Annotated in this window: 58 protein-coding genes (2 of these 58 running past the window's edge); 23 read left to right on the top strand and 35 right to left on the bottom strand. The window is 67.7% G+C overall.

Annotated elements, in window-relative coordinates; genetic code table 11:
- From GC106_RS04095 to GC106_RS04110, 4 genes are all read right to left on the bottom strand, one after another.
- Positions 1-59: the beginning of a DUF8832 domain-containing protein gene (locus tag GC106_RS04095; protein ID WP_217279952.1), read on the bottom strand. 787 nt of this gene lie to the left of the window's left edge; only the first 59 of its 846 coding nucleotides appear in the window; it begins with the start codon at positions 57-59; the stop codon falls past the left edge of the window.
- Between the two features lie 83 nt (positions 60-142).
- Complete coding sequence (locus GC106_RS04100) at positions 143-1,435, bottom strand: choice-of-anchor B family protein (protein ID WP_173124411.1); 1,293 nt, start codon at positions 1,433-1,435, stop codon at positions 143-145.
- A 107-nt stretch (positions 1,436-1,542) separates the two neighbouring features.
- Entirely contained in the window at positions 1,543-2,844 is a 1,302-nt protein-coding gene (locus GC106_RS04105) for a cytochrome P450 (RefSeq protein ID WP_173124413.1), read from the bottom strand.
- A gap of 27 nt (positions 2,845-2,871) precedes the next feature.
- Positions 2,872-3,690 (bottom strand): SAM-dependent methyltransferase, encoded by an 819-nt coding sequence (locus GC106_RS04110; RefSeq protein WP_173124415.1) that lies wholly within the window; start codon positions 3,688-3,690, stop codon positions 2,872-2,874.
- 332 nt (positions 3,691-4,022) lie between these two features.
- Here GC106_RS04110 and GC106_RS04115 point away from each other — a divergent pair, with 332 nt between their 5' ends.
- Both GC106_RS04115 and GC106_RS04120 read left to right on the top strand, forming a co-directional pair.
- A complete protein-coding gene (locus tag GC106_RS04115) occupies positions 4,023-4,457 on the top strand; it encodes a phospholipase (protein ID WP_173124417.1) in 435 nt (144 codons plus the stop codon).
- 257 nt (positions 4,458-4,714) lie between these two features.
- A complete protein-coding gene (locus GC106_RS04120; RefSeq protein WP_312872398.1) occupies positions 4,715-5,275 on the top strand; it encodes an HD domain-containing protein in 561 nt (186 codons plus the stop codon).
- On the opposite strand, the gene GC106_RS04125 is transcribed toward GC106_RS04120, so the two are convergent.
- Positions 5,272-6,009 (bottom strand): dienelactone hydrolase family protein, encoded by a 738-nt coding sequence (locus tag GC106_RS04125; RefSeq protein ID WP_173124419.1) that lies wholly within the window; start codon positions 6,007-6,009, stop codon positions 5,272-5,274. The two genes, GC106_RS04120 and GC106_RS04125, sit on opposite strands and share 4 nt — an antisense overlap.
- 40 nt (positions 6,010-6,049) lie before the next feature.
- Positions 6,050-8,464 (bottom strand): FtsK/SpoIIIE family DNA translocase, encoded by a 2,415-nt coding sequence (locus GC106_RS04130; RefSeq protein ID WP_173124421.1) that lies wholly within the window; start codon positions 8,462-8,464, stop codon positions 6,050-6,052.
- 96 nt (positions 8,465-8,560) lie between these two features.
- On the opposite strand from GC106_RS04130, the gene GC106_RS04135 reads away from it, so the two are divergent.
- Entirely contained in the window at positions 8,561-9,403 is an 843-nt protein-coding gene (locus tag GC106_RS04135) for a lysophospholipid acyltransferase family protein (RefSeq protein ID WP_173124423.1), read from the top strand.
- 64 nt (positions 9,404-9,467) lie between these two features.
- The gene (locus GC106_RS04140; protein WP_173124425.1) at positions 9,468-10,442 is read left to right on the top strand and encodes an EamA family transporter; all 975 of its coding nucleotides are present in this window, start codon (positions 9,468-9,470) and stop codon (positions 10,440-10,442) included.
- 117 nt (positions 10,443-10,559) lie between these two features.
- Here the strand turns inward: GC106_RS04140 and GC106_RS04145 are convergent, their stop codons facing one another.
- The 7 genes from GC106_RS04145 to thyX all read right to left on the bottom strand — a co-directional run bounded on the left by GC106_RS04145 (position 10,560) and on the right by thyX (position 18,021).
- Complete coding sequence (locus GC106_RS04145) at positions 10,560-12,242, bottom strand: ribonuclease J (RefSeq protein ID WP_312872399.1); 1,683 nt, start codon at positions 12,240-12,242, stop codon at positions 10,560-10,562.
- A complete protein-coding gene (gene dapA / locus GC106_RS04150; protein ID WP_173124427.1) occupies positions 12,239-13,198 on the bottom strand; it encodes a 4-hydroxy-tetrahydrodipicolinate synthase in 960 nt (319 codons plus the stop codon). The genes GC106_RS04145 and dapA overlap by 4 nt, the downstream gene beginning before the upstream one ends.
- Before the next feature lie 85 nt (positions 13,199-13,283).
- Positions 13,284-13,910, bottom strand: coding sequence for a TIGR03085 family metal-binding protein (locus GC106_RS04155; RefSeq protein WP_173124429.1), 627 nt, complete (start codon positions 13,908-13,910; stop codon positions 13,284-13,286).
- A gap of 13 nt (positions 13,911-13,923) precedes the next feature.
- Positions 13,924-15,393 (bottom strand): serine/threonine-protein kinase, encoded by a 1,470-nt coding sequence (locus GC106_RS04160; RefSeq protein ID WP_312872400.1) that lies wholly within the window; start codon positions 15,391-15,393, stop codon positions 13,924-13,926.
- Between the two features lie 71 nt (positions 15,394-15,464).
- Positions 15,465-16,829 (bottom strand): serine/threonine-protein kinase, encoded by a 1,365-nt coding sequence (locus tag GC106_RS04165; RefSeq protein ID WP_173124431.1) that lies wholly within the window; start codon positions 16,827-16,829, stop codon positions 15,465-15,467.
- A 59-nt stretch (positions 16,830-16,888) separates the two neighbouring features.
- Positions 16,889-17,272 carry an ACT domain-containing protein gene (locus GC106_RS04170; RefSeq protein ID WP_173124433.1) on the bottom strand — a complete coding sequence of 128 codons (384 nt, stop codon included), beginning with the start codon at positions 17,270-17,272 and terminating at the stop codon, positions 16,889-16,891.
- Complete coding sequence (gene thyX / locus GC106_RS04175) at positions 17,269-18,021, bottom strand: FAD-dependent thymidylate synthase (protein ID WP_173124435.1); 753 nt, start codon at positions 18,019-18,021, stop codon at positions 17,269-17,271. The genes GC106_RS04170 and thyX overlap by 4 nt, the downstream gene beginning before the upstream one ends.
- 156 nt (positions 18,022-18,177) lie before the next feature.
- Here thyX and GC106_RS04180 point away from each other — a divergent pair, with 156 nt between their 5' ends.
- Both GC106_RS04180 and GC106_RS04185 read left to right on the top strand, forming a co-directional pair.
- A complete protein-coding gene (locus GC106_RS04180) occupies positions 18,178-18,705 on the top strand; it encodes a toxin-antitoxin system HicB family antitoxin (protein WP_173124437.1) in 528 nt (175 codons plus the stop codon).
- Positions 18,702-19,574 carry a DUF4097 family beta strand repeat-containing protein gene (locus GC106_RS04185; protein WP_173124439.1) on the top strand — a complete coding sequence of 291 codons (873 nt, stop codon included), beginning with the start codon at positions 18,702-18,704 and terminating at the stop codon, positions 19,572-19,574. The genes GC106_RS04180 and GC106_RS04185 overlap by 4 nt, the downstream gene beginning before the upstream one ends.
- A gap of 80 nt (positions 19,575-19,654) precedes the next feature.
- Here GC106_RS04185 and GC106_RS04190 read toward each other — a convergent pair whose 3' ends face one another.
- Positions 19,655-20,866, bottom strand: a complete 1,212-nt coding sequence (locus tag GC106_RS04190) for a winged helix-turn-helix domain-containing protein (protein WP_173124442.1) — start codon at positions 20,864-20,866, stop codon at positions 19,655-19,657.
- 449 nt (positions 20,867-21,315) lie between these two features.
- Between GC106_RS04190 and GC106_RS04195 the strand changes: the two genes are divergently transcribed.
- Positions 21,316-21,873, top strand: coding sequence for a GNAT family N-acetyltransferase (locus GC106_RS04195; protein ID WP_173124444.1), 558 nt, complete (start codon positions 21,316-21,318; stop codon positions 21,871-21,873).
- 80 nt (positions 21,874-21,953) lie between these two features.
- A complete protein-coding gene (locus GC106_RS04200; protein WP_173124729.1) occupies positions 21,954-22,463 on the top strand; it encodes a YqaA family protein in 510 nt (169 codons plus the stop codon).
- Here the strand turns inward: GC106_RS04200 and GC106_RS04205 are convergent.
- Positions 22,414-23,838, bottom strand: a complete 1,425-nt coding sequence (locus tag GC106_RS04205; protein ID WP_173124446.1) for an aminotransferase-like domain-containing protein — start codon at positions 23,836-23,838, stop codon at positions 22,414-22,416. The two genes, GC106_RS04200 and GC106_RS04205, sit on opposite strands and share 50 nt — an antisense overlap.
- On the opposite strand from GC106_RS04205, the gene GC106_RS04210 reads away from it, so the two are divergent.
- From GC106_RS04210 to GC106_RS04220, 3 genes are all read left to right on the top strand, one after another.
- A complete protein-coding gene (locus GC106_RS04210; RefSeq protein WP_173124448.1) occupies positions 23,837-24,715 on the top strand; it encodes a DMT family transporter in 879 nt (292 codons plus the stop codon). The two genes, GC106_RS04205 and GC106_RS04210, sit on opposite strands and share 2 nt — an antisense overlap.
- A 200-nt stretch (positions 24,716-24,915) precedes the next feature.
- Complete coding sequence (locus GC106_RS04215) at positions 24,916-26,136, top strand: DUF1996 domain-containing protein (RefSeq protein ID WP_173124450.1); 1,221 nt, start codon at positions 24,916-24,918, stop codon at positions 26,134-26,136.
- A gap of 116 nt (positions 26,137-26,252) precedes the next feature.
- Positions 26,253-27,719, top strand: coding sequence for a DUF1996 domain-containing protein (locus GC106_RS04220; RefSeq protein ID WP_173124452.1), 1,467 nt, complete (start codon positions 26,253-26,255; stop codon positions 27,717-27,719).
- 64 nt (positions 27,720-27,783) lie between these two features.
- On the opposite strand, the gene GC106_RS04225 is transcribed toward GC106_RS04220, so the two are convergent.
- The 3 genes from GC106_RS04225 to GC106_RS04235 are packed head-to-tail and all read right to left on the bottom strand — an operon-like array spanning position 27,784 to position 29,535.
- The gene (locus tag GC106_RS04225) at positions 27,784-28,485 is read right to left on the bottom strand and encodes a MauE/DoxX family redox-associated membrane protein (RefSeq protein WP_376777701.1); all 702 of its coding nucleotides are present in this window, start codon (positions 28,483-28,485) and stop codon (positions 27,784-27,786) included.
- Positions 28,485-29,090, bottom strand: a complete 606-nt coding sequence (locus GC106_RS04230; protein ID WP_173124456.1) for a cell wall protein — start codon at positions 29,088-29,090, stop codon at positions 28,485-28,487. Before GC106_RS04230 ends, GC106_RS04225 begins: the two co-directional genes overlap by 1 nt.
- 13 nt (positions 29,091-29,103) lie before the next feature.
- Complete coding sequence (locus tag GC106_RS04235; protein WP_312872401.1) at positions 29,104-29,535, bottom strand: RlpA-like double-psi beta-barrel domain-containing protein; 432 nt, start codon at positions 29,533-29,535, stop codon at positions 29,104-29,106.
- Between the two features lie 296 nt (positions 29,536-29,831).
- Here GC106_RS04235 and GC106_RS04240 point away from each other — a divergent pair, with 296 nt between their 5' ends.
- Positions 29,832-30,143, top strand: a complete 312-nt coding sequence (locus GC106_RS04240; protein WP_173124458.1) for a hypothetical protein — start codon at positions 29,832-29,834, stop codon at positions 30,141-30,143.
- On the opposite strand, the gene GC106_RS04245 is transcribed toward GC106_RS04240, so the two are convergent.
- Positions 30,129-30,425, bottom strand: a complete 297-nt coding sequence (locus GC106_RS04245) for an RNA-binding protein (protein WP_173124460.1) — start codon at positions 30,423-30,425, stop codon at positions 30,129-30,131. The genes GC106_RS04240 and GC106_RS04245 overlap by 15 nt on opposite strands.
- Positions 30,426-30,943: 518 nt before the next feature.
- Here GC106_RS04245 and GC106_RS04250 point away from each other — a divergent pair.
- Together GC106_RS04250 and GC106_RS47515 are read left to right on the top strand one after the other, a co-directional pair.
- Positions 30,944-31,462 (top strand): DUF6879 family protein, encoded by a 519-nt coding sequence (locus tag GC106_RS04250; RefSeq protein ID WP_173124463.1) that lies wholly within the window; start codon positions 30,944-30,946, stop codon positions 31,460-31,462.
- Positions 31,463-31,471: 9 nt separating this feature from the next.
- The gene (locus GC106_RS47515) at positions 31,472-32,302 is read left to right on the top strand and encodes a helix-turn-helix domain-containing protein (RefSeq protein WP_173124465.1); all 831 of its coding nucleotides are present in this window, start codon (positions 31,472-31,474) and stop codon (positions 32,300-32,302) included.
- 1 nt (position 32,303) lies between these two features.
- Here GC106_RS47515 and GC106_RS04260 read toward each other — a convergent pair whose 3' ends face one another.
- The 5 genes from GC106_RS04260 to rpsO all read right to left on the bottom strand — a co-directional run bounded on the left by GC106_RS04260 (position 32,304) and on the right by rpsO (position 37,615).
- Positions 32,304-32,741 (bottom strand): hypothetical protein, encoded by a 438-nt coding sequence (locus GC106_RS04260; RefSeq protein ID WP_173124733.1) that lies wholly within the window; start codon positions 32,739-32,741, stop codon positions 32,304-32,306.
- A gap of 2 nt (positions 32,742-32,743) precedes the next feature.
- Positions 32,744-33,484, bottom strand: a complete 741-nt coding sequence (gene dapB / locus GC106_RS04265; protein ID WP_173124467.1) for a 4-hydroxy-tetrahydrodipicolinate reductase — start codon at positions 33,482-33,484, stop codon at positions 32,744-32,746.
- Complete coding sequence (locus GC106_RS04270) at positions 33,481-34,851, bottom strand: M16 family metallopeptidase (RefSeq protein ID WP_312872402.1); 1,371 nt, start codon at positions 34,849-34,851, stop codon at positions 33,481-33,483. Before GC106_RS04270 ends, dapB begins: the two co-directional genes overlap by 4 nt.
- The gene (locus GC106_RS04275) at positions 34,848-37,127 is read right to left on the bottom strand and encodes a polyribonucleotide nucleotidyltransferase (RefSeq protein WP_173124469.1); all 2,280 of its coding nucleotides are present in this window, start codon (positions 37,125-37,127) and stop codon (positions 34,848-34,850) included. The genes GC106_RS04270 and GC106_RS04275 overlap by 4 nt, the downstream gene beginning before the upstream one ends.
- 218 nt (positions 37,128-37,345) lie before the next feature.
- Positions 37,346-37,615 (bottom strand): 30S ribosomal protein S15, encoded by a 270-nt coding sequence (rpsO, locus tag GC106_RS04280; RefSeq protein WP_033381097.1) that lies wholly within the window; start codon positions 37,613-37,615, stop codon positions 37,346-37,348.
- Between the two features lie 235 nt (positions 37,616-37,850).
- Between rpsO and GC106_RS04285 the strand changes: the two genes are divergently transcribed.
- The 3 genes from GC106_RS04285 to GC106_RS04295 are packed head-to-tail and all read left to right on the top strand — an operon-like array spanning position 37,851 to position 40,363.
- A complete protein-coding gene (locus GC106_RS04285; RefSeq protein WP_173124471.1) occupies positions 37,851-38,462 on the top strand; it encodes a LysE family translocator in 612 nt (203 codons plus the stop codon).
- Positions 38,463-38,516: 54 nt separating this feature from the next.
- Complete coding sequence (locus GC106_RS04290; protein ID WP_246364631.1) at positions 38,517-39,722, top strand: sensor histidine kinase; 1,206 nt, start codon at positions 38,517-38,519, stop codon at positions 39,720-39,722.
- Positions 39,719-40,363, top strand: a complete 645-nt coding sequence (locus GC106_RS04295; protein WP_173124475.1) for a response regulator transcription factor — start codon at positions 39,719-39,721, stop codon at positions 40,361-40,363. The genes GC106_RS04290 and GC106_RS04295 overlap by 4 nt, the downstream gene beginning before the upstream one ends.
- Here GC106_RS04295 and GC106_RS47520 read toward each other — a convergent pair.
- Positions 40,348-41,637, bottom strand: coding sequence for a hypothetical protein (locus GC106_RS47520; RefSeq protein ID WP_246364632.1), 1,290 nt, complete (start codon positions 41,635-41,637; stop codon positions 40,348-40,350). The genes GC106_RS04295 and GC106_RS47520 overlap by 16 nt on opposite strands.
- A gap of 296 nt (positions 41,638-41,933) precedes the next feature.
- On the opposite strand from GC106_RS47520, the gene GC106_RS04305 reads away from it, so the two are divergent.
- The 3 genes from GC106_RS04305 to GC106_RS04315 are packed head-to-tail and all read left to right on the top strand — an operon-like array spanning position 41,934 to position 43,960.
- On the top strand, positions 41,934-42,674 hold the full coding sequence (locus GC106_RS04305; protein ID WP_173124477.1) for a TspO-related membrane protein: 741 nt from the start codon (positions 41,934-41,936) through the stop codon (positions 42,672-42,674).
- A gap of 30 nt (positions 42,675-42,704) precedes the next feature.
- Positions 42,705-43,013 carry an ArsR/SmtB family transcription factor gene (locus tag GC106_RS04310; RefSeq protein WP_173124479.1) on the top strand — a complete coding sequence of 103 codons (309 nt, stop codon included), beginning with the start codon at positions 42,705-42,707 and terminating at the stop codon, positions 43,011-43,013.
- 2 nt (positions 43,014-43,015) lie between these two features.
- Positions 43,016-43,960: an SRPBCC family protein gene (locus GC106_RS04315; protein WP_173124481.1), complete on the top strand. Its 945-nt coding sequence runs from the start codon at positions 43,016-43,018 to the stop codon at positions 43,958-43,960.
- Positions 43,961-44,016: 56 nt separating this feature from the next.
- Here GC106_RS04315 and GC106_RS04320 read toward each other — a convergent pair whose 3' ends face one another.
- The 6 genes from GC106_RS04320 to GC106_RS04345 form a co-directional block, all read right to left on the bottom strand.
- Positions 44,017-44,640, bottom strand: a complete 624-nt coding sequence (locus tag GC106_RS04320) for a DUF4383 domain-containing protein (RefSeq protein ID WP_173124483.1) — start codon at positions 44,638-44,640, stop codon at positions 44,017-44,019.
- Positions 44,641-44,688: 48 nt separating this feature from the next.
- A complete protein-coding gene (locus GC106_RS04325; protein WP_173124485.1) occupies positions 44,689-45,144 on the bottom strand; it encodes a 2'-5' RNA ligase family protein in 456 nt (151 codons plus the stop codon).
- Positions 45,141-45,620 (bottom strand): XRE family transcriptional regulator, encoded by a 480-nt coding sequence (locus tag GC106_RS04330; RefSeq protein WP_173124487.1) that lies wholly within the window; start codon positions 45,618-45,620, stop codon positions 45,141-45,143. The genes GC106_RS04325 and GC106_RS04330 overlap by 4 nt, the downstream gene beginning before the upstream one ends.
- 82 nt (positions 45,621-45,702) lie before the next feature.
- The gene (locus tag GC106_RS04335; protein WP_173124489.1) at positions 45,703-46,653 is read right to left on the bottom strand and encodes a bifunctional riboflavin kinase/FAD synthetase; all 951 of its coding nucleotides are present in this window, start codon (positions 46,651-46,653) and stop codon (positions 45,703-45,705) included.
- 29 nt (positions 46,654-46,682) lie between these two features.
- Entirely contained in the window at positions 46,683-47,579 is an 897-nt protein-coding gene (gene truB / locus GC106_RS04340; protein ID WP_173124491.1) for a tRNA pseudouridine(55) synthase TruB, read from the bottom strand.
- A 126-nt stretch (positions 47,580-47,705) separates the two neighbouring features.
- Positions 47,706-50,888: an NACHT domain-containing protein gene (locus GC106_RS04345; protein ID WP_173124493.1), complete on the bottom strand. Its 3,183-nt coding sequence runs from the start codon at positions 50,886-50,888 to the stop codon at positions 47,706-47,708.
- A 132-nt stretch (positions 50,889-51,020) separates the two neighbouring features.
- On the opposite strand from GC106_RS04345, the gene GC106_RS04350 reads away from it, so the two are divergent.
- On the top strand, positions 51,021-51,818 hold the full coding sequence (locus tag GC106_RS04350) for a helix-turn-helix domain-containing protein (protein ID WP_173124495.1): 798 nt from the start codon (positions 51,021-51,023) through the stop codon (positions 51,816-51,818).
- Positions 51,819-51,824: 6 nt separating this feature from the next.
- On the opposite strand, the gene GC106_RS04355 is transcribed toward GC106_RS04350, so the two are convergent.
- Complete coding sequence (locus GC106_RS04355) at positions 51,825-53,072, bottom strand: MFS transporter (protein ID WP_173124739.1); 1,248 nt, start codon at positions 53,070-53,072, stop codon at positions 51,825-51,827.
- Positions 53,073-53,146: 74 nt separating this feature from the next.
- The gene (locus tag GC106_RS04360; RefSeq protein WP_312872403.1) at positions 53,147-54,439 is read right to left on the bottom strand and encodes an MATE family efflux transporter; all 1,293 of its coding nucleotides are present in this window, start codon (positions 54,437-54,439) and stop codon (positions 53,147-53,149) included.
- 67 nt (positions 54,440-54,506) lie between these two features.
- On the opposite strand from GC106_RS04360, the gene GC106_RS04365 reads away from it, so the two are divergent.
- Both GC106_RS04365 and GC106_RS04370 read left to right on the top strand, forming a co-directional pair.
- Positions 54,507-55,046, top strand: a complete 540-nt coding sequence (locus GC106_RS04365) for a CGNR zinc finger domain-containing protein (RefSeq protein WP_173124499.1) — start codon at positions 54,507-54,509, stop codon at positions 55,044-55,046.
- Positions 55,047-55,051: 5 nt separating this feature from the next.
- Positions 55,052-56,032: a DHH family phosphoesterase gene (locus tag GC106_RS04370; RefSeq protein ID WP_312872405.1), complete on the top strand. Its 981-nt coding sequence runs from the start codon at positions 55,052-55,054 to the stop codon at positions 56,030-56,032.
- Here the strand turns inward: GC106_RS04370 and GC106_RS04375 are convergent.
- Positions 56,016-56,822 carry an alpha/beta hydrolase gene (locus tag GC106_RS04375; RefSeq protein ID WP_173124501.1) on the bottom strand — a complete coding sequence of 269 codons (807 nt, stop codon included), beginning with the start codon at positions 56,820-56,822 and terminating at the stop codon, positions 56,016-56,018. The two genes, GC106_RS04370 and GC106_RS04375, sit on opposite strands and share 17 nt — an antisense overlap.
- Positions 56,823-56,831: 9 nt before the next feature.
- Positions 56,832-57,340: the 3' portion of an ArsR/SmtB family transcription factor gene (locus GC106_RS04380; RefSeq protein WP_173124503.1), read on the bottom strand. The gene runs 304 nt beyond the window's last position; only the last 509 of its 813 coding nucleotides appear in the window; its start codon lies off the right edge, out of view — the gene reads right to left on this strand; it ends in the stop codon at positions 56,832-56,834.

Here is a 57,340-nt window from a genome sequence, read left to right on the forward strand (position 1 = left end):
GAGACCAGGAGTACCAGGACGATCAGACCTGTTCTGGTGGCCCAGTGCAGTTGCCGCAACGAGATCCCCTAACGACGAGAGCGAACGCCGGTCCGGCGGAGGGAACCGGCAGGGTGACCCCCTCCGCCAGGCCGGCGTTCCTTCAGCTGGTGAGGTTGGGCTTCACCAGCACAAGACCTTGCTCGATCCCGCTGATCGCCACGGTCCCGCTGGCGTAGAACGGATGCACGTTCCACGCGCCGTTGAACCCGCTGGAGTTGCCGGCGGGGTAGATGTCGAAGTACGCGACCTCGGTCAGCCGGTTCTCCGCGATCCCGGTGATGTCCAGGATGCGCAGTCCTGCGCGGTAGTTCGCCTGGTAGGAGTACTTGCCGACGATGTACTGGTTGTGGTCGGTCGCGGTGATCGTCGGCGAGGTGTACACCCCGGTGTTGACCGGGTTGTCCAGGTCCCGCACGTCCCAGATGAACGTCTTGGTGCCCGGCTGGTCTGAGTCGAGCTCGTCGTCCAGCAGCAGCCGCTGGTGGTCACCGGTCAGCCAGCCCTGGTGGCTGTAGCGCACGCCGGTGTAGCCCTTGCGCGCGATCTGCCGCGGGCTCGACTTCGTCGTCACGTCCACAATGGTCAAGGTGTCGACGTTGTAGTTGAAGCAGATCTCGCGTCCCTGGTATGTCGTGTCCGGGCCGCGGTAGACCACGCACTGGTTCTCGTGGACGTAGCCGTCGTTGCTGACACATCCGGCGTTCACGGGGTTCTTCGGGTTACGGACGTCGACCATGTGTACGCCGCCGTTGCACGTGTTCGAGCCGACCGCGTAGATGAAGCCGGTCTCGTTGTTCACGGCGAGCGTGTGCGACGGGCCGAAACCGGTGTACCGCGCGTCCGGCGTGAAGGTCTGCGGCGTCGTGACGGTACGCAGCCTGGTCAGGTCGAACACCTGCATGCCGTGGCCGCTGATGCCGTCGGCACCGATGTAGGCGTGGTTGTTGTGGACCTTGACGTCCCGCCACGAGCTGCTGGTTCCGTTGTGCGACGGCAGGTTTCCGAGGTACCGCGGGGTGGTCGGCGTGGAGATGTCGACGAACGAGGCCCCGTTGGACCGGGCCATGATCGCGTACTCCTTGCCCGTGGACGAGTCCGTCCAGCCCCACAGGCTGTTGCCCTGGCCGCCGCCGATGCTGGACAACGGCAGCACGGCCAGCAGATCCACGTTCTTGCACGGGTACTGGTTGGCCATGCCGTTCACGCACGGCACCGCGGCGGCACCGGCCACCGCGGGCGAGCGGTCCGGAGGTTGCAGGTCGGCCGCGAACTTCGCGTGCGCCGCGCGGCCTTCCGGTGAGTTGGGGTCATGTGCCGAGGCCGGGCTCGACATGATCGCGGCGACACCGACGGCCAGCAGGGCCAGCCCGGTCAGCCGTTCCGGAAACCGCATGGCAGTTCTCCTCAGCGCGGATGCAGGTTCGCGTCAGGTGATTCTTGACGGTAAATCGCCAACAGACGAGCGGGATGCGCCGATCGGAGGGAATCCGAGGTGTTAATTCACCAGTTACGGGTATTCCGGCGGTAAACGGTCATCGGCAAGGCGTCCGGTCGCAGAAAAGCCCTGGTCACCTCCCGTACGCGATGTCCGGGCACCGGATTTGGGACCCAGTTCCGCGACACGGTCACCAACGCGGTCGTCATCTCCGCCATGGCGAATGCCTCCCCTGTACACCGATGACGGCCCGCGCCGAACGGCACCAGCGCGCTGGTCCGTGCCTGCTCATCGAGCGGCCGGTCGGGGTCGAACCGCATCGGGTCAGGAAACAGGTCCGGGTCGCGGTGCAGCGTGGGCAGGCTGATCATCACCTGCGCGCCGGCGTCGATGGTGACGTCGCCGAGCCGGACGGGTTCGAGGGCCTTGCGCATCAGCAACCAGACCGGCGTGTGCCTGCGGACCGTCCCGGCCACCACTCGGTCCACATAGGACAGTCTGGGCAGGTCGGCCGCGGTGACCGGTCTGCCGCCCAGCACGGTGTCGATCTCGGCCAGCATCCTTCGCCGCACCGGTGGATTCACGGCCAGTTCGTGAAACGCCCAGGACAGCGTGATCGCCGTGGTGTCCGTCCCGGCCATCAGGATGTTCAGCACCTGCGTGCGGATCTCCGCGTCCGTCATCGGACTGGCGACCAGCATGGACAGCAGGTCGCCGTGATCGGCGCCGGAGTCGCGGTACGCCTTGGTCACGTCGTCGACGATCGTGGTGAACCAGCGCAGTGCCGCGTCGAACCGGCGGTTGCCCGGTGTGGGGATTCGCTCGTACACGGCCGGTAACATCGCGCGTTTTGTGATTCCGTCCAAAACGGGGCCGAGCGAACGGCAGACCTCCCCGACCGCGGCCGATCCCAGATCGGCACGGAACAAAGCCTTCGCGGTGACCGCGAGCGTGATCCGGGAAACCTCACGGTCGAGCACGACGACTTCACCGGCCCGCCACCTATCCACGAACCGTTGTATTTCCGTGCGCATGATGTCGACATACGCGTCTGTCCGGTCACGGTGAAAAGCCGGTTGCATGATCCGCCGCTGCCGCATGCGCACCGGTTCGTCCGCGGTCGCCAATCCGTCGCCGAACAATTGTCGAGCATTCGCAAATATCCGGTTCCGGCCGAACCGGTGCGCGTCCGTGACGAGAACCCGGCGGATCAGTTCCGGAGAATTGATCTGATGCACCGGAACAGTGCCGAGACAGCACGTGACCACATCGCCCTGGTCACGCAGGCGCCGCAGGAACCGCATCGGATCACGGGCCATGGCGGGACCATGACCGAGCAGGGGCATCCGGCCGGCAGCGACCCTCACAGCCCCACCCCCGGCTCGGTCTCCCGATCAGGGTTTGCGCGCCACCGCCGCCAGCAACGAGGAGTGCGCAGGCAGATCGTGCACGAGCCGGAGCTGCGTGTCCGGGCGCCACTGCGACGTGTAGACCACCCCAGGTTCCGCCACTTCCAGGCCGCTGAGCACCCCCTCGATCCAGGCCCGTGACCTTGCCACGCCCGCGCTCGACGTCGTCTTGGACGACTCCACCAGGTCCTTCACCTTGTCAGCGCCGTCCGCGCCGCTGTCGCTGATGTGCGAGAGCACGAAATAGCTGCCCGGTGCCACCGCGTCCAGGTAACGCCGGACCGTCCGCTCGGCCTCGTCGTCGTCGAGCACGTAGTGCAGGGAGGACGCCATCAGCACGGCGATCGGCTCCTCGAAGTCGAGCAGCGCCGACGTCGTGGGATGGTTCAGCACGCCTTCGACGTCCCGCATGTCGGCGCCGATCATCTCCACGCCGGTGACGTCCGCCAGGATCAGGCCGCCGTGGGCGACCGCGACCGGTTCCTGCTCGACGTAGACCACGCGCGCGCCGGAGTCGATGTCCCAGGCCATCTCGTGCACGCTCTTGGCCGTCGGCATACCCGAGCCCAGGTCGAGGAACTGCCGTATGCCGCGAACCGCGCAGAACCGCACCGCACGGCCCAGGAACTGCCGGTTGTAACGGGCGAGATCACCGACCCACGGCATTCGATCAATCGCCTGCCGCGCCATCATTCGGTCGATGTCGAAATTCCAGTTGCCGCCGAGCAGATAGTCGTACACCCGTGCCGGGCTCGCTCGTTCCACGTCGATGTCGACGGGTATCCATGGCGCGTGATCGGTCACTGCCGGTTCACATCCCTCGCTGTCCCGGGACTGATGGGATCGGAAAGGCGTAAACGCTACTCGCTCCCGGGCGCCGAATGCGGAACAGTACCCGATCGGACGATTCACGCACACCAGCGACACTCCCCTCGTGAGTGTTTATCGGTGTTAGAACACCGATAAACATTCACGAGGGGACATGTCGCCGGCGGCTGGTTGGTGGCGCCGGCTTCGATCGTCCGCACCCCTACTTCCCCCGATGATCACGGTGGCGGAACTGGTTTTAGGGGTGGCGGAACGAGCGGTTGATCAGCAGAGTGGGCGGACCGGATGAGTCCACAAGGGAGACAGACGTGCCGAACCTGCTCAAGCGCGCCTCAGTCCTGGCCGCCAGTGCCGTCACCGCCGTCGTGCTCGGCACCGGCACGGCCCACGCGGCGTTGACACCGAGCCAGCTGATCGCCGTGACCGACGACTACGCGTTCTCGAAGTCGCTGTCGCAGTTCACCTCGATCCGCAACAACCGGCCGTACGCCAGCCAGTTGGACTGGTCCTCGGACGCCTGCTCCTGGTCGCCGGACAACCCGTTCGGGTTCCAGTTCAAGCCCGCCTGCCACAGGCACGACTTCGGCTACCGCAACAACAAGCGCCAGAACCGCTTCACCTCGGCCCAGAAACTGCGCATCGACGACAAGTTCAAGGCCGACATGTACTCCACCTGCGGCAGCAACAGCGCCTGCAAGGCCACGGCGGAGGTGTACTACGCGGCCGTGCGCCAGTTCGGCTGAGTGGCGCAACGTCGGACGGTGCTCGACCATGGCTTGCGAGCACCGTCCCAAACCCCGTTCAGCTGGGCTCCGTGATTCCTCCGCCTTGGTCACTCCGTTGCTCGAAGGACAACGCATGACTCGAACGACGGTCGACCCGGACGACGGCCACGTGCGATACCTCACGCCCGATACGTGAGGTGACAAGCATGCAAAGTGGGACGTGAGCACGGGTGAGGATGGCCCGAGCTGGTATCGCGGACCGATGAGGAGACACAGTGGCTGATCCGGCGGCTGAGATCGCGGCCTTCTCCTACGAGCTCGGTCTGTTGAAGCGGATGCGACGGACCGGGTGGTGGCACGTCGGCGTGCGCGATCCGGAATCGGTCGCGGAACACAGTATGCGTGTCGCCCAGCTGGCTGGTCTCCTTGCCGCTGAGGGAGGTGCGGACCCGGCGAAGGCCGCATATCTGGCGTTGTGGCATGACACGCAGGAGACACGGACCGGCGACCTCCCGCACACCGCCAAGCCCTATGTGGACAAGCCGGATGCGCGTCGGATCACGGCCGATCAGACCGCGGGGTTGCCGGATCGCGCGAAGGAGTCGGTGCGCCGGGCGGTCGACGAGTACGAAGACGGGCGGACGATCGAAGCGTTGTGCGCCAGGGACGCTGACAAGCTGGAGATGCTGTTGCAGGCGGTCGAGTACCGCGAGATAGGTGTTCAGCGGGTGGACGGCTGGATCGAGTCCGCGCGCGAAAGTCTGAACACCGATATCGCGAAGCGAGTCGCGGAAGCGGCGCTGAACGTGTCGCCGTTGGCGTGGCGTGATCGCTAGCTACGCGTCCTTTCGAGGAGCGCGAACAGGTTCTCCCAGTGGCGCTTCTCCGCGGCCTCGTTGTACGCGGCAGTGTCGGACATCGTGAAGCCGTGCGGGGCGCCCTCGTACACCTCGGAGCGATAGGTCACGCCGGCCTCGTCCAAAGCTGCCTCGAAGACCTTGATCTGTTCGGCCGTCATCGCGTGGTCCTGGTCGGCGTGCGCGAAGTACGCCTCCCCCGTGATGTTCCCGACCCGCAGATGCGGGCTGTCGGGCTCGTCGGTCGCCAGGCGACCGGCGTGGAACGTGGCCACAGCCTTGATCCGCGAAGGGTGGGCCTCAATGGCGCGCAACGCGTTCGTGCCGCCCATGCAGTAGCCGACCACGACCACGGGCTCCGGGGACACCCCCGGCTGAGCGGCGAAGAAGTCCAAGTAGGACTCTGTGTCCGCGGTGATCGCCGCCGTGTCCAGTTGCTGGATGAAGGGCATGATCTTGCCGAACAGGGCTCCGCGGCGTTCGGGGTCCCGCATGTCCGCCATGTCGAACTGGGGGCAGGGACCGCCTCGGTACAGGATGTTCGGCGCCAGCACCGCATAGCCTTGTGCCGCGATGCGATCGGCCATCTCGTACAACCTGGGCCGCAGGCCGAAGGCGTCCTCGAAGAGCAGCACGCCCGGGTGCGGCCCGCCGTCCGGGACGACCAGGCGGGAATCGGCGATTCCGTCCTTTGTGGGCACGTCGACCATCATTCGAAAGCTCCTGTCACCGACGCCGAACCAGTCGGCGACATTACTCCTCGTCCGACGGCTCCGGCCCGCCACCGCGGATCGAGTACAGCACCGACTCCAGTTCCTCCGGTTTGACCAGAACCTCCCGCGCCTTCGAGCCCTCCGACGGCCCGACCACGCCCCGGCTCTCCAGCAGGTCCATCAGGCGCCCGGCCTTCGCGAAGCCGACCCGCAACTTGCGTTGCAGCATCGACGTCGAGCCGAACTGCGATGTCACGATCAGCTCCGCCGCCTGCAGCAGCACGTCGAGGTCGTCGCCGATGTCGGCGTCGATCTCCTTCTTCTCCCCGCCGCCCGCGGTCGTCACGCCGTCGGTGTACTCCGGCTGCGCCTGTTCCTTCGTGAACGCGACGACGGCCTGGATCTCCTCGTCGCTGACGTACGCGCCCTGGATGCGGATCGGTTTCGACGCGCCCATCGGCAGGTAGAGCCCGTCGCCCATGCCGATCAGCTTCTCCGCGCCCGGCTGGTCGAGGATGACCCGGGAGTCGATCAGCGACGACGTGGCGAACGCCAGCCGCGACGGCACGTTCGTCTTGATCAGACCCGTGACCACGTCCACCGACGGCCGCTGGGTCGCCAGCACCAGGTGGATGCCCGCGGCACGGGCCTTCTGCGTGATCCGGACGATCGCGTCCTCCACGTCCCGCGGCGCGGTCATCATCAGGTCGGCGAGCTCGTCGACGATCGCCAGGATGTACGGGTACGGCCGGTATTCGCGCTCGCTGCCCGGCGGCGCGGTGATCTCGCCGGACTTCACCTTCTTGTTGAAGTCGTCGATGTGCCGGACCCGGTTGGCCTGCATGTCCTGGTAGCGCTGTTCCATCTCCTCGACCAGCCACGCCAGCGCGGCCGCCGCCTTCTTCGGCTGCGTGATGATCGGCGTGATCAGGTGCGGGATGCCCTCGTACGGCGTCAGCTCGACCATCTTCGGGTCGACCAGGACCATCCGGACCTCGTCCGGCGTCGCCCGCGCCAGCAGCGACACCAGCAGCGAGTTGACGAAGCTGGACTTACCGGAACCGGTGGAGCCCGCGCAGAGCAGGTGCGGCATCTTGGCCAGGTTCGTGGTGACCATGTTGCCTTCGATGTCCTTGCCGAGGCCCACCACCATCGGATGCGGGTCGTTGACCGCGACCGGCGACCGCAGGATGTCACCGAGCCGGACCATCTCACGGTCGTTGTTCGGCACCTCGATGCCCACCGCGGACTTCCCGGGGATGGGCGCGAGCAACAGGATGTTGTCGGTGGCCACCGCGTAGGCGATGTTCTTGGTCAGCGCGGTGATCTTCTCGACCTTCACGCCGGGACCGAGCTCGACCTCGTAGCGGGTCACGGTCGGGCCCCTGGTGAAGCCGGTGACCTGGGCGTCCACGTTGAACTGGTCCAGCACGCCGGTGATCGCCTCGATGATCATGTCGTTCGCCCGGCTGCGGCTCTTGGGCACGTCGCCCTCGGTGAGCAACGTGGGCGGCGGCAGTTCGTAGTCGCCCTCCACGACCCGCGCCGTGGCCATCGGCAGCTTCTCCTGGACCGCCTGCTTCTTCGGCTTCGGCTCGCGCGCCGGTTTGGCCGGCACCGGCTGCTCGACCGGCGGTGGCGGCGCGGCGGGCGCTTCGGCGGCGGGCGGCTCGGCCATCGAGGCCTGACGGCGCCGGGACGGGCGGCGGAGCTTGACCTCGGCCGGTTCGGCCTCGGGCTCAGGCTCGGCCTGCTGCTCGTCGATCAGGTCCTCGGGGTCCCGGCCGAGCTCACGCAGCCGGTTGGGGATCTCCCGGATCGGGGTGCCGGAGAACAGCAGGATGCCGTACGCCAGCGCCAGGATGAGCAGCGGGAACGCCACCCATCCGGTGACGCCCTTGGCGAGCAGGCCGCCGGAGACGTATCCCAGCGCGCCACCGCCGAACATCTGCTCCGCGTTCGTCTCGCCGCCGTTGAGCAGGTGCAGCATGCCCAGCAGTGAGAACGTCATCAGCAGCGAACCGATGACCAGCCTCGGCCGGGCGTCGGGTTTCGGGTCCGACCGCATCAGCGTCACGCCGATGACGATGAGCACGAGCGGGAACGCCACCGCGCCCGCGCCGATCACCGACCGGACGCCGATCTCCACGTTCCGTCCGATTGGACCGGCCGCCCGCCACCACACCGCGGCGGCGATGATCACGGCCAGCGCGATGTAGCCGAACGCGAGACCATCGCGGCGGTGCGCGGGGTCGAGGTCCTTGGTCTTGCCGAGGGTGCGGGCGAGCCCGCCGACCCCCTTGGCCAGCAGGTTCCAGGTGCCCTTGACCGCCTTACCAGCGGTTCCCTTCGACTTGCGGGCCGCCGGGCGGGCCGGGGCGGGCTTCTTCGCCGCCGCGGCGGGCTTCTTGCGTGCGGTGGTTCGCTTGGCGGTGGTGGACCGGCTCGTCGCCATGCGTCCCACGGTAGTCGCCCTCGCCTCTCTGGTCCCAGCCGTAACAGGCCAGCCCAGGTCGCAAGGCCATGACCCGGGCATGCCATGCTCCGCACCATGGTTGCGCTGTACCGGGACGGACACGAGCCGACACGCCGCGCGGACAGGCAGGCATCTGTGCCGCTGATCTGGCGGACGATGCTGGAGATCGACCGCGCGGTGGTCGCGTCGGTCGGCAAACTCACGGTGACCGGTTCCGTGCCGCACGAGCTGCGGAACAAGCCGCTGGTGATGGCGGCCAACCACATCGGTGTGTTCGACGCGCTGGTGCTGATGAAGGCGTGCTACTCGATCGGGATCGCGCCACGGTTCATGCTCGCGGGCGGCCTGCTCGACACCCCGGTGCTCGGCTGGGCGCTGCGCGAGTCCGGCCACCTGCGGGTCGAGCGTGGCAAGGCGACCGTCCTGGAGTCCTTCGCCAACGCGGTGGAGGCGATCAAGCACGCGGACGCCCCGCTGCTGGTGTACCCGGAAGGCCGGATCACGCACGACCCCGGCATGTGGCCGGAACGCGGGAAGACCGGCGTCGCCCGGATCGCCCTGGCCGCCAACGCGCCGGTGATCCCCATTTCGCAGTGGGGCGCGCACGAGGCGGCGTACTGGGGCACGGAGACCGTCACCGGCTGGAACGACGTGAAACCGGTGCTGACGTCCTTCCTGCGGGCACTTCGGCAGCGCCCGAGCTTCAAGGTGCACTTCGGCGACCCGGTGGACCTCTCGGACCTGTCCGCGGCCAAGCCGGGCGACGCGGTCCGCGCCCACAAACGGATCATGCAGGCGATCACCGACAACCTGGTCGCCCTGCGCCCGGACGAGCCGGACCTGCCGAAGTTCCACGACCCGACCCGGCCGACGGACACCGTGTCGCCCTGGCGCGACCGGTGGACCGGCACCCCGTGAGGTGTGTCTCAGCTGGTGAAAAACCCTTCACCGTTCCGGTCCACGGTCACGCAGACTGACATGAGTGACCACTAACACGCAGACACTGGTTACGTCGAGGACCAAGGGCACTGCCCTCGTCCTGGCCGCCTCGGCCTTCTTCGCCACATCGGGACCGTTGGCGAAGCCCGCGATGACCGCCGGGCTGAGTCCACAGCAGGTTGTCAGCGTGCGGATCGGCCTGGCCGCGCTGATCCTCCTCGCCGGGGTCGCGGTGGTCAGGCCGAGCCTGCTGAGGATCAAGCGGGGCGACTGGCGCGTACTGCTGGGTTTCGGCCTGTTCGGCGTCGCCGGGGCGCAGACCTTGTACTTCGCCGCGGTGTCACGGCTGCCGGTGGGCATCGCGATGTTGCTGGAGTTCATGTCGCCGGTGCTGGTCGCCTTGTGGGTGCGGTTCGTCCGGGGCACGGTGCTGCCGGCCAAGGCGTGGGCCGGGACCGCGCTCGCCCTGGTGGGCCTGGCGATGGTCGCGCAGGTCTGGGACGGGCTGCGGCTGGACGTGGTCGGCGTGCTCGCCGGTATCGGTTCGGCGATGTGCGCGGCGTGCTACTTCCTGCTCGGCGAACACGGGCTCACCACAAGACATCCGTTGACGATGGCGACCTACGGCATGCTCGTCGGCGCCGTGCTCCTGATGGCGATCGCGCCGCCGTGGCGGCTGCCAGGCGAGATCCTGGTGGCAGACACCCCGTTCGGTCCTGTGTGGACGCTTCTGGTGACGGTCGCCGTGGTGAGCACGGTGATCGCGTACGCGGTCGGGATGAGCGCGTTACGGCATCTTCCGTCCAATGTGGTCAGTGTGCTGTCGTTGGCCGAGCCGGTGGTCGCCACGACCCTCGCGTGGGCGTTCCTGGCCGAACAGCTGGATGTGATCCAGATCATCGGCGGCCTGACGCTGCTGGCGGGAGCCTTTCTGGTCCAGCGTGCGTCTCAACCCTCAGCAGGAGGACAACTCCACCCGACGACCGAAGACCTGGCCGCGGTCGCCCAACGAGACTGAACAGCGAGACTGAACAGCGAGACCGAGCCTCGGGACGGCACGCGCGAGGCCCGGCAGGACGTCGGGGGAAACTGGGGGTAGGGCCCGGCCGCGCACGCGGTCGGGCCCTCGCACGCGTCACACCGGAATGACCGTGGGCACGATCATCGGACGCCTGCGGTACTTCTCCGCGACCCAACGGCCGACCACGCGGCGCACAATCTGGGCGATGCGGTGCGTGTCGGTGATGCCTTCCGCCTCGGTGCGCGACAACTCCATCTCCACCAGGGCGACGACCTCGTCCAACGCCTTGGGATCGTCGGAGAACCCGCGCCCGGAGATGGTCGGCGGCGCCACGGCGCGCCCGGTGCTGTCCTCGACCGCCACGGTGATCGAGATGAAGCCGCCCTCCCCCAGGATCAGCCGATCGGACAATGTGGACTCACCGACGTCGCCGACGGACAACCCGTCCACGTAGACGTGCCCGACCTCGACCCGGCCGACGATCTTGGCGATGCCGTCCACCAGGTCGACCACCACGCCGTCCTCGGCCAGCACGACCTGCTCCTCGGGGACACCCGTCGCCACGGCAAGAGCCGCGTTGGCCCGCAGGTGCCGCCACTCGCCGTGCACCGGCATCACATTGGACGGCCGGACCGCGTTGTACAGGAACAACAATTCGCCCGCGGACGCGTGCCCGGACACGTGCACCTTCGCGTTGCCTTGGTGCACAACGTGGGCGCCGAGCCGCGCGAGGCCGTTCACCACACCGAACACCGCGGTCTCGTTGCCGGGGATCAACGAACTGGCCAGCACGACCGTGTCACCCGGCCGGATCGAGATCTGCCGGTGCTCGCCCCGGGCCATCCGGGACAGCGCGGACAGCGGCTCGCCCTGGCTGCCGGTGGAGACGAACAGCACCTCGTGCTCCGGCAGCTCCATCGCCTCGTGCAGGTCGATGAGCAGGTTCTCCGGCATGGTCAGCAGGCCGAGCTCCCCGGCGATGCCCATGTTGCGGACCATCGAGCGGCCGACGAACGCGACGCGCCTGCCGTGGTTCACGGCGATGTCGAGCACCTGCTGCACGCGGTGCACGTGGCTGGCGAAGCACGCCACGATCACCCGCTGGGTCGCCCGCGCGATCACGTTGTCCAGCACCGGGCCGATCTCGCGCTCGGGCGTGACGAAGCCCGGGACCTCGGCGTTGGTCGAGTCCACCAGGAACAGGTCCACGCCTTCGTCACCGAGCTGCGAGAAGCCGCCGAGGTCGGTCAGCCGGCCGTCCAGCGGCAACTGGTCGAGCTTGATGTCCCCGGTGTGCAGGACCAGGCCCGCGGGTGTGCGGATCGCCACCGCCAGTGCGTCCGGAATGGAGTGGTTGACCGCGAAGAACTCCAGGTCGAACGGCCCGGCGACCCGGCGTTCCCGCTCGGTCACCTCGACCAGCACCGGGTCCTGCCGGTGCTCCTTGCACTTGGCGGCCAGCAGCGCGAGGGTGAACCTCGAACCGATCACCGGCACGTCCGCGCGCAGCCTGAGCAGGAACGGGACCGCGCCGATGTGGTCCTCGTGGCCGTGCGTGAGCACGATCCCGTCGATGTCGTCCAGCCGGTCCTCGATGGCCCGGAAGTCCGGCAGGATCAGGTCGACGCCGGGCTGCTGGTCCTCCGGGAACAGCACGCCGCAGTCGACGATCAGGAGCCTGCCGTCGTACTCGAAGACAGTCATGTTGCGGCCGACCTCGCCGATTCCGCCGAGAGCGACCACGCGGAGCCCACCGTCGGCCAGCCGCGGCGGGAGGTTCTGCGAGGTTTCGATCACCTACTAACCGTCTCAGATGACGATCGCACGGTGTCAGGCAGTCCGAGTGTCACGCCCGCGACGGCCAGATCGGCGGCGATCGCGGCGGTCTGCGCCTCGGTCGCGGGCGTGATCGGCAGCCTCGGGTCACCCACGTCCAGGCCGCGCAGCCGCAGGGCGGACTTGACGAACGCCAGGCCGAGCCCGGGGCCCGTCCGGCTCATCGCGCGGTTGACCGGCAGCAGGCCGCGGTTGATCTCCAGGGCCTTGGCGACGTCACCGGCCTCGTAGGCGTCGACCAGCGCACGCAGCCGGTCGGCCGCGACGTGCCCGATCACGCTGGCGAAGCCGACCGCGCCGACCGACAGCCACGGCAGGTTCAGCACGTCGTCACCGGAGTAGTACGCCAGATCGGTGCTGGCGATCACGTCGCACCCGGCGTTCAGGTCGCCCTTGGCGTCCTTCACCGCGACGATCCGCGGGTGCTCGGCCAGGCGGAACAGCGTCGCGGTCTCGATCGGAGTGACCGCGCGGGGCGGGATGTCGTACAGCATCACCGGCAGGTCCGTGGCGTCGGCGATCGCGGTGAAGTGCGCGATCAGGCCCGCCTGGGACGGCCGTGAGTAGTACGGCGTGACGGCCAGCAGGCCGTGTGCGCCCGCGGCGGCCAGCTTCTTGGCGATGTGCACGCTGTGCGCGGTGTCGTACGTGCTGCCGCCGCTGACGATGGTGGCCCGGTCGCCGACGGCCTCGGCGACGGCACGGACGAGGTCGACCTTCTCGTCGTCGGTCGTGGTCGGTGCCTCGCCGGTGGTCCCGTTGACCACCAGACCGTCGTTCCCGAGATCCACCAGGTGCACGGCGAGCTCCTGGGCCTTGGCCAGATCAAGCGCGCCACTCGCGTCGAACGGGGTGACCATCGCGGTCAGAACACGGCCGAACGGGCGGCCGGGAGCAGCGGAAGGACATCTGGTCATGTCGCTGAAGGTACCCCGTCCACCTGCGGGGATTCGCCTCAGCCACCCGGTGGTGGAAATTCGACGGCGACCGGGGATCTCGGCTTTAAAAGCTTCGTTTCGTGCCCCGGATCTCCGCGACAGCGACCTCTTCGCCGGCGAACTCGACGCGTGCCTCGTCGCGCCCGAAGGCGTGCAGCAACAACTCACCGGGCGCACCCGAGATGGTCACGGCCTTCGGGCCGCGCTTGCCCACGATGGTCTCGCCGTCCGGCCGTCGCAACAGCACGCCGACCACGCTGCGGTGGTACGCGCGGCGCGCGACGAACCTGAGCGTGCGCCACAACTGCTCGTCACGGACGGGGTCACTCGGCCGCGGCTCCCAGCCCGGAACGGCACGCCGGACGTCCTCGTGGTGGATGAAGTACTCGGAGCCGTTGACCAGGTCGTTCAGCACACCGACGCTGAGCGGCGACCAGCGCGGCGGGCCGGTGCGGATCAGCTCGACCAGCTCGTCCCACGGCTTGGCGGCCAGTTCGTCCTGGATCCGCTGGGTACGCGGCTTCAGCGCGGAGATCATGATCCCGCCCGCCGCGTCCGGCCTGCGGTCACGAAGGACCAGGTGGGCGGCGAGGTCCTTGGTCCGCCACCCCTCGCACAGGGTCGGCGCGTCCGGGCCGACCTCACCGAACAGGACGCTCAGCCGTTCACGTTCATCGCTCGCGAGACCCATGCCGCCACCGTACTCAGGAATTCTCATCCGGCACGATAGAGCCGGTCATGGTGCTGTTGTCCTGCGGCCACGCCACGCAGAAGATCGACCGCCGCGGTGACTTCTCGGAGTTCCACGCCTCCGGCGAGGGGATCAGCGCCATCACGTTCATCGGCTTGCCGCCTTTGACCACCTCGTCGGAGTTGTAGAACATCGTGCAGGCACTCTCGGCGTAGCGGTCCAGTGCCTTGTCGGCCGGATACCCGGCGCCGGGCTTGTTGTTCTCCTTGTCGGCGGTCTTCATGCCGGTCTTGTACTCCATGAAGACCTCGGCGCGGTGGTCCTTCTTGGCGCAGTCGACGACCGTGTCGTACTGCGCCTTGTCGGCGGGCGGTGTGTCCAGGCAGGAGTGCCCGGCGTTGAAGTACACGTCGAAGACCGGGATGTTGCCGCCGACGCCGTAGGTCAAGGTCGGCTGCAGTTCGCCGGATTCGCCGGCGGCCGTGGTCGTGCCGAACAGGTCACGGCCGAACCATCCTGCCGTCAGCATCGCCACGGCCAGCACCACGACCAGGCCGATCGCCAGCGCACGGCGGCTCTTCGACCGCGGGGCGGGCTGGGTCGCGGGCGGCTGGGACGACGACCAGGCCTGCGCGGTCGGGCCGGTGTTCATCGCGACCTGGGTGGCCTGCCCGAGCAACGCGCGGACCTGCGGCGCGGTCGGCCTGCCGTCCGGGTTCGAGTTCAGCAGGCCCATGATCAACGAGGCCAGCGGGCCGCGGCAGCGGGTCAGGTACGCGACCTCGTTCATGATCGCCTGGATCGACGCGGCCGTGGTCGGCCGGTCGTACGGGCCGTAGCCCTCGACGGCGAAGAACAGCGTGGCGCCCAGCGCCCACAGATCTGACGCGGGCGAGGCGTCATGCCCTTGCAGGCGTTCAGGTGACATGTACGTCGGCGAGCCGATCAGCGTGCCGCTGGTGGTCAGCCGCGGGTCGTCAGTGGACTGCGCGATGCCGAAGTCGGTCAGCTTCACGCGACCGTTCGCGTCGATCATGACGTTGCTGGGTTTGACATCCCGGTGGATCACCCCGGCGCGGTGCGCGGCCTCCAGCGCGGACACCAGCTGCGTGGCGATCTGCGCGGTGTACGCCTCGCCCAAGGCGCCGTGCTGACGCACGATGTCCGACAGCGTGGGCGCCTCGATCAACTCCATCACGATGAACGTGTTGCCTTGCTCCTGCACCACGTCGTACACCGTGACGATCGCGGGGTCGTTGAGCCTGCCCGCGGTGCGGGCCTCACGCAGCACGCGTTCCTCGAAGATGTGCCGTTCCTGCGGATCGATGCCCTCGGGCAGATGCAGTTCCTTGATCGCCACCCGCCTGCCGATCGTCCGGTCCTCGGCCAGCCAGACGATGCCCATCCCGCCGCGGCCGAGCTCGCGGACGATCTGGTAGCGGCCGTTGACAATCCGCTGAGTGGGTGCGTACTCCTGGGACACGCGGGCACTCTAACTCCCGTACGGCCCGGGCCCGAGCAATTCTCCCAGGTTGCACCAAAGGGCAACGCCGGTCAGTTCCCGGCGACCGGGCCGGTCAGTTTGCCACCGTCCGCCGCGGTGACGACACAGAGCGCTTCACGCTGTGCCCCATCCCATGCGGCCTGCGTGGGCACGAGGGTGCGGAACCGCAGAACGCTGTTCTTGTTCTCCACGGACAACCGCTCGAACCTCGCCGCGCAGGCCGACTCGGCGTCCGAGACCATGAAGTCCGGGTAGTCCTGCAGGTCCTGGTAGGAGACGTGCTCGAAGATCTCCGCGTCGTGCTCCTGGCCGCAGTCCTCGGCCCGTTCGGCCAGGTCCGTGCCGTTGTAGCAGTCACCCGCCCGCAGGTCGCGGGTGATGTCCCCGTCCGGCCCGTAAGTCCTGGTCTCCTGCATCGGATTCGCTTGGGCCGGCGGATCCGTCTTGGTCTTCGGGGAGAAAACGCCGGTCAGCGCGAGGATCGCGACCACGGTTCCGGCCAGCACGACCGCGGCGGCGCCGATCGCGAGGCCGCGTCTGTCGCGTCGTTGGACGGGTAACGCCCTGGTGGGCGGCACCACCGGGCCGGTCGCCGGGCCAGACCGGTGCTTGGCTTCCTCGATCAGGCGCCTCGCCCGCTGGGCGTCGATCCTGGTCTTCGGGTCGTTGTCCAGCAGACCCGTGATCAACTCGGCGAGCGGGCCCGAGGCCTGGCGGATTTCGGCGCGTTCGTTGAGCACGGCCTGGATCGACGCGGCCGTCGTGGGACGCTCGTACGCGCTACGGCCCTCGACGGCGAAGAACAGCGTGGCGCCCAACGCCCACAGATCCGACGCAGGCAGGGCGTCCTCACCACGCAGGCGTTCCGGCGAGATGTACGTCGGCGACCCCAGCAGCACACCGCTCCGGGTGAGCTTCGGGTCCTCAATGGACTGCGCGATGCCGAAGTCGGTCAGCTTCACGCGACCGTTCGGCGCCACCATCACGTTGCTGGGCTTGACATCCCGGTGCACGACCCCGGCCGCGTGCGCCGCCTCCAGCGCGGACAGCACCTGATCGGCGATGGCGAGCACCTTGTCGCTGGGCACCGGGCCGTCCTGCCGGACGATCTCCGTCAGGGTCGGCGCGTCGATCAGTTCCATCACGATGAACGTGGCGCCGCCCTCCTGCACCACGTCGTACACCGTGACGATCGCGGGGTCGTTGAGCCTGCCCGCGGTGCGCGCCTCCCGCAGCACGCGCTCTTCGAGATTCGGCCGCTCCCGCGGATCGGTTCCGTGTGGCGGAACGAGTTCCTTGATCGCGACGCGCCTGCCCATGGTCTGGTCCTCGGCCAGCCAGACCACACCCATCCCGCCGCGACCGACCTCCCCGACGATCCGGTAGCGGCCGTTGACCATCCGTTCCTGGGACACGCCGGAACTCTAGCGTCGTCTGCGCCTGGCCGTACGCCGGTTCCCGGACACCGAACCGATCAGGCGTGCACCTCGTGACCTGCTTCGCGCAACGCCACCACCGCCCGGTCGAGGTCAGTCGCCTTGACCAGGATGTGATCGGTGTCGAACGTCGACATCGCGTACAGCGGAACCCCGGCCGCGGCCAGCGATCCGGCCAGTGACGCCATGATCCCGGTGAGCGTGAACTCCAACGGCCCCCGCACGGTCAGCAGCCGCCAGCCCTGGTCCACCTTGGCACCGGCGGGCGCGATGTCCGTCAACGAGACGACCGACACCTCGTCGGGCGTGCTCGTGACGGACACCAGACCGTCCGAAGTGGACAGCGACGGCAGCGGGGAACCCGGCGGCAGCTTGGCGAGCGCGTAGTCACCCGGCCGCACGTCGATGGTCAGCCGATTCATCCTTCGGTGACCAGCGGGCTGTGGGCCACCTCGGTGCCGTCCGGCAACGCGGAGATGGTGAAGTCGCTGAACACGTTCTCGGCCGCCTTCTGCAACTGGCGCAGGCATTCCACGGCGAGCGCGCGGATCTCGACGTCGGCGGCCTCGCTGGCGCGCATCGCGATGAAGTGCCGCCAGGCACGGTAGTTGCCGGTCACGACGATGCGCGTCTCGGTGGCGTTCGGCAGGACCGCACGGGCGGCCTGACGTGCCTGCTTGCGACGCAGCGTCGCGCTCGGCTCGTCGGCGAACTTCTTCTCCAGACCGGCCAGCAGCTCGTTGTACGCCTGGACGGCGGCGTCGGCCGCCTCCATGAACTTGGCGTGCAGCTCCGGGTCGTTGGCGATCACGTCGGGCTCGACCATGGCGGCGTCGCGCTCCGGCACGTACCGCTGGGACAGCTGCGAGTACGAGAAGTGCCGGTGCCGGATCAGCTCGTGGGTCAGCGAGCGCGAGATCCCGGAGATGTAGAAGCTCACCGACCCGTGCTCGAGCACCGAGAGGTGCCCCACCTCGAGGATGTGCCGCAAGTACCCGGCGTTGGTCGCGGTCGCCGGGTTCGGCTTCTTCCACGACTGGTAGCAGGCACGGCCGGCGAACTCGGCGAGCGCCTGCCCGCCGTCGCTGTCGGTCGACCAGGGCACGTCCGCGGGCGGGAAGAACTCGGTCTTGGCGATCAGCTGCACCTTGGGGGCCACGGTCTCGGTCATGCCGATGAGCCTAACCGGAGCCATCCGAAGCCCAGGTCACCCCTCGTGAGTGTTTTTCCGGGTTAGAACACGGATAAACGCTCACGAGGGGGTTGACGTCACTGGTGACGTCTTTGCGCCTTGCGGTGACGTCATTGATGGTGTCATAGTGACGTCATGGATCTCACGCCGTACATCGACTCGCTGCGGGACGACCTCGCCACCACCGCCTCTGCCGGGGACGAGCAGACCCGGCGGGCGGCGGCGGTGTTGTCCGCCGCGTTGGAGCCAGCCTTCCGCCTGGCGTTCATGAACGCCCTGTCCGACGTGGCCGCCGAGGTCACCGCGGCACTGGACGACCACGTGGTCGAGGTGAAACTGGCCGGCCGGGACGTGCGGGTGGTCGTCACACCGACCCGCTCGGCCGCCGGCTCGGAGCCGGAGCCCGAACAGCCGTTGCCGCCGCCGACCGGCGAGAACAGCGCGGAGAACATCAGCCGGATGACGTTGCGGATGTTCGAACAGATCAAGAGCCAGGCCGAGCAGGCGGCGGCGGCACAGGGCGTGTCGCTGAACACGTTCGTGTCCCAGGCCGTGCAGGGCGCGCTGCGCCGCAAGTGGTCCGGGCACCAGCACCACCAGCACCGTCATGAGGACAACGACCGCGGCTCGTCGCGGGTGCACGGTTGGACAGAGGGGTCATGACTTCAGAAGATCGAGTGCGGGAAGAGAACTTCGAGGCGGACGGGCCGCAGGACCTCGAGGTGGTCATCACCTCCGGCGCGGTCGACGTACTGCTGACCGACGAGCCAGGCGTGACCGTCCGAGTCCGGCACCGTCCCGACGCGGAGGCGCCCTGGGCCGAGGGCCTCGCGCAACTGGTCAACCTGTTCACCCCGGGCAAGCAGGGAACGACCGGTGAGGACGGCATCGACCGGACACACATCGAACAGTCCGGCAACCGGGTCGTCGTGCGTACGCCGGACTGGCTGCGCAACGTGCCGCTCGGGGTGACCGTGCGGGCGCCGTCCGGGTCGAATGTCGACGTACGCAGCGGTTCTGGTGACGTTCTCGTGACCGGCTCCGCGGGCCGGTTGTCGGTGCGCACGGGTTCCGGCGAGGTCAAGGTCGACCGGGCGGACGGCGCGGCCACCGTCGTCACCGGGACCGGCGCGGTCCGGCTCGGTCCGATGCTGGGCGGATTGCAGGCCCGGACCGGGAGCGGGGACGTCGAGGTCTCGTCGGTCGGCGGGCCCTCCGCGGCGTTGATCACCGGGTCCGGGGACGTGTGGCTGGGCGCGGTGTCCACGGACGTGATGGCACGGACCGGGTCCGGGGACCTGACCGTCGCGGACGCGGCAGCGGGCAAGATCGAGCTCAACACCGGATCCGGGGAGGTCCGGGTCGGCGTCCGGCACGGGACTCGGGCTGAGATCGACCTGGTTTCGGGGACCGGTCAGGCTCGCAGTGAGTTGACGTTGAAGGACTCGCCGCCCGACGGCGAGGTCGCGCTCCGGGTCCGGGGACGGACCAGGTCCGGTTCGGCCGTGGTGAGCGCGGCTTTCGACGGTTAGCCAGGGATCGAGGGGGCAGTGCCCCCGATGCGGCACCGGCGGCGTCGAACGCTCCGCATGCCGCATTGGGGGCACAACAGTCACTTGACGAGCTTGGCCAACGGTGCCGCGATGTCTCCCCTTCGGCCCACTGTCACGCCGGACAGCCCGAGCCACTCGGCCATCAGCCGCAGCTCGGCCGACAGTTCGGGCAACATCCTGGCTTTGTCCACACCGGACTCCGCGAAGGCACCCTGCACGCGCAACACTCCGGCGGCCCGGTCCGCCTTCAGGTCCACGCGCGCCACCAACTCGCCGTCCAGCAGGAACGGGAAGACGTAGTAACCGTACTCCCGCTTCGGTTCGGGGACGTAGATCTCGATGCGGTAGCGGAAGCCGAAGATCCGTTCGGTGCGGTCGCGTTCCCAGATCAGCGGGTCGAACGGGCACAGCAACGCGCGGCCCTTGACCTGCCGGGGAGTTCTGGCGTCGACGTGCCGGTACGCCTTGCGGTTCCAGCCGGCGACCTGAACGGGTTCCAGAACACCGTCCTCGACTAACGACAGCACTGCGCGGCGATTCGCGTCGGGGGCGAGGCGGTAGTAGTCACGCAGTTCCGGCTCGGTCGCGACTCCCAAGGCTCTCGCGGACCGCTCGACGAGTTCCCGCGCCGCGTCGTCCGGCGCCACCTGGCGGTTGAGGATCTCGGGTGGCACCACTCGCTCGGTCAGGTCGTAGAGACGCTCGAAGCCGCGGCGGGTTCCGGTCGTGAGCTCGCCTAGGCCGAACAGGTACTCGCAGATGTGCTTGACGTCCGAGCGCTCCCACCAGGAGCCCTTCTGACGCTTGTTCCCCTCGCCGAGGATCTCGCGCTCCAGCGCGCCCGCGCCGATCGGGCCGAATTCCTTCACCGCCGCCCGGATCTCCTGGACCAGGCCGGGCGACCGGTCGGCGATCTGCTCGTAGTGCCGCCACCAGCCCGGACGTTTGCCCAGGTGCAGCAACGGCCAGTCCTCGACCGGGATCAGGCTGGCCTCGTGCGCCCACTTCTCCACCAGCAGCCGGGGCCTGCGGGCCGTGTGCGTCCAGGCCGCGTCGTCGATCAGATCCATCGGATACGCGCCGAGCCTGCTGAACACAGGCATGTAGTGCGCCCGGACCGCGACGTTCACCGAGTCGAGCTGGATCAGCTGCACACGGGTGAGCACCCGCAGCAGATGTCGCCGGGACGGCACCGTCGTCGGGCGTGGATCGGTGAACCCCTGTGCGGCCAGCGCGGTGCGCCGGGCGGCGGCCTCGGTCATCGTCAACATAGTGACCGCATAGTGCCATCGAGGTCCGACAGTGTTGGATTGTCCTCGCTTCGCTCGGACGGGCTTGGTCGCCTAGAGCCGGCCGTTTCCACCCCGCCCCACGCAACCGACACCGCACGACGCCTACTCACCGCCGTGGACGGGGCGGCGCCGGGCGCGTTGCGTGGCGTAAACGACCGGCGCGACCAAGCCAAAACCGAATCGCCCTGCTTCGCTCGGACGGGCTTGGTCGCCTAGAGCCGGCCGTTTCCACCCCGCCCCACGCAACCGACACCGCACCGCACCAACTCACCGCCGTGGACGGGGCGGCGCCGGGCGCGTTGCGTGGCGTAAACGACCGGCGCGACCAAGCCAAAAACCGAATCGCCCCAGGTCAGCCCTCGTGAGTACTTATCAGGGTTAGAACACGGATAAACACTCACGAGGGGGGTTCACTAGATTTACTGACCATGGCTGAGGCTGCGGTGCACACCGCCCAACCGGACGACATCGACGAGATCGCCCGCATCCAGGTGGAGACCTGGCGTGCCGCCTACGCCTCCCTGCTGCCCGGTGACGTGCTGGCCGGGCTCGACCAGGCCGAGATCGCCGAGGTCTGGCAGGAGACGATCAAGCAGGGCACCGCCACGGTCCACGTGGCCACCGAAGGCAGCTGGACGGTCGGGTTCTGCGCGGCCGGGCCCGCGCCGGACACGGAGCTGGCAGACGCCGACGGCAAGCTGCCGGAGGACGCCGACGCCGTGGGCATGGTCGCGACGCTGCTCGTCGAGCCGCGGTGGGGTCGGCGCGGGCACGGCGGCCGGTTGCTGGCGACGGCCGCTGAAGGACTGCGTGCGATCGGTAAGTCGCGTGGTGTCGTATGGGTTCCGGAAAACGACGATGTGTCCGTCGCGTTCTACGAACGTGCCGGCTGGCAGCGAGACGGTATGGTCCGCACCCTTGACGCGGGCGGGCGGCCGCTGCGCGAGATCCGGCTGACCGGGGATCTCGACCTCCGGCTGACGTGAATGTCCGTAAGCCGAACTGCCCACGAGTAATTCCGATACCCTGGCCTTACGGGGGTATCTGAACGCAAGGGGCCTTGAACTTGTTCGCAAGCCTGCTCGTGGCAGCTGGTGTGGCGTTCAGTTCTGCGCTGATTCCCCTGGTCAGCACCGAGGTCTTCGTCCTGGCGCTGATCGCCAGGGAACCGGATCTGCCCTGCCTGGCGCTGGGCGCGGTGGTCGCGGTCGCCCAGGTTCTGGGGAAACTGGTCTACTACCTGGCCGCGCGGGGGTCACTTCGGCTTCCGTCGTTCATGCACCGCAAGGAGAAGCCGCTCACCGACCGGCGAATCCGTTGGCAACAACGGACGAAACGGGTGCGTGGCTGGGTGGACAAGCTGACCGAGAAGTGTCATCGGCATCCACATTGGATGACCGGGACGTACGGGGTGAGCGCGGTGGTCGGCCTGCCGCCGTTCATGGCCACGACCGTCCTCGCGGGCCTGGCCAGGATGCCGATGTCCACGTTCCTCGCGGCCGGATTCGTCGGCCGTTGCGTGCGGTTCACCCTGCTGGCGATGTCCCCCGCGCTGATCGCCGGATGGCTGCTCTGACCTCGGCGAGTCGCTGGATTCCTTCGGCGAGCGTGTGTTCCGGCGCGCCACCGAAGGTCAGCCGCACGTAGGAACCGGGTGGTTCGGCGGCAAACCACGGCCTGCCGGGAAAAACAACAACGTCACGGGCCGCGGCGGCGGTGGTGAGCTCGACATCGTCGAGGTCTTCGGGCAGCCGTGCCCAGACGTGCAGACCGCCGGTCGGTGTGGTGACGTCGAAATCCGGCAGATGTGAGCGCAGTGCGCTCAGCAAAACGTCGCGGCGCGACCGCAACGCACCCCGCAACGACCGCAGATGCCTGCGCCAGAAGGGCGAGGTCACCAGGTCGATCGCAGCTTCCTGCAACGGGCCGGAAACATAAAAATCGTCGAGCGAACGCGCTGTGCGCAACCGGATTCCGGCCGGGCCGCGGGCACCGATAACAGCGACACGCAACCCTGGAGCGGCCACTTTGGTCAGTGACCGGACGTAGACGACATGCCCGTCGACGTCTTCGGACGCCAACGTCGGCGGCGTGGCGCCGTCGATCGTCAAACCCCGCCCCCAATCGTCCTCGATGAGGAACGCGCCCGCCGCACGGACGATGGCGAACACCTCGGGCCGTCGAGCCGCGGAAAGCACGGCTCCGTGCGGGTTCGCGTGCAGCGGTTGGCAGTAGAACAACCGCGCGCCCGTACGCTCGAACGCCGCGGCAAGCAGATCAGGCCGCACGCCATCGGCGTCCGTGGGTACGGGAACGACGCGCAACCCAGCGTCTCGCGCAGCGGCGATGGCGCCCAGATACGTCGGCGCTTCAAGCAGCACCACCTCACCCGGCTCGCTCAAGCCACGAAACACCGTCGACAACGCCGGCTGAGCGCCCGAGCACACCGTCATGTCACCCGCCCGCAGTTCACCGCCCGCCTCACGGGCGAACCACGCGCGCAGTTCCTCCCGGCCTTCCAGGGGCACACGGCCCCACGCGGCAGGTCTGCGTGCGGCACGACTCAACGCGGCACCCAGCGCCTCGGTGGGCAGCAGCCCGGGGTCGAGGTAGCCACTGGACAGTTGCAGCACCTCCGGGCGCGGCACCGCGATGAGGCTGCTCACGAGCTCCTCACCGGGCCGGCCGGGGCCCAGGGCGACCGACTGCCAGGACAGGTCCGGAGCACGTGCCGGAGCGGGCCGGGCGGCGACGTAACTGCCACGCCCCGGCCGGACCTCCACCAGGCCCTCCCCTGCCATGCGCCGGATGGCTTGCTGCACGGTGACCGGTGAGGCCTTGTGCCGCGCCATCAACTCCCGCACGGACGGCAGCCGATCGCCGGGCTGGCCCGCGCGGACGACCGAGCGGAGGTCGTCGATAACGCGGAGAGCTGCGTTATCCTCATTCATGAGAGCCGAGAGTAACGTTATCGCGCCCGCGGGGATAACACTGGGCGCGCTGGGGGTCCTCGGGTTCAGCTTCTCGCTTCCGGCCACCCGGCTGGCCGTCGCCGGTCTCGACCCGTGGTTCGTCTCGTTCGGGCGCGCCGTCGGCGCGGGCCTGCTCGCGGTCGCGTATCTCGCCTTCGTCCGCGCCCCGCGCCCCAGTCGCGACCAGGTCAGGCGACTGCTGATCGTCGCGCTCGGAATCGTGGTCGGCTTTCCGCTCTTCACCTCCCTGGCCCTGACAACACAAACGTCCGCGCACGGCGCCGTTGTCATCGCCGGATTGCCCATGTCGACGGCCATCTGGGCGGTGATTCGCGCGGGGGAAAGGCCGCGGCCGGGATTCTGGCTCGCCAGTGGCGCCGGTTTTGTCGCCGTTCTGGCGTTCGTGGCGACAACCGGGGGTATTTCCGGCGGTTTTGAACTGGCCGACGCGTTTCTGCTGATCGCGATCGTGTTGTGCGGACTGGGTTACGCCGAGGGCGGCGCGCTGGCCCGTGACCTCGGCGGCGCCAGGACGGTGTGCTGGGCGCTTGTCGTCTCCTTGCCGGTGACCGTGCCGATCGCCTTGCTCACCAGCGACTTCTCCCGTTCCACCGGATCCGCGTGGTTCGGTTTCGCTTACGTGACGGTCATTTCCATGTTCCTGGGGTTCTTCGCGTGGTACGCCGGGCTGGCTCGCGGCGGAGTCGCGAAGGTCGGCCAGGTTCAACTCGGACAGCCGGTGCTGACCCTGGCGTGGTCGGCGTTTGTGCTGCATGAGCCGGTCGGCTGGCTCACCGTCGCGGCCGCCGCGGCGGTGCTGACCTGCGTCGTCTGGACCCAGCGCAGCAGAGCCTGAGTGCTTGATAACGAAAAGATAACGAACGGGCCACGTTTGAACGACCCAGGCCAACGCGTCCGTATCCCCCTGTGAGCAAGGAAGAAATCCCCCGACCCAGCTTTCGCCCCACAACCCCAGGCAACACCCTTTCGTAGCAGTCCCGCCGAGCTGCTTCGGCGTCCTCGCCTGGCCAAAATCCGGAACGAGGTGAGAAATCGATGGCCCGAAAGTCAGGGCATCACCGAATCTCCCGCAGAACAAAGGTCGCCACGGCGGGTCTGGGACTCGTCCTGGCGATCGGCGGCACAGTGGTCATCACGACCGCCGGTGAACCAGGACAGGCCAGAGCAGATCTCGCGGACAAGTCGTTCTTCGTGGACATCACCACGGTTCAGCCGAACGTCGACCCGCCGCGGCAGCAGGACGACGCGTCGACCGGGACGTTCACGGTGGACTGCGGAAGGAACGAGAACGGCCACTTCAACCCCGACAACTTCATCGCCCAGCCCGGCGTCCGCAACGGCGCCCAGCACCTGCACGACTACGTCGGCAACCTGACCACCGACGCCGACTCCACCAACGAGAGCCTCCAGGCCGGTGGCACCACCTGCAAGAACGGTGACAAGTCCACGTACTTCTGGCCGGTCGTCCGGATCGAGGAGGCCGAGGACGAGCAGCAGGACAACAACGACGACCAGAACCAGGAGGAGCGGAACGAGAACGGCGGCAACGCCGGTCAGGACAACGCCGGACAGCGTGACGGTCAGCGCGCCGATGGGCGTGACCAGCGCCAGAACAACCAGCAGGACAACAACAACCAGCAGGGTGGCGACGAGCAGGACGGCAACGAGGAAGAGCCGCCCGAGCTCGAGGCCCCGAACGAGCAGAACGAACTGGCCGGCAACGACGGCGAGATCCAGCGTCCCGCCGAGGTCGACCTGACGTTCCGCGGCAGCCCGGCCGGTGACGTCGTCGCGATGCCGAAGTTCCTGCGCATCCTCTACGGCGACGCGAAGGTGTCGGCCAACGGAACCAAGAACGCCCGGAATTCCTGGACCTGCCAGGGTTTTGAGGACCGGGTGCTGATCAACAAGTACCCGATCTGCCCGAACGGCGCCCCGGTCAAGCGCATTCACGACTTCCCGAGCTGCTGGGACGGCGAGAACATCGATTCGGAGAACCACCGGGACCACATCGTCTACCCGAACCCCAACGGCCAGTGCCCGGACGGGTTCCAGGCGGTCCCGCAGCTGCGGATCACCCTGACCTACGACATCCCGCAGGAGGTTCAAGAACAGGGCCGGTACAAAGTGGACTCTTTCCCCGAGGAGGAGCACAACCCGTTCTCCGACCACGACGACTTCGCCAACGTGATGTCCGACCAGATCATGAACCGCGTCGTCGACTGCGTCAACCAGGGCCGGACCTGTAACGAATAGCAGCATCGTGCCGTGAGTGCCGCCCAGCGTGCGGCACTCACGGTCTTGCCGGGGTTTACCCGCCGATCCACAAACCCTTGTAGAACCCGAAAATGAAACAACGAGGTGAGTAGTCGATGGCCCGCACCACTGGGCGGCACCGCATCTCCCGCCGTACGAAGGTCGCCACCGGGGCATTAGGTCTGGCGCTCGCGGCAGGCACCATCGTGGTCATCACGACCACCGGCAACAGCCCTGACGCGAACGCAGGCGTCGCTGACAGGTCCCTGTTCGTGGACATCACCAAGGTCCAGCAGAACGTGCCGCAGATCCGCAACCAGCGGGGCGGCAGCACGGGCACCTTCACCGTCAACTGCGGCCGCAACGAGAACGGCCACTTCAACGCGGACAACTTCATCGCCCAGCCAGGTGTGAAGATGGGCGCCGAGCACCTGCACGACTACGTCGGCAACCTGTCCAGCAACGCCGACTCGAACAACAAGAGCCTCGCCAAGGCGGGGACCACCTGCAAGAACGGCGACAAGTCCACGTACTTCTGGCCGGTGGTGCGGATCGTCAAGAACGAGCCCGCCGCGCAGACGAACGGCACGAAGGACTCCGACGGCAACTGGCAGCGTTACCAGGAGGCCCAGGCCGACGCCGCGGCGGAGAAGAAGGAGCCACGGGTCGACTGCAAGGACGTCGCCAGTGAGCTGCCCGCCGACGTGCCCGAGCAGGCCGCTCCGGTGGTCGAGCAGGAACTGAAGAAGATCGACGAGCAGAAGGCCGCGGCCGAGCAGAAGCTCGAGACGGCCAAGAACGTCGACCAGGAGGTCGTCGGACCGCTGACCGAGCAGCGCAAGCAGGCGCTGGACCGGATCAGCCAGGCGGTCAACCGGCCCGGCCAGCAGCCCAAGGACTTCGGCCAGCTCGCCCCCTGCGGCATCAAGCAGCCCAACAACGGCGGCGTGACCGACAACGGCGACGAGAACAACGAGGTCAACACCGAGGGCACCAAGGAGCACAAGCACAAGGCGGGTGACCCGAACCTCGAGATCGGCATCAACACCGGCGTCATCCAGCGGCCGGCCAAGGTGGAGCTGACCTTCCGCGGCAACCCGACCGAGAAGGTCAAGGCCATGCCCCGGTTCCTGCGCATCCTGACCGGTGACGCCAAGGCGATCCTGAACGCGCCGTCGAAGAACGCCCGCAAGGTCTGGACCTGCAGCGGCTTCGAGGACAAGGTCCTGATGGACAAGTACCCGATCTGCCCGCAGGGCTCGAACGTCATGCGTGTGCACGACTTCCCGAGCTGCTGGGACGGCAAGAACGTCGACTCGGCCAACCACCGCGACCACATCGTGCACCGGCAGGAGAACGGCCAGTGCGCGCGGGGCCTCGTCCCGTTGCCGCAGCTGCGGATCAGCCTGACCTACAACATCCCGCGGGACGTCCAGCAGAAGGGCCTGTACTCGCTCGACTCGTTCGCCTCGGAGAAGAACAACCCGGCCACCGACCACAACGACTTCGCCAACGTGATGTCCGAGTGCATCATGTTCCGCCTGGTCAACTGCATCAACAAGGGCCGGACCTGCCGCGAGTGACCCACCCCTCCCCTCGTGAGTGTTTATCAGGGTTAGAACCCCGATAAACACTCACGAGGTCTTTTCAGGCCAGGGCGAAGCGCACGGCCTCGGGGTCGTAGCGGTCACGCGGGACCGCGAACACCGCCGTCGCGCGTTCACCGTCCCGCTCGGCGGAGTACGTGAGAATCCGCCATTCCCCTTCGTCCCAGGTGTCCAGCACGTCGGACCGCAGCAGCGGATACGCCGACTGGTACACCTGGCTCTTGTGCAGTTGCTGCACGGTCGAAGTCACCGGGATGTGGAACTCGGTGTTCCCCAGTGGATGCAGCAGCTTGACCTTCCAGCGCCGCAACGGGATCAGCCAGTAGCCGTCCAGCTCGGCCGACAGCACCACGATCGCCACCGCTCCGGGAATGACCGCGTACCACGGCAAGAGTTCCGCCGTGACTACCATTCCGGCGAGCACCACAGCCCTCGCCAGCGCCCGCACGCCGACCGGCGCGAACTTGTCGGACAGGCATCCGCAGGACGAGTCCGGCTCGGCGACCCGGGCCCACGAGAGATACCCGAGCAGGCCGAGGAACCAGGCGAACGCCGCCCACTTCCCCACCGGGTTCGGCACCAGCAACCCGGCGGCGAGCAGGACCTCCACGCCGCCGATGAGCCGAAACACCGTAACCACACGGTGTTCGCCCACGATCTTGCCGAGGGCCGACCGCTGCGAGCCACCGCGGAACTTGAACACGGCCGCCCAGACCAGGACGGCTGCGACGAGGACCTCCATCACGCCGCCGCAGCGTAGACGGTCGCGATGTCGACCTCGTTGGTGTCCGGCCGCCAGGCACCGATCACCTGGGCATGCTTGCCGACCTGCAGCAACGACAGGTCGCTGATCGCCGGGGTGCCGTTGTAGACCGCGGCCGTCGTGCCCGACACCACATGGCCGACGATTCGGTGGCCGTGGTGGTCCAGGTGCAGCACGTCGCGGTTGATCGCGACGATGTGCGTCTGCAGATTCACGATGTTGAGCCAGATCGCGTCCGCGGCCAGCACTCCGTCCGGCATCCGCGCGCCACGGGCGTACAGCCCGTCGCCCACTTCCGCCTCGTCGAACGTGGTGTTCCGTAACTTCCAGATACTGGTGCCGCCGGTGACCTGGATGCGGTGGAACGTCCGGTCCGACCCGGTGACCATGAGCATGCTGCCCTGGATGCCGGTGATCCGGCCCTCGGCGAAGTCCGGGTCGACGGCGTCCGGCTCCAGCATCCACTTGTCGTCCGCGAACGCCGTTTCCGGCGCCAGCGAACCGAGTGCGGTCGCGCCGACGACCGTGGTGGCGGTGCCGAGCACGGCACTGGTCAGGAACTTCCGCCGGCCAAGGTTCTCCATTGTGGACACCCTCTCAGCTTCGGATCGACACGGGGATGATGCCGGCGGACAGGCTGCCGAGCCGGGTGAACGCGGCGGGCGTGAAGTCGATCAGCCGGTTGGTCGCGCAGTTTCCGCCGCAGCACCGGCGTTCGCCGCACCACAGGTCGGTCTGCGGACCGCAGTCCCGGATCGTCACCGCGATTTCGGTTGTGCCGCAGAGGTGTTTGACGAAGAACTGGTGACCGCACGTGCGGCGCAACAAATCGTCGCCACACTTGTCCGGCCTGGTGATGTCGAAGCACGCGTCCGAGGTGTTCGGCCACGCGCAGTGCAGGCTGGCCGACTTGCAGGTGCCGCACGCACCGCCACCGGCCGTGCCGCACGGGCCGAACGCCGGTCCACAGCAGAACCAGGACGCTTCGGCCGTTGTCGGTGCCATGACCTCCACAGGGGGTGATGCCACTTCGTCTCCCTTCGAGGCTCCCAGAGAACGCGCAGGGGTTTCGTTCTTCCTCAAAGTGGAAAAGGGCAAGACGCATCGCGAGCCCGGGCGACCGAGCTCGCGGCGCTCCTGTCTGGCCCTCATCGCACGATCGTTGCAGGGTGGGACTTTCGCGCGAACAGACGGGAGTTAGTTATGTTCTGACAAAAGGCACGGTACCTCGCGGCAGCTGATCCCACAGTCGCCCGTACGGGTCAGTACCACCCGCTGCTCGGCCTACCCCGCACGGGGAACCCCAGTTGGGGCATGCTCGGGATGTGCCTTTGCCCAGTTCGGTACAAGCCCGAATCCACGCCGACTACACCAGCGCGGACAGACAGACCGCGACCGCGTTGTTGCCACACGAGGACGAACTGCCACTGACGCCGCCCTACGAAAGCGTCCTCCTGGCGATCCTCACTCTGGCCCAGGGCGACCTCGACGCCTTGCGCCACTACGCCGACAGCGCCCGTTCAGACTGGCGCGATGTCCTGTACTGGTCCTCGACGCCGCCGGACCCGGACGGGCCCAAGACGTATGAGGAACTCCGGCAACGCCTCGGCCTGCCACCCGAATCAGGACAACTCTGAGGCGGACGCTGCCCACACGAGGTGTGGCGTGGTGTTGGTCCGCCCTCGCACGTACATCAGCGCATTCTCCGGCTCGGCCAAGGCGTACTGGTTCCGCCCGTCGACCGTGATCATGTACGCACCTGTGTCCAGTGCCATTCCCCAGGCGACGATCTCAGCCTCGACCAGCTCACCGAACTCAAGCACGACCACGAACACCCGCGGCGCCTGATCAGCGACGATCGCGGTGATCAGCGAAGTGAACTGCGTGTCGTCAGTGGACCGTTCCGTGGCGTTGGACATGAATGATCTCCAGACAGGTACACGATGGTTGTCAATGAAGCAGGACGCCAGACCAACGGTAAGTCCACGTCAGCCCGCGACTCCAGAAGTTTGCTCTATTTTGCTTCGGTCGGCCAGTCACCGATTCGTGCAATTGACAGGTATTCCTTGACTCGTAACCATCAGAGTCGCTGAGCAAAATGGCGCACATACATGAAAGGGTACGACCATGCGGCTGACTTTCCTGGGCAAGGCGACTCAAGGTGGCGGCTCGCCCACGTTGTTCACCACCGACCGCGGAACCTACGTGGTGCAGGGCTGGAAGGTTCCAGGACGAGCCGACCATGTGGAAATCCCGCAACGGCTCCTGAAACATCTGGAAGACGGCACATTCCTGGGCGCCAGGCTCGTTGACAGCGGCCGAGGCGGATTCACGTTGTCCGGCAGGCCGGTCACGGACCCCGAAGCACTTTCCCAGATGGACATACCTGGACACGAAACGTGCGTGGAAGTGCCGGAGAACAAGGAGGTTTGGTTCGGTGGAGCTGCTGCAAGGTGAGGCTTTCGACGGCTTGTTCCGTTCCTTCGAGCGGTCCGCGTTCCATCTGGAAGTGCAGGACAGCTACCACACCTCCGAGGAGTCCGGCCCGTTCCGGCTCTTTCTCACCGGCGCGCCGGACGACTTCGCCTGGCACCAACCATGGCTGGACCTCATCCGCAATGCCACCAACGCAGGCAAGAGCGTGACCCGCGCTCGGGTGGTGACCGTTCCGCACGGCGATTACACCCGATGGGGACTTGCCGTGGCGGATCACAACATCGCCGCCGGCGAGGACATCCGTTGGCTACCGCGCCATCGCATCGATTCCCAGGACCTCACAACAGACGATTTCTGGCTCTTCGACGACCGCTTGGTGGTGTTCACCGTCTTCGAACCCGACGGCCAGTTCGCGGGCGGCGCTTCCACGATCGATCCCATGATCGTCGCCCATTGCCGGTCAGTGCGAGACCGTGTGTGGGCGGCGGCGGTCCCGCACCACGAATACGTCTCCGCATAAGCTATCCCTGTGACCAGCTCGGTTCACCAAGCACGCGAAGCGCTCGGCCACCAACTCCGTGACATCCGCAAGGACGCCGGGCTCACCGGAGTGCAGCTCGCCGCACTCGCCGACTGGCACAGCTCGAAGGTGTCCAAGATCGAATACGGCAAACAGACACCGACCGAACAAGACATCCAGGTCTGGTGCCGCCACGCGGGTGCGGCCGAACGCGTTCCCGACCTCATCGCAGCCGTTCGACACATCGAGACGATGTACGCCGAATGGAAACGAACTCTCGGCGCAGGAACCAAAAGACGTCAGCAAGCGCAGCGCGCCCTTGAGGCACGAACCCGCCTTATGCGCTGGTACGAACCCGTGCTGGTCCCAGGCATCCTGCACACGCCCGAATACGCGGCGGCCGTACTGCGGCGGGTCATCGACTTTTACCAGATCACGGACGACCTCGATGCCGGTGTCGCCGAACGCATGGAACGGCAGCAGGTTCTCTACCGCGGCGACCACCGGTTCCACTTCGTCATCGCGCAGCAAGCCCTGTCCACCATGGTCGGCGGACCTGACGTGATGCTCGGACAGCTCGACCGGCTCCTGGTGGTCATGTCACTGCCGCGCCTGACGCTCGGCATCATCCCCGGACACGCCGACTACAGAGTGCCGACCAATCAGTTCATCATGTACGACGACAAACTGGTGCACGTGGAGACCATCTCGGCTGAGCTCACGGTCAGCCAACCCAGAGAAATCGCGCTCTACGCCAAGGCGTTCGAAGCAATCAGCCAGCAAGCGGTCTACGGGAAAGCCGCACGAGCACTGATCACGGGAGCGCTCGGGAACCTGTAGGTCAGGACGACAGTTCGAGGGCCTTGCGCATGGCTTCGCGGGCGCGGCGGCGGTCGCCGGCGATGTCGTAACCGTGGGCGAGGCGGAACCAGGCTCGCCAGTCCTCCGGCGCCGCTTCGACTTCCAGGCGGCGGTCCTCGAACCAGGCGTCGGCGGCCTTGCGGTCGATGCGGCCGGAGGGCATGCGGGGCAGGTCGGACGTGTCCGGCAACGTGCCTTCGTCGGCCAGGCGCTGGGCCAGCCGCTCGGTGCGCAGTCCGAATCGGACTGTCGCGACGGCGACCCAGATGCCGATCAACGGCAACAGCAGAACACCGATACCGAGGCCGATTCCCACCCCGGTACCGGTTTCCAGCAACGCGACGGCCCGTCCGGTCAGCAGGACGAAGTACACCGCCAGCACTGCCGTCAGCAGCAGTGCCGTAGTCCGCGCGGACAGCCTCACAGGTCCATCAGCTTGTCGAGGCCGACGACCAGGCCGGGACGGTCGGCGATCGACCGCACCGCCAGCAGCACGCCGGGCATGAACGAGTTGCGGTCCATCGAGTCGTGCCGGATCGTCAGCGTTTCGCCTTCGCGGCCGAACAGGATCTCCTCGTGGGCGATCAGGCCGGAGAGCCTGACCGAGTGCACGCGGACGTCATCGACCAACGCGCCGCGGGCGCCGTCGAGTTCCTGGGTCGTGGCGTCGGGCGACGGGCCCAGCTCTGCCGCCGCCCGTGCCGCGCCGATGATGCGGGCGGTGTGAGCGGCGGTTCCGGACGGGGCATCGGCTTTACGAGGGTGGTGCAGCTCGATGATCTCCGCCGACTCGTAGTACTTCGCCGCCAGCCCGGCGAAGTGCATGGCCAGCACCGCACCGATCGCGAAGTTCGGGGCGATGACCACGCCGACCTCAGGCTTGGCCGACAGCCAGGAAGCCACCGTTTCCAAGCGCTCGGCGGTGAAGCCTGTTGTGCCGACCACGCTGTGGATGCCGTTCTCCACCGCGAAACGGAGGTTGTCCATCACCGCGTCGGGGTGCGTGAAGTCCACGACGACGTCCGCGCCGGTGATGTCGGAGATCGCGTCGCCGACGTCGACCTTGGCGAAGATCTCCATGTCCGGCGCGGCTTCGACCGCACGGCACACTTCGGCACCCATCCGGCCCTTCGCGCCGAGCACGCCAACGCGGATCGTCATCGCAACACCTCGTGAACTTCGACCGGCACATCGTCGGCGTGATCGTACGGGCCGACGACCGCCGCCGCGATCGGACGGGACAGCAGTTCCTTGGCCAGCAAGGCGATATCCTCACCGGTCACCGCGTCGATACGGCCCAGCGTCTCGCTGATGGTCAGGTAGTCGCCGTACGTCAGCTCGCCCTTGCCGATCCGCGACATCCGGGAACTGGTGTCCTCCAAGCCAAGCACCAGACCACCACGCAACTGTCCCTTGCCGCGCGCGACCTCGGCGTCGGACAGGCCCTCACGAGCGACCTGTGCGAGCACCTCACGGATCACCGTGGTGGTCTCGCCGAGCCGGTCCGGTTGCACGCCGGCGTAAACCGACAGATGCCCAGTGTCCGAATAGGACGCGACAGACGAGTAGACCTGGTACGCCAGGCCGCGCTTCTCGCGAATCTCCTGGAACAGCCGGGAACTCATCCCGCCGCCCAGTGCCGCGTTCAGCACGCCCAGCGTGAACCGCCGCTCGTCGTGCCGGTCCAGGGCACGCACCCCGAGCATGAGATGCGTCTGCTCAGTGTCCTCCGTGTGCACGACAAGCTTTGGCGACGAAGGAATCCGGGCACGCCCCTTGCGCGGCGCGATCGGAGCGACATCACCGACCAAGCGGGCCTTGAGAGCCTTACGCACCAAGCGAAGCACGTCGGCGTGCTTGATGTTCCCGGCGACCGCGAAGACCATCCGCGGCAACGTGTAGCGGCGCTTGTAGAAGCCGTACAACGCGTTGCGGCTCAACTCGGTGATGGACTTCTCGCTGCCGAGCACCGGACGGCCGAGCGTGTGATCCGGCAGCAGTGCCGCACAGAACGCGTCGTGCAGCAGGTCTTCCGGGTCGTCGTCGCGCATCGCGATCTCTTCGAGCACGACGCTGCGCTCGGTCTCCATGTCCTTCTCGGTGCACAGTGCCTCGAAGACCACGTCGCACACCAGGTCCACGGCCAACGGCAGGTCCTCGTCGAGGACGTGCGCGTAGTAGCAGGTGTGTTCCTTGGCGGTGAACGCGTTCAGCTCGCCGCCGACCGCGTCGATCTCCTCGGCGATCTGCTGCGCACTGCGCCGCGCGGTGCTCTTGAAGAGCAGGTGCTCCAGGTAGTGCGCGGCCCCGGCGACGCTCGGCTGCTCGTCCCGGGACCCGACCGCGACCCACATGCCGACCGAGGCCGACCGCACACCGGGCACGTGCTCGGTCACCACTCGCAGGCCACCGGGCAGCAAGGTCCGACGGACCTCACCGGCGTCGGTGCGTTCCAACGTGCGAGTGGTGCCGGGCTTCTGCAGAAAGCCGCGGGCAGAGCCCGCGGCTGTCGTACTGCGAACCGTCACGTGGTCGCGGGCTCCTCTGCCGATGCCTTGTCGTCCGTGCTGTCCTTGGCGGACTCGTCGGCCTTCTTCTCGGCGTCCTCGTCCTTGACCAGGACCAGGCTGATCTTGCCGCGCGAGTCGATGTCGGCGATCTCCACGCGGAGCTTGTCGCCGACCTTGACCACGTCCTCGACCTTGCCGATGCGCTTGCCGTTGCCCAGCTTGGAGATGTGCACCAGGCCGTCCTTGCCCGGCAGCAGCGAGACGAACGCGCCGAAGGCGGCGGTCTTGACAACCGTGCCGAGGAAGCGCTCGCCGACCTTCGGCAGCTGCGGGTTGGCGATGGCGTTGATCTTGGAGATCGCCGCCTCGGCCGACGGGCCGTCCGCCGCACCGACGTAGATCGTGCCGTCGTCCTCGATGGAGATGTCGGCGCCGGTCTCCTCGGTGATCGAGTTGATCATCTTGCCCTTCGGGCCGATCACCTCGCCGATCTTGTCGACCGGGATCTTCACGCTGGTCACGCGCGGCGCGAACGGGCTCATCTCGTCCGGCTTGTCGATCGCCTCGGCGATCACCTCGAGGATGGTCAGCCGGGCGTCGTACGCCTGCTTCAGCGCGGCGGCCAGCACCTCGGACGGGATGCCGTCGAGCTTGGTGTCCAGCTGCAGCGCGGTCACGAAGTCCTTGGTGCCCGCGACCTTGAAGTCCATGTCGCCGAAGGCGTCCTCGGCGCCGAGGATGTCGGTCAGCGCGACGTACTCGGTCTTGCCGTCGACCTCGTCGGACACCAGGCCCATCGCGATGCCCGCGACGGGCGCCTTGAGCGGCACGCCGGCGTTGAGCAGCGACAGGGTGGACGCACACACCGAGCCCATCGAGGTGGAACCGTTGGAGCCCAACGCCTCCGACACCTGGCGCAGCGCGTACGGGAACTCGTCCCGCTTGGGCAGCACCGGCACGATCGCCCGCTCGGCGAGCGCGCCGTGGCCGATCTCGCGGCGCTTGGGCGAGCCGACCCGGCCGGTCTCACCGGTCGAGTACGGCGGGAAGTTGTAGTGGTGCAGGTACCGCTTGGTGGTCTCCGGCGACAGCGAGTCGATCTGCTGTTCCATCCGCAGCATGTTCAGCGTGGTGACGCCCAGGATCTGGGTCTCGCCGCGCTCGAACAGCGCCGAGCCGTGCGCCCGCGGGATCACGGCGACCTCGGCGGACAGCTGACGGATGTCGGTCAGGCCACGGCCGTCGATGCGGACCTTGTCCCGCAGGATCCGCTGCCGGACCAGCTTCTTGTTCAGCGAACGGAACGCCGCGCCGAGCTCCTTCTCGCGGCCCTCGAACTCCTCGCGCTCGCCGACCGTCTCCAGCACACCGGCCTTGACCTCGTCGATCGCGGCCTCGCGCTCCTGCTTGCCCGCGATGGTCAGCGCCTCGGCCAGCTTCTGGGCCGCCGCGGCCTCGACGGCCTCGTAGGCGTCCGGCTGGTAGGCCGGGAACACCGGGAACTCGGCGGTCTCCTTGGCGGCGAGCTTGGCCAGCTCCTGCTGGGCCTCGCAGAGCGAGCGGATGAACGGCTTGGCGGCCTCCAGGCCCTCGGCCACGACCTGCTCGGTCGGCGCCGGGGCACCGTCGCCCACCAGGTCGATCACGTTCTCGGTGGCCTCGGCCTCGACCATCATGATCGCGACGTCGTCACCGACGATGCGGCCGGCGACGACCATGTCGAACACGGCCTTCTCCAGCTGCGTGTAGGTCGGGAACGCGACCCACTGGCTCGCGCCGTCCTCACCGGGGATGAGGGCCACACGCACGCCCCCGACCGGGCCGGAGAACGGCAGGCCGGCGAGCTGGGTGGAGGCGGAGGCGGCGTTGATCGCCACGACGTCGTACAGGTCCTGCGGGGCCAGGCTCATCACCGTGACGACGACCTGGATCTCGTTGCGCAGGCCGTCGACGAACGACGGGCGCAGCGGCCGGTCGATCAACCGGCAGGCCAGGATGGCGTCGGTGGACGGGCGGCCCTCACGGCGGAAGAACGCGCCGGGGATGCGGCCGACCGAGTACATCCGCTCTTCGACGTCGACCGTCAGCGGGAAGAAGTCGAAGTGCTCCTTCGGGTGCTTCGACGCGGTGGTCGCCGAGAGCAGCATGGTCTCCTCGTCGAGGTAGGCCACGACGCTGCCTGCTGCCTGGCGAGCGAGGCGGCCGGTCTCGAACCGGACGACGCGCTTGCCGAACTTGCCGTTGTCGATCACGGCAGTGGTCTCGTGGACCCCAGGTTCCTGGGAGTCAGTCATGTAGTTGTTTCTCCTCGTCTTACGGGCCCGCGGCCGGAACTTCCGCCGTCGACGCGGTGTGGACGAGGCCGGTCTTCGATCGAAGCCCCCGGGTCTCCTCTTTCCCGCCCGGAAGCCACTACCGAGGACCGGCGCAGATTCTGCCCCGTCCGCCAAGCCCTGTCGTCTTGTCAATGTGCGGAGGGGGAGCAGCCGCCTGGCCGCTCCCCCTCCCAAGCTCACCTGCGGAGGCCGAGCCGCTGGATCAGCGACCGGTACCGCTGGATGTCCACCTTGGCCACGTAGTTGAGCAACCGGCGGCGGCGACCCACCAGCAGCAACAGGCCGCGGCGGGAGTGGTGGTCGTGCTTGTGCTGCTGAAGGTGCCGGGTCAGGTCACTGATCCGCTTGGTCAGCAGCGCGACCTGAGCCTCGGGTGATCCGGTGTCCGAGTCGTGCAACCCGTACTCGCCGAGGATCGTCTTCTTCTGGTCGGTGGTCAGCGCCACGCGTGTTTCTCCTTGTTCGTGTACATGTCCCGTGAGGACGCCTCGTCGAGGCGTTAGTCGGTACCAGCCGCCACGGACCGCAGCAGGACCCAACTACGAAGGGTATCAGGGCCTACGCACACGCAGGCAACCGAGCGGGCACCACACGCTCGGAACAGTCAGTCCACCAGGCGATGTCCATTCTACTGAATCGAGGTGGCCGGACGCTCGTGCCGGTTTTCAGTAGCCTGGCGCGATGGTCAGTGCACTGCTCGCGTTCGCCGGCGTGGCCCTGCTCGCCACGCTGGTGCCCGGCCCGGACACGGCCGTGGTGATCAAGAACTCCGTCGCCTCCGGCCGCCGGGCCGGGCTGCTGACGGCACTGGGATGCAGCACCGGTCAACTGCTGTGGGGAGCGGCCTCGATCGCCGGGATCGCCGCCGTCCTGGCGTCCTCTGTGGTCGCCTTCGCCATCGTCAAGTGGGTGGGCGTCGCCTACCTCTGCTACCTGGGGATTCGTGCGTTGGTCGCGGCCTTCCGCGGCTCCGGGGCGCCTGCCGCGCCGCAGCCGGGACGGGCCACGCGCAACGCGTACCGCGAAGGGCTGCTGACCAACGCCCTCAACCCGAAGACCGCGCTGTTCATGTCCGCGTTGCTGCCGCAGTTCCTTGAGCCTGGTTCGTCCCTTTTGTTCGCTTTCACCTTGGTCGTCACGACCGGTCTGGTGAGCTTCGCGTTCATGGCGGCGTACGCCGTCGGTTTCTCCACGATCGGACACGTGCTACGGCGACCACCCGTACGACGTGCCATCGACGGCGTCATGGGTACGGTGCTCGTCGGCTTCGGGGCCAGGTTGGCCACAGAGTAGGCGTGGGGGTTAACCGGGTCGTACGTCGTCCCAGGTTGCGCCAAGGTGATGGGCATGTTCACCAGACGCACATGGGCTGAGCTGCTCTACGTGCTCGCCTGCCTGCCGATGTGTGTCGCAGGGCTCGTGGTGATGCTCGTGCCGCTCCTGGTCGGCACGGCGTTGTCCATCACGTTCGTCGGGTTGCCGATCGCCGCGCTCGGTGTGCTCATCGCGCGCGGCCTCGGCAACACCTACCGCCGCCTGGCCGGGTCCCTGCTGGGTGTGCGGGTCGCCAAGCCCGGCCCACCCGCGCCGAGGCGTGGCGTCGTCCCGGCGGTGCTGATCAACGCGGCCAGCTGGCGTTCGGTGCTCTACGTCGTGCTGAAGGCCCCGGTCGGGCTCGTCACGTTCGTCGTTCCCGCCTTGTTCTGGGTGTACGGCCTGTTCATGCTCACGCACGTGACGTACTGGTTCGGCCTGCCCGAGAAGCTGAGCCTGCCGTTCAGCGACATCCGCATCGACACCTGGCCCAACGCCGTCCTGTTCGCCGTGGCCGGAGCCGCCCTGCTGGTGGCGGCGCCGCACGTGACGCACGGCGTGCTGGTGCTCGACCGGCTGCTGGTCCGGGGCCTGCTCGGCCCGACGACCCTCAGCCAGCGGGTCCGTGACCTGGAGGAAACCCGGGCGCACGCGGTCGACGACGCCGCCGCACGACTACGCCAGATCGAACGGGACCTGCACGACGGCACGCAGGCCAGGATGGTCGCGCTGGCCATGCACCTCGGCATGGTGAAGGAGGAACTGGCGGGCGACCCCGATCTCGTGCTGACCCGCAGACTGGTCGACCTCGCGCACACCAACGCCAAGGAGGCGTTGGTCGAGGTCCGTGACCTGGCCAGGGGAATCCACCCGGCCGCGTTGGACAAGGGACTGGACGCCGCACTGGCCACTGTGGCCTCCCGCAGCCCGATCCCGGTCACGTTGGACGTGCGGCTGGAGTCCCGTCCGCCGCAGGCGATCGAGATGATCGCCTACTTCTGCACGGCCGAACTGCTGACCAACATCGCCAAGCACTCGCAGGCGACCGAGGCGTCGGTCACGATCACCGGCCCGGGACCGCGGATCGAGGTGACCGACAACGGGATCGGCGGGGCGTGCGTGAAACCCGGCGCGGGACTCGCCGGACTGCGTGAACGTGTGGCCACAGTGGACGGCACGCTGACGCTGAGCAGCCCGCCGGGAGGCCCCACCACGGTCGTGATCTCATTCCCGGCATGAGGATCGTCATCGCCGAGGACAGCGCCGTGCTGCGGGACGGCCTGTCGCTGCTGCTGACCACGCGCGGCCACGAAGTGCTGGCGACCGTCAGCACAGGCGAGGAACTCCTCGCCGCGGCCACCGAACACGTCCCGGACATCGCCGTGGTCGACGTGCGCATGCCGCCGACGTTCACCGACGAGGGCGTCCGCGCGGCGTTGGCCGTACGCAAGTCGCACCCTTCGGTGGGCCTTTTGGTGTTCTCCCAGCACATCGAGACCCGGTACGCCGCCGAACTGCTGGCCGGCGGCGCGCGGGGCGTCGGCTATCTGTTGAAGGACCGGGTGGCGGACGTCAGCGACTTCATGTCCGCGTGCGAACGGATCGCGGCGGGCGGCACCGTGCTGGATCCCGAAGTGGTGACACAGGTTCTGGGCGCGAGCAGGCATGCGCAGGACTTGTCCGCGCTGACGGCACGGGAACGCGAGGTGCTCGGGTTGATGGCCGAAGGCCGCACGAACACCGCCATCGCGAAGACGTTGTACGTCACCGAAGGCTCAGTGGAGAAGCACATCAGCAGCATCTTCGCCAAGCTCGGCCTGCCGCCGTCGGACACCGACCACCGCCGTGTCCTGGCCGTCCTGCGCTACCTGTCCGGCTGAAGATCTGCCGTCGTCACAGCTGTCTCAAGCGCGTGGAGTGACACGTACCGTTGCCTTTGCACGAACGCAGAGCCACGACCAGTTCCGGCATGCGGCAGCGCACCGCTCAACTGCCGATGAGCGGGATCTCCCGGACGGGACAGCAAGAACACCTGGTATCGGCCATCCGTCCAGGTGTCGGCAGTCTGCCTGATGACGTTCGCGATCTTGCGGTCGAATCGGTCTGTTGACTCCAGCAACCGGGCAGCCTCTTCCAACGTCCACTCGATGTTGTCCCGCCGATGAAGGACAGCTGGAACGTCCGGCTTGATCTCTCGATCGGCGTAGAAGGCCACGCGCTCGACAGGCTGGAAGGCTCGACCTGCCTGACAGATGAACGCACGGCACTCTTCGTAGAGCGGCCAAACACGCTTTGCCGGTACGACAACGGTGTCATCCACTCTGACCGGCCGTTGAGCGTATACGGCCATCACGTCACTACACCGCCCGATCCACTTCGCGGCATTGGTGTCTATGAACGCGGCAAGCTCAACGACTTGCCTGACCTCGAACGGCATGTCTACGTTGATCGTCGAATCATGATGGGCGAGTCGATTGCGGAACCTCCGAACCCGCTCGACGGCGACCGAGACCTGCTTGCGCTTCCCCGATGAGTACGGAAAAGCCTTGTGCAAGCAGTCCCGCCAGAGTTCCTCGTATTTCGGACCGAGCAATCCCGACCAGAATCCGAAGCTCAATCCGGCGATGATCTGGTGCCGCGATTCCTTCCCCTGTGCTCTTAGGCCGTGTATCAAAGCCCCGTTCGCGATAGTCGGGCCGGATGCGGCCCCTGGCGCCACTGCGGAAACGCCCAAAGACAACCAGTATTCGCGGCGTTCCCGCAGCGACGCCAGGAACCACCCCACCGAGCCGACTCCGGCCTCCGGCCGGGGCAGACTCTCATCGAACGGGGACATCGATACACGGCCTAGCCACTCACGCACGACAGCCACCGCCTCAGCCACGTGGTCTCCACCTGGCGTGGGCAGGAGGAACCATGGGATGCCACATTGCTCTTCACGGGAATGCAGCCGAAGACAGTGGTCAAGGGCGTTGCGGAGCAGCACCTCGAGGTGTCCGACGATTTCGAACGCAGCAGCTGACGTGCGAGCACTCCACTCGTACAACTCGAGTGCCGCTTGCTTCTCTCCGGCTGCCGCTCGGAGGTAAGGAGCCATCCGTGGCTCAGAAAGCATGTCCCATACGGCGGGCACATCGAACTCGACGGACGACATAGCGGGATGCTAGTGTCGGAAGCGAACGCCCCAGTGTCGCCTCTGTTGCAAGCGCCTGGGGCTTCTTCATGCCTTCCCGCCCCTGTTCTGCCTGCTCGCGGACGGTACACGGTCGTGTCGCATGGATGCGTCATACACCGATCTGCCATCGCTGGCGCAGCCACAAAAAGATCAGGTTCACCCGATCCGGTGAGCACTGCCGATGTGGACAGCGCCCATCACGCCGCAAAGCGGACTGACGTGTGGCATACGCGTTTCATCATGCCGGGGTCCTGTGCCGCGCCGACAATGGGTTGATGACGGACACGGTGCGGGTGGGTGCGCTCGTTTTCGCTGCGGTACTCCAGGTTTTCGCCGGAGTCGTCGGTGGCGCCGGTTTGTGGGGTGAGTCCGTAGGTGTCGTCGCGAACTCGTATCCCACGCTGATCCTGCCTGGCGGGACCGCCTTCTCCATCTGGTCCTTGATCTACGTCGGTTTCGCCGCCCTCGCCGTCCGGCAGGCGGTTCAGCGCAGCCGTGATGTGCATCGGCGGACGGGGCGGTGGTTGGTCGCGGCGGGTCTGTTGAACGCGACCTGGGTGCTGCTGTTCACCAACCGGCAGTTCCTGCTGGCCCAGCTGGTCATCGTCGGGCTGCTGGCGTGCCTCACCATGGCGGCGTTGCGGCTACAGCCCGCGAACGGCTGTGCTGACCGGCTGCTGCTGCACATCCCGGTGATGGTCTACCTGGGTTGGGTGGCTGTCGCGACGGTCGCGGGTGCGGCCACGACGGCGGCGGCGTTCGGGGCGGCGCCGGGGACTGCCGTCGCGATCGCCGCGCTTCTGCTGACCGGTATCGCCGCTGCTCTGGCCGCACTGCGGCTGCCCGCGGTGGTCGGATTCGCGGCCGCGGTGTGCTGGGCGTTCGCGTGGATCGCCGTGAACACGTCGACAACCTGGGTCCTGGTGGCCGCCTTGGTCGCGATCGCCGCCGTGGCCGTCACTGTCGTGATCCGGATCGAGGGCAGGTCGAACCGGTCCACCGCGGCCTGGGGTTGATGTATATGCCCCATGAGCTATATTCCTCGCATGGCATCTATATTCGAGGTGCTCGCCGAGCCGAGTCGCCGGGAGATCCTCGATCTGCTGCGCACGGGGGAACGTCCGGTCGGTGACCTGGTGGAACGGCTGCGGCTGACCCAGCCGACGGTGTCCAAGCACCTCAAGGTGCTGCGGGGCGCCGGCCTGGTCGAGGTCCGGCAGGACGCGCAACGCCGGTGGTACCGGCTGCGCCTTGAGCCGCTCACCGAACTCGACGCGTGGCTGGAGCCGTACCGGCGGATGTGGACGTCCAGTTTGGACGCCCTGGAACGACACCTGGACACGATGGAGGACTGACCGTGACCGAGCGCGCGACACTGAGCACGATCGACGGCAAGCCCACGCTGCGTTTCGAGCGCAGGCTGCGGCACGCACCCACGAAGGTCTGGCGGGCCGTGACCGATCCGGCGGAACTGGCGCACTGGTTCCCCGCGGCGGTCGAGGCCGAACTGCGGCCGGGTGCGCCGATGCGGTTCACGTTCCCCGAAGAGGCCGTGGTCGACGGCAAGTGGGACGGCGAAGTCCTGGAGGTCGACCCGCCCAAGGTCTTCATGTTCCGCTGGAACCAGGACGTGCTGCGGTTCGAACTGATCCCCGACGGCGCGGGCTGCCTGCTGGTGTTCACCCAGACCGTCGGCGGCGGCTGGATCGGCAAGCTCGGCGCGGGCCGTTCCGCCGCGGGCTGGGACAACTGCCTGGACGCCATGGCCGCGCGGCTCGACGGCGAGACACCTCAGGGGTTCGACAACTGGCTCGGCCCGATCGAGCGCTACGTCGACGAGTTCGGCCTCGGCGAGGGCACCGTCCGGCGCACCGAGGACGGCTTCGAGCTGCACTTCGCCCGTGACCTGGTGTGGAAGCCGGTCGAGGAGGCCTGGGCGTTCCTGGTCGAAGACTCGCCGCTGACCGGCGAACCGCCGCTGCGGGCCACCAACGACCACGCCCCGCCCGGCCGTCTCACGGTCGTGCGAGCGCCGCACACCTTGGAGTACGAGTGGTTGTCGGAGGGCACACCGGCCGGGATCGTCCGGTGGACGTTCGAATCCGACCCCGAACTGGGTGTGCGGGTCGAGCTGACCCAGACCATCCCCGCGGCGCTCGCCGGCGGAGTGGCGGAATCACTGGCCATGTGGCACGTCCATCTGGAGATGTACTTCGCCGCGTTGCACGGTGACGTTCGTTGCCCGTGGCCCGAGGAGCGGGTGAAGGAACTGACCGCCCACTACGAAAACCACCCCTCGTGAGTGTTTAGCCGTGTTCTAACCCTGACAAACACTCACGAGGGGTGACCTGCGGTTTTTCAGTGGGGGGCGGTCGAGCGGTGACGCAGGCGGCTCAGCCGGTGCAGGCCACGCGGCTTGCGCTCGTCCGTTCCCGTTGTGGTGCGGTCCTCGTCGGCCCTGCGCTCGTCGGTCGACGCGACCGTCTGGGGCTGTTGCGCCGGAACAGGGTCCGTGGCCGGTTCCTGGACCGGCGCTGGCTCGGTCTGCACGACCTTGCGCCGCAACGGCACGATCGCGATCATCAGGCCCAGCACGGCGAGGCCGAGGTGCAGCCAGTTGTCCGCGATGTTCAGGTTCAGCGGGTTGCCCAGCTCGGACACCGGGTTGGTTGACGTCAGCCCGACCAGCATCAGGCCCCAGACCAACACCAGCCCGTAACCGGCGAACAGCACCCAGCCGTACAACCGCGCGGTCGCCGAGGTCAACGCCAGCAGCACACCGACGACACCGAACAGCAGGTGCACGACGTTGTGCAACGGGTTGATCGCGAAGACGCCCCACAGCGTCGCGTGGCCGTGCCCGGCGAAGTCGTTCACACCGGTGTGCGCGAAGCCGATGATGCCCAGCACGAGGAACGCCAGCGCGACGAGTCCGGCCAGCACCTGGGTGGGCTGTACACGTGCCCGTACTGACTCAGCCATGACCAACTCCCTGGGGATATGGATGTCCCTGGAAGGATTCCCGGCTGGTCAGGCGGCAAACCTCAGCCGGTCGAGCACGGTGTAGACATACCGCCGGCCGGCGCCGAGCAGGAGCACCTCGTCGACCGTCCACTGAGGACCGGAATAGGGCAGCTCGATCGGCTCGCCGTGCCCGACGGTCAGGTGCGGGTGCCAGTCGTGCCGGTCATTCCACCGCAGTGCCGTGCCGAGGTCCTGGAACGAGGAGTCCACTGCGGACACACCCATCCATACCGTGTGGCCGAAGTTGCCCGCGTCGGTCAACGAGACCGTCGGCGCCACAAGGCCTTTCACTTGCTCACGGACCCACGGCACACGCGTCCCGGGGTCGTCCTCGCCGTAGTAACCGAGGGTGATGTGCCAGCTGTCGCGCGGCACCCAGTCGACCTTGCCGATTCCGGCCAGCGCGGCGGCCAGGTGATCGGCCACGTCCGGCGGCGGGACCGCGGCGGTGAACAGCCTCACGCGAGGGCACCGGCGCGGCGCAGCACCTCGGCCAGCGCCGGATAGCGGCCGTCGAGCAGCCTCGCGGCCTCGGTGAGTTCGTCGGCCGTCGCCGCCCGGCGCAGCAGTGCCAGCGCGGCCCGGTCGGCCCGGCCGGGATCGACCGGCAGCATGTCCCTGCTGACCGTCGGCTTGGAGTCCCTGACGTCCTCGAGGGCCTTCTGTAACGCCTCCTTGCGACCGGACGCGACCTCCGGGGTGAGCACCTTGCGTTCCAGCATGATCAGCCTGGCCAGCACCGACGGGTTGCCGATCTTGGCGCGCCGCCCGCTCATCACCTGGCTGAGCATCGGCGCGCTGATCCCCAGTACGTCGGCGAGGTTCGCCTGCGAGACGTCGAACGCCACCACGAGCCGCCGGACACGGTCGCCGAGCGGCTCGCCGTACCACTGTTTCTGCAGCTCCAGGTTCCGCTGGACGATCTTCTGGTCCTCCACCTTTGCCCCTCGTCGCAGGTCGTTCCCCTGCATCTTGCCAGGCCAGAACCCCTGGCGAGGCTGTTTGCCACATCCTGCGCGCTCAGGGGCCGCTCAGGACCTCTCGCGCCTTGGCCACATCCCGGTGCATCTGCTCGACCAGGGCGTCGACGGTGTCGTACCGCTCCATGGGCCGCAGCCGCTCGATGAAGTCGAGTCCGACCCGCTGGCCGTAGAAGTCCTCGTCGACGTCGAGCACGAACGCCTCCACCCGGCGTTCACGCCCCGAGAAGGTCGGGTTGGTGCCCACCGAGACCGCGGACATCATCGGCGGCCGCTCAGGGCTGCCGAGCAACGTGAACCGGCACGCGTAGACACCGTCCGCGGGCACGGCGGTGTATCTGGGCGTCGAGAGGTTCGCCGTCGGGAAGCCCAGTTCGTGACCACGGCGGTCGCCGCGCACCACGATGCCTTCCAGCCGGTGCGGGCGCCCCAGCGCGGCCTCGGCGGCGACCACGTCACCGGCGTCCACACAGGCCCGGATGTAGGTGGACGAGAACGTGATCTCGCCGTTCGCCGGGGACGTCAGCAGCTTGGCGCCCTCGGTGGTGAACCCGAACCGGTGGCCGAGCTTGGTCAGCAGCTCGATGTCGCCCTGCGCCTTGTGGCCGAACCGGAAGTTCTCGCCGACCACGACCGCGGACGCGTGCAACCGGTCGACCAGGACCTCGTGCACGAACTCGTCCCCCGGCATCTTGGACAGCTCGACGGTGAACGGCAGCACGCAGAACACGTCCACGCCCAGCTGCTCGACCAGCTCGGCCTTGCGCCGGAGCGTGGTCAGCTGGGCCGGGTGGCTGCCCGGCCGGACGACCTCGGACGGATGCGGATCGAACGTGACGACCACACTGGGCACGTCCCGTTGGCCCGCCAGCTCGACCGCTCGCTGGATCAGGCCCTGATGTCCCCGGTGCACTCCGTCGAACACGCCGATGGTGGCGACGCATCGCCCCCAGCCGCCCGGAATGTGCTCCAACCCGCGCCATCGCTGCACGATCGAGAGCGTACGTGGTCGAGGGGCGTTTATCCCGCGGGGGCAAGCACGACTATGGGCCGCGCCACAGAACCCTCGTCGGTCGCGAGCGCGAGCACATGGCCCTGCGGGTCGAACACCCCGTACGTCCCCTGCACACCGGCGGCCGGGATTCGCTGGCCGTAGCGCAGAGCGGCGGTCTGCCGTTCGTCGACGTCGTACCGCTTGAACGCGGTCGCCACCGATTTGTCCAGGTCAAGCGACAGGCCAGGCTCCTGCTCGAGCTGCTCCAGGGTGCGCGCGACCCGCAGATCGAACGGACCGACACGGGTACGCCGGAGCGCCGCGAGGTGCCCGCCCACGCCCAGGTCCGCGCCCAGGTCACGGGCCAGCGCACGGACGTACGTGCCGGACGAGCAGTCCACCATGGCGTCGATCTCGACCACGGTGCCTTCGCGCCGGATGGCCAGCACGTCGAACCGGTTGACGGTGACCGGACGCGCCGGGATCTCGACCTGTTCGCCCTCACGGACCCGCGCGTACGCCCGTTTCCCGTCGATCTTGACGGCACTGACCGAGCTCGGCACCTGCATGATGTCGCCGGTCAGCTTGGCGATCCCGGCGTGCACCGCCTCGTCGGCGACGGCCGAGGCGTCCACTTCGGACAGCACCTCGCCCTCGGCGTCATCGGTGGTCGTGGCCGAGCCGAGCCGGATGGTGCCGAGGTAGACCTTGGTGTCGAGAGCCAGGTGGCCGAGCAGCTTGGTGGCCCGTTCGACACCGAGGACAAGTACCCCGGTGGCCATCGGGTCGAGCGTGCCGGCGTGGCCGACCTTGCGGGTACCGAGGATCCGGCGCACTTTGGCGACCACATCGTGCGACGTCATTCCCGGCGCCTTGTCGATCACGACAAGACCGGGTGGAACAGTGGAGCGTTTCGCGGACACGCCGGAATCCTCGCATTCCCCTCGGCGGATGCGTCAAAGGTATGCCGCACCGGCCGGCTCGCCGGGCACGATCCGGCGGTGGCCCGGGTTGTCGCCGATCTTGGCGAGTGTTCGCCAGTCTGGCGTTCACTCGTCCAACTGCCTCCACATCCACCGGGCCCGCTTGGCCAGATCCGGCCGCTGCCCCGACTCGATGAACTTCCGAGCGGCCTCTTTCCAAGCACCCCCGATGAAGGGCGTCCGCTGGTGGTAGTCCAGGTCGAACAACCGCAGCTGGCACTCCAGCCGCAGTTCGAACGGCCAGGTGTCGTCCAGCAGGAGGTCGAGTATTCCCAACAGCCCGTCATCCACGGCCGGATCACGCCCGAGCGTGTCCATGACACATCTGACCAAGGGTTCGACCGGCGGCCTCACGGGCAAGCAGGCCTCGATGATCTCCGCAACCACGCCCGCCGGGATGTCCCGGTCGGTCCGGATCCGGTCGATGATCAGCCTGAGCTGGTGACCGTCCAGCAGACGCACACACCAGAGATAGGTCCATGACCGGAAGTCACGGGTCGAATCCGTTACCGGTGAGAGCACGGCCTGCAGCAGCACGTTTCCGAACGCTCGATAGTCCGTCTCGTCGAAGGACACATACAGGTTGGCGGCGTCACCCACATACATCGTGAGCGGCTCGACCAGGTGCGCGAGATGGTCATCGCCCGGACTGCAGAAGAAGTTCTGCCGGTTGCTCAGAGTGGCGTCGCGGTACCGGGTCCACCGCGTCGAGGAACCAGAACGCAGTTCCCGCGGGTGCGACCACATCGGATCGACTCCCCTGTGCTTCGTGATATCCAGGCTGAGCTCGATGTCACGCTCGTTCTCGTGCCAGACCCGGCGCAACGCCAGGATGTCGATCGTGTCGTAGTAGTCGAACTGGGAGCGCCACAGCAGCGCTTCCTTCATCCAGCGCACGACCACGTCTTCACCCCGGCCGAAAAGCTGGCTGCCTCGCACTCTGCCCAGCAGAGCGGTAATGGCGATGACCAGGTTCACGCTGTAGGCCGCACATCTGCGGGGAACAGACAGAGCCAGCGGTTCATAGCGACTGCCGCCCCGCTCGCGGCGCTGATCGTGCGCGGTCCGCAACAACCGGATCAGGACAGCGGCGATCTCCTGCCGTTCGTTCGACGGCACCTGTTCGGCCATCTGCGCAAGGAACCTCACCACCGGTCCGCGGGAAGCCAAGGGAGCGAAGGACAAGAAGGCGTACAGGGCGGAATCGTCCACCAGGCCCTGGTCGAAGAAACTCGTGTCGCTGACGTACGCCTTGGCCGCGAGCACCCGGATTTCGTGCCAGGTCATCCGGGCGACCAGGTATTCGCCGAAGGTCGCGTGCAGGAACTCGTACGTCGAAACCTGTTGGTCGGCCTGGTGCGCACGTGCCCGGTGGATGAAGAAGAACTTTCCGATCGCCAGCTCGGCCCCGCTCAGCGAGCGACGCATGCCCGCCGATTCGGACTGCCTGGTCACGCCCAACGCGGTGAAATCGTCGTTCAGGGCGTCCTGGGTGATCCACTGCGTGCCCCGGTTGAACATCGCGAACGCCACGACCGACAGCCGCCGCAACTCCAGTTCGGCGCGACGCCGCAGGTCCTCCTCCGGGTAGCCGACGCAGTGTTTCGCGACTTCCCGGTACGCGAACCGCATGAGCAATCGCTCGTACAACGCACTGCGGCTGATCGGTCCTTCCTCGCGCAGCGCGTTCCCGTCGGCGTCGTAGAGCGCCAGCATGAGGAGCAGCAACGGCTGCTCCGCCAGTTCGCGGTAGGTCAGCACGGAGTCGACGTCGAGCGGTTCGATGCTCGTGTTCTCGGCGTTCCACATCCGCACCCAGAGCCGGATCTGGCTGTCGTCGAAGGGCTCCAGCCGCACCGCGACGGACTCCTCGGGGAAGCGCGCCAGCTCGGCGACCGCTGTCCGGGTGGTCACCACGACAGCCACCGGCCGGTCCTGATCCGCTTCCCGCTGCTGGAACCGGCTCACCTTCGCCAGGTAGTCGGTCTGGTGCACACCGGTGGCCTGCAACAGCTCGTCGAACCCGTCGAGCAGGATCACCGGCAGGGCATCGCCCGCGGCCTGCGCCAGGTCGGGCCACTGCACCCGTTCCCCGGTCGCGAGCCGGACGGCGTGCTCGATCTGTTCCTGGATGTCCGCCTCAGCGGGAACGTCTCGAAGCTCCACGCGGACAGGCATGAAGTCGGTCGCGGGCAGCCGCGCGGCCAGCACCTTGGTCAGCATCGACTTGCCGGAACCAGGTTGGCCCAACACAACCAGCGGGGCCCTGGTGGCTCGTGGCGAAGTCAGGTGGCCGACCAGGAAACGCTGGACGTCCCCGGCGTCATCGGCCTCGGTCCACCAGGATTCCCGGCTCGGGTTGCTGTCGCGGTCGACCACCCGCACCCGGAACCGGGGATTGACGTAGGCCCGTTCCACGGCCGGCAGGCTCAGTTCGGCGGGGATGTCGTCCGAGGGCAGGACCGGCTCCTTGAGCAAGGACCGGTAGGCACGCGACAACGCCGCACGGCGGCGCTCCGGCGAACGCCCGGCCACCACCTCGGCCAGCATCCGCTCCAGTCCTTCAAGGCTCGTGCGCACCTCGTGGCGCGTGGCCTCGTGCTCGATCAGATTCGCCCAGCACGCCACTTCGGGGTAGTCCGCGACAAGCGCGCGGAAGTGGTCCTCGTAGCGCGCACGAGCCCGCTGCGGCACAAGCCTGAGCTGCGCGTACAGCTTTTCGCGGTGTACTTCGTCGAGAGCCCCGCCGACGGACACCTCGAGCACCAGCGAAGACAGCTCCACGATCATCTCCGTGTAGCGTTTCGCGACACGTTTGACGTTCGCCGTGTACGGCTGAGCGGGATCCGGGAGCACGCCCGGGTCGGCCAGCCACCGCCCGACCCCGCTCGTGGATTCGGTTCCGAACACCTGTTTCTGGTCGTGCGCGCTGAGCTTGAGCTTCACCGGCAGGTCGAACTCGTCGAGTGTCTCGAAGAACGCCGCCATCACGATCACCGTGTGCGCGGCCTCGATGCGCTGGGTGCGGGAGAACCGGCGCAGGCTCCGCCGGTTCTCCGACAGGTGCCCCAGCAGGTCGTTCGAGAGCCGCACGAAGTCCGACTTGGCGTCGAACCACGACAACAGGTCCTCGACCTTGACCATCCCGCCCAGCAGCACACCACTGGTGATCTTGTCCAACGCCGCTATCAGCTTGTTCTGCCTGCCGCCGAGCAGAATCGCCACATCGCGGTAACTGACCGTCCGCACCCGAGTACTCGACCGCGCCTTGCGTGACGTGTCAAGGCAGTTCACCAGTCCAGGGCATCGGCACGGCCTCGGACTCAGGCACTGCCGACGTACGGATTCTCAACTCGTGACGCAGCTACTTACCGTGCGGGTATGGGCACCCCGAGTCTTCCGAACTACCACGGCAGGCGGTTGCTGCGAGAGGTCAAGCGGTTGCGCGAACTGGCGGGCCTGACGCAGGAGCAGGCCAGCACCCGGCTGCACCTGACCCTGCAGAAACTCAGCCGGATCGAGAACGGGCAACTGCCCGGTTATCACGAGCTGCGCGCGATGCTCCGGCTCTACGGCGTGCCGAGGCTGGACTGGGAACCGCTGCTCGATCTGTGGGAACGGGCGAGAAAACGCGGCTGGTGGCGGGACTTCGGCCTGAAGGACTCCGGTTACGTCTGCATGGAGCAGGAGGCCGCGAGCGTCACGGAGTTCCAGCTCGGTCTGCTGCCCGCGCTCGTCCAGACCGAGCGGTACGCGCGGGCCAGCTTGCAGCATGCCGACGATGCAGAAACCGCTGTCAGCGTACGGATGCGTCGTCAGCAGCGGCTCTTCGAGAATCCCTTGGTGCTGCACGCCCTGATCCACGAACCGACGCTGCAGCAAGGCGTCGACCGCGAGCAGTTGGTTCAGCTGGTCGACCGTGCCCAGTTGCCGAACGTCACCCTGCGGATCGTCCCGCAGTCGGCCGGACTGCACAGCGGGCTCGAAGGGTCGGTGACGCTGCTGTCGTTCACCGACCCGCGGGAGCCGGACATCGTCTTCACCGAAACAGTCCTCGGTCTCGCCCAAACACAGGACATCGCCAGAACCTCGGCCGTGCGACGGCGCCTGGAACAGCTGGCCACGCTCGCACTGTCCGCTGAGGACTCCCTGGACACCTTCAAGGCACTGATCTGGTAGCGCTGATCAGGACGGGCTGAGCGCGGCGGAATCCCAGCGGCGTTGCCTGATCCGCACCGGGACCTCCTCGCCGCGGGCCTGCGCGGCGAACACCTCGGCCCTGGCGCGGCGCCACCACACCGCGGTTCGCCAGGTTCCCAGCACTGTCAGCACGCCTGACACCAGCAGCGCGTACGTGAACGAGTCGGTGACGTCCAGCACGAGACCGATACCAAAAGCCGCAAGCGTTGTCGCGAAGAACCCGCCGACGTTGACGGCACCGCTGGCCGTGCCCACACGCGCCAGCGGGTTGTAGTCACGCGCGATCGAGAACCCGATGGCCGACACCGGCAACCCGAGCGACAGCACCGCGAAGACGACACTGAGCAGCACCGGCGGCAGCGGGCCCGTCAGCAGCACGGCCCACAAGCCGACCGCGACGACCAGGTAACCGGCGACCAGCATCATCCGCAGCTCCGGGCGGCGCCCGATCACGGCACCGATCAGCGGCCCGCTGACGATCGTCATGATGACCATCACACCGAGCACCGAACTGGCGACCGCTTCGGACAGCCCGTGCGCACCGACGAGATACGGGAAGCCCCACAGCAGAGCCAGTACGGCGGGCAGCTGCATGGTGGCGAAGTGCACCCAGAAACCCAAGCGGGTGCCGGGAACGCGCCACGACTCGCGCACGCTCAGGACGACCTGACGGATCTTCATCGCCTCGGTGCGCGGGGCAGGACCGTCCGGGGTGTCCTTGAGCCGCGACGCGACCAGTGCGTAGGCGGCCGTCACCAGGCCCCCGATCAGGAAGGTCGTCGTCCAGCCGGTGTTGTTCAGCAGCAACGTCAACGGCACGGTGGCCGCCAGGTTGCCGAGGCCGCCGAGCGCCGCGGTGAACGAGACCACAAGCGAGTACTGGCGCGCGGAGAAATGCGCGGATGTCAGGCGCAGCAGGCTGATGAACGTCATCGCGTCGCCGAAACCGAGCACGGCACGGGCGATCAGGCCGAGCGGGTACGAGGTCGCGAGCGCGAACAGCACCTGACCCGTTCCCATCAGCAACGCCGCCGCGACAAGCACCTTGCGTGGGCCGAACCGGTCGACCAGGAGCCCGGTGGGCACCTGCATCGCCGCGTAGACAAGCAGTTGCAGCACGGTGAACGTGCCGAGCGCGGCCGGGCCGACACCGAACCGGTTCGTCGCTTCCAGGCTTGCCACGCCGAGCGAGCCGCGATGGAAGACCGCCGCCATGTAGACGACCACTGCCATTCCCCAGACCACCCACGCCTTAGTGGCGGCGCGCACACGGACCCCTCTCCGGTCAATTAGATAGCAAACCTATGCTAACGAACCGCTCCCACCACCGCCCACCTGCCGGAACGTGTGCGCAAGAGCACAGCGACGAGCCGGATGACCATGAACACGGCCAGCCCCGTCCAGATCCCGGACAGTCCCCAGCCGAAGAACAGCGACGCCCAGATGAACGGCAGGAAGCCGATGATCGCCGCGAGCAGCGTGGCATTGCGCATGAACGCCGCGTCCCCCGCGCCGAGCAGCACGCCGTCGAGCGCGAACACCACCCCGCAGATCGGCTGCAGCGCGACAAAGAACCACCAGGCGTTCGGGATTTCGGCGAGCACCGAAGCGTCCGGCGTGAACACTCTCGGCAACACCCCGGCCAGTGCGGCGAACACCACACCGAGCAGACAGCCGAACACCAGCCCGTACCTGGTGACCTGCCAGGCGACCTTGTGGGCCTGACGTTCGTCCTCCGCGCCCAGCGCCTCACCGACCAGCGACTGCGCCGCGATCGCCAGCGAGTCGAGGACAAGGGCGAGGAACGTCCACAGTTGCAGCACCACCTGGTGCGCGCCGACCGCGGCCGTCGAGGTGTGCGCCGCGACCGTGGTCGCGGAGATGAAGCACGCCTGGAACGCCAGGCTGCGCAGCACCAGGTCCCGGCCGAGCCCGAGTTGCGCCCGCATCCTGGCGAACTCCGGCTTCAGCGGGACCTTCTCGACGACCAGCGCACGCACGAACATGATGGCCGAGATCACCTGAGCGACGACGTTCGCGATCGCCGATCCCTCCAGGCCCCAGCCGGCCACGTGCACCAGGATCGGACAGAGCAACGCGGACAAAGCGTTGCCCGCCAGGACATAACGCAGCGGACGGACGGTGTCCTGAACGCCACGCATCCAGCCGTTGCCCGCCATGGTGATCAAGATGAACGGAACGCCGAGCAGGGCGATCCGCAGCCAGCCGACGGCCGCGTCGGCGACCTCCGGTGAGCCGGACAGCAACTCGGCGATCGGGCGGGCCAGCGCCTGCCCCGCGATCACCAGGACGAGCCCGACGGACACCGCCAGCCAGGTGGCCTGCACGCCTTCAGCGACCGCGTCAGCCCGTCTGCCTGCGCCGTGCAGCCGCGCGACACGCGCGGTCGTGCCGTACGACAGGAAGGTCATCTGGGTCGAGACCTGCGCGAGCACGATGCCCGCGACGGACAGCCCGGCCAGCGGGATCGCACCAAGATGGCCGACAACGGCCGTGTCGACCAGGAGGTACAGCGGCTCCGCGGCGAGCACGCCCAACGCCGGGACGGCCAACGAGAGCAAGCGCCGAAGCGGCGTCACAGACATCCCCCTGGGTAAGGTGTGTAATCCGGTTTGACCCCTGACAGCATAGATGTAAGGACCGCTCGTGGACAATGCCGATTACGTCGACGTCGCCGTGCGGCTGGCCAACGCCGCCCTGACCGACGTCTCCGCACTTCAGGACGCCTTACACGAGGAACCGTGGTGGGCGTCCCGGGTGACCGCCGAGGACTTGGCCGCTCTGCGGCCGGTCGCCGACAGCCTGCGTACGGTCCTCGCCGCGGCAGTCGCCGACGACACTCCAGGCACCCGTTCGGCGGTGAACGCGCTGCTTGAGGCCTACCCGCTGCGGCCACGCCTGTCCGCGGGACACGATTCGGAGCCGAACTGGCACATCCACGTCGCCGACCCGGACCAACCGCCCGCCACCGAGGTCGCCGCCGCGGCCGCGTGGGGAATCGCGCAGGGAATCGTGCGCTACGGCCTGGCCCGCTGGGGCCAGTGCGCCGACGCGAACTGCGAGAACTACTTCCTCGACACGTCGACCAACCGGGCGAAGCGGTACTGCTCGGCGCGGTGCGCCAACCGGGTGCACGTCGCCGCGCACCGCTCCCGCCAGCGATCCGTCGACCTGGGCCTAGGCTGACCTGTGTGAGTGATCTCGGTGATATCGCCGGCGCGGCGGAGCTGCTGCGCACGGCCACGGATGTGACCCTGCTGGCCCACGTCAACCCGGACGCCGACGCACTGGGCAGCGCGCTGGCCCTCGGCCTGGCGCTGCACCGTCGTGGCGCGGCCGTGCGGGTGTCGTTCGGGTCGCCGGACACCGTGCCGGAGACGTTGCGTCCCTTGGACTACGCCGGACTGCTGGTGCCCGCGGCCGACGTCCCCGAGGTCACGCCGCTGCTGATCGCGCTGGACACGGGCAGCGTCGAGCGGCTCGGCAAGCTCGGTGACCGTGTGGCCTCGACGATCGCCGCGGGCGGGAACGTTCTCGTCATCGATCACCACGCCTCGAACACGTATTACGGCACTCATCACGTGGTCAACGAGCATGCCGTCGCGACAGCGGCGCTCGTCGCCGACGTGCTGGACGCGCTCGACGTGTCGCTGGACGCGGAGCTGGCGAGCTGTGTCTATGCCGGGATCGTGACCGATTCGGGCTCGTTCCGCCGTGCCACCCCGGAGACGCACCAGCTCGCCGCACGGCTGCTCGCGGCCGGAGTCAATCCGGACACGACGGCACGGGAGCTGATGGAAGCGCACCCGTTCGCCTACCTGCCAATGCTTTCCACGGTGCTGGGCCGAGCCCGGCTCGACCGCGACGCGGCCGGTGGCCGTGGCGTGGTGTACACGTACGTGACGCTCGAGGACTCCAAGGACGTCAGGGCCGAGGAGATCGAGTCCGTTGTGGACATCGTCCGGACCGCCCGGGAGGCCGAGGTAGCCGCTGTGTTCAAGGAGATCGAGCCGCTGTCGTGGTCGGTCTCGCTGCGCTCGGTGTCCGAAGTGGACGTCAAGGACGTGGCCGTGGCCATGGGCGGCGGCGGGCACCGGCGAGCGGCCGGGTACACCGCCGAAGGCCCGGTGGAGCCGTTGATCGAGACGTTGCTGGCTACGCTGTCCCGCTGATCCGTTCGCCGACGAACGCCACCACCTCGGGCATGATCCCGGTCCAGTACGCCACGTCGTGCGCCCCGGGCGTGAACGACGACTTGGCCGGTTTCGCCTGGTTGGCCAACGCTTTCGCGACGGTGACGAACGGATCGCCGGTGCCACACCACACGCCGAGCGGCACACCGGCGAGCTCGCCGATGTGCCGGAGCGGTTCGTTGGCCTCCCAGTGCGCCCGGCCGGCGAAGACTTGTTTGGACTTCGCCGTCGGCCAGTCCCGGAACAGCGCGGGGCTGATGGCCGCGACCGCCTTCAGGTCACGGCGGCTGCGCGCGAACCGCAGTGCCCCGAAGGCGCCCATCGAGATGCCGAACGCGGCCTGGATCGGGCCGAGTTCGGCCAGCAGCATCTTCTGCGGGTCGTCGCCAGGTTTGCCGTCCACCCAGTAGGTTTCGGGTCCGCCGTCGACGGAGATGACCGCGAACGGCGGCAGTCCCGCCACGACGGCAGCGGTGAGGGCTTGCTGGACACCCAACGCGGGCATCCAGGTCGCGTCGCCGCCACGGCCGTGCAGCGCGACGCATTTCGGCAGTCCTTCGGCGGCGTGGCCGTCCGGCGCCATCGTGATCACGGTGACTTCCCGGCCACGAGCCTGGGACATGAACTTCGTGGACGTCACGGCCGCCGCCGGTTTCGGGGTGGGTGGCGGTTCGTTCGCCGGGAGCGCGCCCTGCGGCGGGGATGTGCACCCCGCGGCGAGCGCCACTCCGGCACCGCCGAGGACCACAGCGCGTCTGGAAACCCCCACCCGGCCACGTTACCCGGTCGTCGCCACCTTGCCGGTCTCCAGGAACGTCTTCAGATCCGACAGCAGCTCGGGCCAGCCGCCGCTCGGCGGCAGCTGACCGCTGATCGCCTTGAGCATCATGCTGTCCGGGTCGAAGTCGTCGTGGATGACGGTGAGCTTGACCTGCCGATCGGTCGGCTCGACCAGGAAGGTCACCTTGGACTGGCGTTCCTTGGCGTACCCGGCCAGCTGTTCCTCGGTCCAGCCGAACACCTCGGCGTGCATCGGCTGGAAACGGTGCCAGCTGTAGGAGAGTTTGCGGTACGGCTCGGCTTCGAGCACGACCTGACCGTGGTCCTCGATCGAGCCGCCTTCCTCGTACTGCAGGTTGACCGGCGAGCCGGCCTGCCAGTCGGAGTGCAGCGCGAGCCCGCCCCAGTACTCGCGGGTGAACTTCGGTTCGGTCAGCGCCTGCCAGAGCTGCTCCGGGGTGGTGCTGATGTAGGTGGTGTAGACGAACTCCGGTTTGTCCATGGGTT

This window comes from Kibdelosporangium persicum (assembly GCF_013280595.1).
GTDB classification, from domain to species: Bacteria; Actinomycetota; Actinomycetes; order Mycobacteriales; family Pseudonocardiaceae; genus Kibdelosporangium; species Kibdelosporangium persicum.

Coding starts and splice junctions, on each gene's coding strand:
- dapA (WP_173124427.1), bottom strand. CDS start 13,198: ATGACCAGATGTCCTTCCGCTGCTCCCGGCCGCCCGTTCGGCCGTGTT.
- dapB (WP_173124467.1), bottom strand. CDS start 33,484: ATGACGATCCGCGTTGGCGTGCTCGGCGCGAAGGGCCGGATGGGTGCC.
- GC106_RS04310 (WP_173124479.1), top strand. CDS start 42,705: ATGGCATCTATATTCGAGGTGCTCGCCGAGCCGAGTCGCCGGGAGATC.
- GC106_RS04275 (WP_173124469.1), bottom strand. CDS start 37,127: ATGACTGACTCCCAGGAACCTGGGGTCCACGAGACCACTGCCGTGATC.
- GC106_RS04170 (WP_173124433.1), bottom strand. CDS start 17,272: ATGAATCGGCTGACCATCGACGTGCGGCCGGGTGACTACGCGCTCGCC.
- GC106_RS04305 (WP_173124477.1), top strand. CDS start 41,934: ATGACGGACACGGTGCGGGTGGGTGCGCTCGTTTTCGCTGCGGTACTC.
- GC106_RS04225 (WP_376777701.1), bottom strand. CDS start 28,485: ATGGAGGTCCTCGTCGCAGCCGTCCTGGTCTGGGCGGCCGTGTTCAAG.
- GC106_RS04125 (WP_173124419.1), bottom strand. CDS start 6,009: ATGATGGTCGACGTGCCCACAAAGGACGGAATCGCCGATTCCCGCCTG.
- GC106_RS04195 (WP_173124444.1), top strand. CDS start 21,316: ATGGCTGAGGCTGCGGTGCACACCGCCCAACCGGACGACATCGACGAG.
- GC106_RS04215 (WP_173124450.1), top strand. CDS start 24,916: ATGGCCCGAAAGTCAGGGCATCACCGAATCTCCCGCAGAACAAAGGTC.
- GC106_RS04210 (WP_173124448.1), top strand. CDS start 23,837: ATGAGAGCCGAGAGTAACGTTATCGCGCCCGCGGGGATAACACTGGGC.
- GC106_RS04320 (WP_173124483.1), bottom strand. CDS start 44,640: ATGGCTGAGTCAGTACGGGCACGTGTACAGCCCACCCAGGTGCTGGCC.
- GC106_RS04295 (WP_173124475.1), top strand. CDS start 39,719: ATGAGGATCGTCATCGCCGAGGACAGCGCCGTGCTGCGGGACGGCCTG.
- GC106_RS47520 (WP_246364632.1), bottom strand. CDS start 41,637: ATGTCGTCCGTCGAGTTCGATGTGCCCGCCGTATGGGACATGCTTTCT.
- thyX (WP_173124435.1), bottom strand. CDS start 18,021: ATGACCGAGACCGTGGCCCCCAAGGTGCAGCTGATCGCCAAGACCGAG.
- GC106_RS04180 (WP_173124437.1), top strand. CDS start 18,178: ATGGATCTCACGCCGTACATCGACTCGCTGCGGGACGACCTCGCCACC.
- GC106_RS04205 (WP_173124446.1), bottom strand. CDS start 23,838: ATGAATGAGGATAACGCAGCTCTCCGCGTTATCGACGACCTCCGCTCG.
- GC106_RS04245 (WP_173124460.1), bottom strand. CDS start 30,425: ATGTCCAACGCCACGGAACGGTCCACTGACGACACGCAGTTCACTTCG.
- GC106_RS04155 (WP_173124429.1), bottom strand. CDS start 13,910: ATGGGTCTCGCGAGCGATGAACGTGAACGGCTGAGCGTCCTGTTCGGT.
- GC106_RS04100 (WP_173124411.1), bottom strand. CDS start 1,435: ATGCGGTTTCCGGAACGGCTGACCGGGCTGGCCCTGCTGGCCGTCGGT.
- GC106_RS04290 (WP_246364631.1), top strand. CDS start 38,517: ATGTTCACCAGACGCACATGGGCTGAGCTGCTCTACGTGCTCGCCTGC.
- GC106_RS04350 (WP_173124495.1), top strand. CDS start 51,021: ATGGGCACCCCGAGTCTTCCGAACTACCACGGCAGGCGGTTGCTGCGA.
- GC106_RS04190 (WP_173124442.1), bottom strand. CDS start 20,866: ATGTTGACGATGACCGAGGCCGCCGCCCGGCGCACCGCGCTGGCCGCA.
- GC106_RS04135 (WP_173124423.1), top strand. CDS start 8,561: ATGGTTGCGCTGTACCGGGACGGACACGAGCCGACACGCCGCGCGGAC.
- GC106_RS04185 (WP_173124439.1), top strand. CDS start 18,702: ATGACTTCAGAAGATCGAGTGCGGGAAGAGAACTTCGAGGCGGACGGG.
- GC106_RS04130 (WP_173124421.1), bottom strand. CDS start 8,464: ATGGCGACGAGCCGGTCCACCACCGCCAAGCGAACCACCGCACGCAAG.
- GC106_RS04220 (WP_173124452.1), top strand. CDS start 26,253: ATGGCCCGCACCACTGGGCGGCACCGCATCTCCCGCCGTACGAAGGTC.
- GC106_RS04355 (WP_173124739.1), bottom strand. CDS start 53,072: ATGGCAGTGGTCGTCTACATGGCGGCGGTCTTCCATCGCGGCTCGCTC.
- GC106_RS04285 (WP_173124471.1), top strand. CDS start 37,851: ATGGTCAGTGCACTGCTCGCGTTCGCCGGCGTGGCCCTGCTCGCCACG.
- GC106_RS04230 (WP_173124456.1), bottom strand. CDS start 29,090: ATGGAGAACCTTGGCCGGCGGAAGTTCCTGACCAGTGCCGTGCTCGGC.